Annotated in this window: 55 protein-coding genes and 1 pseudogene (2 of these 56 cut by a window edge); 29 read left to right on the top strand and 27 right to left on the bottom strand. The window is 64.2% G+C overall.

All coding sequences use genetic code 11. The features are described 5' to 3' along the window. Positions 1–2785, top strand: the 3' portion of a protein-coding gene (locus tag P5703_RS16585; protein WP_279641722.1) for a CHASE domain-containing protein. Its footprint begins 935 nt before the window's first position; the window shows 2785 of its 3720 coding nt (coding positions 936–3720); the start codon falls outside the window, past its left edge; it ends in the stop codon at positions 2783–2785. Positions 2786–2911: 126 nt separating this feature from the next. Next, a complete protein-coding gene (locus P5703_RS16580; RefSeq protein WP_011912307.1) occupies positions 2912–5035 on the top strand; it encodes a two-component system response regulator in 2124 nt (707 codons plus the stop codon). Positions 5036–5039: 4 nt separating this feature from the next. Here the strand turns inward: P5703_RS16580 and yihG are convergent, their stop codons facing one another. The 3 genes from yihG to P5703_RS16565 form a co-directional block, all read right to left on the bottom strand. Continuing rightward, positions 5040–5948, bottom strand: a complete 909-nt coding sequence (gene yihG, locus P5703_RS16575; protein ID WP_013981996.1) for a 1-acylglycerol-3-phosphate O-acyltransferase, YihG family — start codon at positions 5946–5948, stop codon at positions 5040–5042. A 132-nt stretch (positions 5949–6080) separates the two neighbouring features. Then, positions 6081–8177, bottom strand: coding sequence for a phosphate acetyltransferase (gene pta / locus P5703_RS16570; RefSeq protein WP_011912309.1), 2097 nt, complete (start codon positions 8175–8177; stop codon positions 6081–6083). Positions 8178–8341: 164 nt separating this feature from the next. Next, on the bottom strand, positions 8342–9529 hold the full coding sequence (locus tag P5703_RS16565) for an acetate kinase (protein WP_011912310.1): 1188 nt from the start codon (positions 9527–9529) through the stop codon (positions 8342–8344). Positions 9530–9767: 238 nt separating this feature from the next. Here P5703_RS16565 and P5703_RS16560 point away from each other — a divergent pair, with 238 nt between their 5' ends. The 4 genes from P5703_RS16560 to P5703_RS16545 all read left to right on the top strand — a co-directional run bounded on the left by P5703_RS16560 (position 9768) and on the right by P5703_RS16545 (position 12760). Then, positions 9768–10253, top strand: a complete 486-nt coding sequence (locus tag P5703_RS16560; protein ID WP_011912311.1) for an FKBP-type peptidyl-prolyl cis-trans isomerase — start codon at positions 9768–9770, stop codon at positions 10251–10253. Between the two features lie 114 nt (positions 10254–10367). Further along, positions 10368–10850, top strand: coding sequence for a glutathione peroxidase (locus tag P5703_RS16555; RefSeq protein WP_011912312.1), 483 nt, complete (start codon positions 10368–10370; stop codon positions 10848–10850). A gap of 139 nt (positions 10851–10989) precedes the next feature. Next, a complete protein-coding gene (locus P5703_RS16550) occupies positions 10990–11631 on the top strand; it encodes a TetR/AcrR family transcriptional regulator (RefSeq protein WP_014595996.1) in 642 nt (213 codons plus the stop codon). A gap of 19 nt (positions 11632–11650) precedes the next feature. Then, a complete protein-coding gene (locus P5703_RS16545; RefSeq protein WP_045631913.1) occupies positions 11651–12760 on the top strand; it encodes an NADH:flavin oxidoreductase in 1110 nt (369 codons plus the stop codon). Positions 12761–12858: 98 nt separating this feature from the next. On the opposite strand, the gene cysZ is transcribed toward P5703_RS16545, so the two are convergent. The 6 genes from cysZ to P5703_RS16515 all read right to left on the bottom strand — a co-directional run bounded on the left by cysZ (position 12859) and on the right by P5703_RS16515 (position 16321). Further along, complete coding sequence (gene cysZ / locus P5703_RS16540) at positions 12859–13614, bottom strand: sulfate transporter CysZ (RefSeq protein WP_013982000.1); 756 nt, start codon at positions 13612–13614, stop codon at positions 12859–12861. A gap of 212 nt (positions 13615–13826) precedes the next feature. Further along, positions 13827–14165, bottom strand: coding sequence for a HopJ type III effector protein (locus P5703_RS16535; protein WP_265661482.1), 339 nt, complete (start codon positions 14163–14165; stop codon positions 13827–13829). Then, on the bottom strand, positions 14165–14455 hold the full coding sequence (locus P5703_RS16530) for a DUF1244 domain-containing protein (RefSeq protein ID WP_020306433.1): 291 nt from the start codon (positions 14453–14455) through the stop codon (positions 14165–14167). Before P5703_RS16530 ends, P5703_RS16535 begins: the two co-directional genes overlap by 1 nt. Positions 14456–14531: 76 nt before the next feature. After that, positions 14532–14906, bottom strand: coding sequence for a dihydroneopterin triphosphate 2'-epimerase (folX, locus tag P5703_RS16525; protein ID WP_011912318.1), 375 nt, complete (start codon positions 14904–14906; stop codon positions 14532–14534). Between the two features lie 17 nt (positions 14907–14923). Next, positions 14924–15628, bottom strand: coding sequence for a dihydromonapterin reductase (gene folM / locus P5703_RS16520; protein WP_011912319.1), 705 nt, complete (start codon positions 15626–15628; stop codon positions 14924–14926). Positions 15629–15694: 66 nt separating this feature from the next. Further along, positions 15695–16321: a PilZ domain-containing protein gene (locus P5703_RS16515; protein WP_011912320.1), complete on the bottom strand. Its 627-nt coding sequence runs from the start codon at positions 16319–16321 to the stop codon at positions 15695–15697. 216 nt (positions 16322–16537) lie between these two features. Between P5703_RS16515 and P5703_RS16510 the strand changes: the two genes are divergently transcribed. Both P5703_RS16510 and P5703_RS16505 read left to right on the top strand, forming a co-directional pair. Continuing rightward, complete coding sequence (locus tag P5703_RS16510) at positions 16538–16990, top strand: flavodoxin (RefSeq protein WP_011912321.1); 453 nt, start codon at positions 16538–16540, stop codon at positions 16988–16990. Positions 16991–17096: 106 nt separating this feature from the next. After that, positions 17097–17873, top strand: coding sequence for a class II aldolase/adducin family protein (locus P5703_RS16505; protein WP_200630995.1), 777 nt, complete (start codon positions 17097–17099; stop codon positions 17871–17873). A 12-nt stretch (positions 17874–17885) separates the two neighbouring features. Here the strand turns inward: P5703_RS16505 and P5703_RS16500 are convergent, their stop codons facing one another. Genes P5703_RS16500 through olsB form a run of 3 tightly spaced genes read right to left on the bottom strand, consistent with a single transcriptional unit; the run spans position 17886 to position 20011 of the window. Continuing rightward, positions 17886–18455: an acyl carrier protein phosphodiesterase gene (locus tag P5703_RS16500; RefSeq protein WP_013982003.1), complete on the bottom strand. Its 570-nt coding sequence runs from the start codon at positions 18453–18455 to the stop codon at positions 17886–17888. A 38-nt stretch (positions 18456–18493) separates the two neighbouring features. Next, the gene (locus P5703_RS16495) at positions 18494–19267 is read right to left on the bottom strand and encodes a lysophospholipid acyltransferase family protein (RefSeq protein ID WP_200630997.1); all 774 of its coding nucleotides are present in this window, start codon (positions 19265–19267) and stop codon (positions 18494–18496) included. After that, complete coding sequence (gene olsB, locus P5703_RS16490) at positions 19268–20011, bottom strand: L-ornithine N(alpha)-acyltransferase (RefSeq protein WP_279642062.1); 744 nt, start codon at positions 20009–20011, stop codon at positions 19268–19270. It lies immediately after the preceding gene. A 166-nt stretch (positions 20012–20177) separates the two neighbouring features. Here olsB and P5703_RS16485 point away from each other — a divergent pair, with 166 nt between their 5' ends. The 4 genes from P5703_RS16485 (at position 20178) to P5703_RS16470 (ending at position 23430) form a co-directional block, all read left to right on the top strand. Beyond that, a complete protein-coding gene (locus P5703_RS16485; RefSeq protein WP_037004507.1) occupies positions 20178–21071 on the top strand; it encodes an acyl-CoA dehydrogenase middle domain-containing protein in 894 nt (297 codons plus the stop codon). A gap of 260 nt (positions 21072–21331) precedes the next feature. Then, positions 21332–22489 carry a phospholipase D-like domain-containing protein gene (locus tag P5703_RS16480; protein ID WP_041755405.1) on the top strand — a complete coding sequence of 386 codons (1158 nt, stop codon included), beginning with the start codon at positions 21332–21334 and terminating at the stop codon, positions 22487–22489. 53 nt (positions 22490–22542) lie between these two features. Continuing rightward, positions 22543–23124: a DJ-1/PfpI family protein gene (locus tag P5703_RS16475; protein WP_014596005.1), complete on the top strand. Its 582-nt coding sequence runs from the start codon at positions 22543–22545 to the stop codon at positions 23122–23124. An 84-nt stretch (positions 23125–23208) separates the two neighbouring features. After that, positions 23209–23430 carry a VF530 family protein gene (locus P5703_RS16470; RefSeq protein ID WP_020306428.1) on the top strand — a complete coding sequence of 74 codons (222 nt, stop codon included), beginning with the start codon at positions 23209–23211 and terminating at the stop codon, positions 23428–23430. Positions 23431–23501: 71 nt separating this feature from the next. Here the strand turns inward: P5703_RS16470 and P5703_RS16465 are convergent, their stop codons facing one another. Further along, the gene (locus P5703_RS16465) at positions 23502–25025 is read right to left on the bottom strand and encodes a fumarate hydratase (RefSeq protein ID WP_017244367.1); all 1524 of its coding nucleotides are present in this window, start codon (positions 25023–25025) and stop codon (positions 23502–23504) included. A 195-nt stretch (positions 25026–25220) separates the two neighbouring features. On the opposite strand from P5703_RS16465, the gene P5703_RS16460 reads away from it, so the two are divergent. Both P5703_RS16460 and P5703_RS16455 read left to right on the top strand, forming a co-directional pair. Beyond that, on the top strand, positions 25221–26351 hold the full coding sequence (locus P5703_RS16460; protein WP_125866613.1) for a GGDEF domain-containing protein: 1131 nt from the start codon (positions 25221–25223) through the stop codon (positions 26349–26351). Then, on the top strand, positions 26344–27291 hold the full coding sequence (locus P5703_RS16455; RefSeq protein ID WP_108241568.1) for an iron-sulfur-binding ferredoxin reductase: 948 nt from the start codon (positions 26344–26346) through the stop codon (positions 27289–27291). The genes P5703_RS16460 and P5703_RS16455 overlap by 8 nt, the downstream gene beginning before the upstream one ends. Before the next feature lie 51 nt (positions 27292–27342). Here the strand turns inward: P5703_RS16455 and pyk are convergent, their stop codons facing one another. After that, the gene (gene pyk, locus P5703_RS16450; RefSeq protein WP_239330026.1) at positions 27343–28791 is read right to left on the bottom strand and encodes a pyruvate kinase; all 1449 of its coding nucleotides are present in this window, start codon (positions 28789–28791) and stop codon (positions 27343–27345) included. 150 nt (positions 28792–28941) lie between these two features. Here pyk and P5703_RS16445 point away from each other — a divergent pair, with 150 nt between their 5' ends. From P5703_RS16445 to P5703_RS16435, 3 genes are read left to right on the top strand one after another with little or no spacing between them, the layout of a single operon-like run. Further along, positions 28942–29319, top strand: a complete 378-nt coding sequence (locus tag P5703_RS16445) for a tetratricopeptide repeat protein (RefSeq protein ID WP_011912334.1) — start codon at positions 28942–28944, stop codon at positions 29317–29319. Positions 29320–29345: 26 nt separating this feature from the next. Next, complete coding sequence (locus P5703_RS16440) at positions 29346–29768, top strand: DUF4124 domain-containing protein (RefSeq protein WP_011912335.1); 423 nt, start codon at positions 29346–29348, stop codon at positions 29766–29768. A gap of 46 nt (positions 29769–29814) precedes the next feature. Next, entirely contained in the window at positions 29815–30243 is a 429-nt protein-coding gene (locus P5703_RS16435; protein ID WP_017244364.1) for a PilZ domain-containing protein, read from the top strand. Between the two features lie 27 nt (positions 30244–30270). Here P5703_RS16435 and P5703_RS16430 read toward each other — a convergent pair whose 3' ends face one another. From P5703_RS16430 to P5703_RS16405, 6 genes are read right to left on the bottom strand one after another with little or no spacing between them, the layout of a single operon-like run. Next, positions 30271–31602: a DUF58 domain-containing protein gene (locus P5703_RS16430; protein WP_254162144.1), complete on the bottom strand. Its 1332-nt coding sequence runs from the start codon at positions 31600–31602 to the stop codon at positions 30271–30273. Further along, on the bottom strand, positions 31599–32612 hold the full coding sequence (locus P5703_RS16425; RefSeq protein WP_053528022.1) for an AAA family ATPase: 1014 nt from the start codon (positions 32610–32612) through the stop codon (positions 31599–31601). The genes P5703_RS16430 and P5703_RS16425 overlap by 4 nt, the downstream gene beginning before the upstream one ends. Next, positions 32609–33781: a DUF4350 domain-containing protein gene (locus P5703_RS16420; RefSeq protein ID WP_279641611.1), complete on the bottom strand. Its 1173-nt coding sequence runs from the start codon at positions 33779–33781 to the stop codon at positions 32609–32611. Before P5703_RS16420 ends, P5703_RS16425 begins: the two co-directional genes overlap by 4 nt. Then, on the bottom strand, positions 33778–35331 hold the full coding sequence (locus P5703_RS16415; RefSeq protein ID WP_279641612.1) for a DUF4129 domain-containing protein: 1554 nt from the start codon (positions 35329–35331) through the stop codon (positions 33778–33780). Before P5703_RS16415 ends, P5703_RS16420 begins: the two co-directional genes overlap by 4 nt. Then, positions 35318–36298: a stage II sporulation protein M gene (locus P5703_RS16410; protein WP_011912341.1), complete on the bottom strand. Its 981-nt coding sequence runs from the start codon at positions 36296–36298 to the stop codon at positions 35318–35320. The genes P5703_RS16415 and P5703_RS16410 overlap by 14 nt, the downstream gene beginning before the upstream one ends. Continuing rightward, positions 36295–37002: an RDD family protein gene (locus P5703_RS16405; protein WP_020306423.1), complete on the bottom strand. Its 708-nt coding sequence runs from the start codon at positions 37000–37002 to the stop codon at positions 36295–36297. The genes P5703_RS16410 and P5703_RS16405 overlap by 4 nt, the downstream gene beginning before the upstream one ends. A 226-nt stretch (positions 37003–37228) precedes the next feature. Here P5703_RS16405 and sbcB point away from each other — a divergent pair, with 226 nt between their 5' ends. Continuing rightward, complete coding sequence (gene sbcB / locus P5703_RS16400; protein WP_013982021.1) at positions 37229–38662, top strand: exodeoxyribonuclease I; 1434 nt, start codon at positions 37229–37231, stop codon at positions 38660–38662. Positions 38663–38794: 132 nt separating this feature from the next. On the opposite strand, the gene mvaT is transcribed toward sbcB, so the two are convergent. Then, entirely contained in the window at positions 38795–39175 is a 381-nt protein-coding gene (gene mvaT, locus P5703_RS16395) for a histone-like nucleoid-structuring protein MvaT (protein ID WP_014596018.1), read from the bottom strand. A gap of 347 nt (positions 39176–39522) precedes the next feature. Here mvaT and purU point away from each other — a divergent pair, with 347 nt between their 5' ends. The 3 genes from purU to P5703_RS16380 are packed head-to-tail and all read left to right on the top strand — an operon-like array spanning position 39523 to position 42093. Next, positions 39523–40374, top strand: a complete 852-nt coding sequence (purU, locus tag P5703_RS16390; protein WP_014596019.1) for a formyltetrahydrofolate deformylase — start codon at positions 39523–39525, stop codon at positions 40372–40374. Between the two features lie 15 nt (positions 40375–40389). Next, on the top strand, positions 40390–40596 hold the full coding sequence (locus P5703_RS16385) for a hypothetical protein (protein WP_011912348.1): 207 nt from the start codon (positions 40390–40392) through the stop codon (positions 40594–40596). A gap of 21 nt (positions 40597–40617) precedes the next feature. Continuing rightward, a complete protein-coding gene (locus tag P5703_RS16380) occupies positions 40618–42093 on the top strand; it encodes a helicase HerA-like domain-containing protein (RefSeq protein ID WP_279639707.1) in 1476 nt (491 codons plus the stop codon). Between the two features lie 60 nt (positions 42094–42153). Here P5703_RS16380 and P5703_RS16375 read toward each other — a convergent pair whose 3' ends face one another. The 3 genes from P5703_RS16375 to yaaA form a co-directional block, all read right to left on the bottom strand. Then, positions 42154–42375 (bottom strand): hypothetical protein, encoded by a 222-nt coding sequence (locus P5703_RS16375; protein ID WP_014596020.1) that lies wholly within the window; start codon positions 42373–42375, stop codon positions 42154–42156. Positions 42376–42661: 286 nt separating this feature from the next. After that, on the bottom strand, positions 42662–44107 hold the full coding sequence (locus tag P5703_RS16370) for a mannose-1-phosphate guanylyltransferase/mannose-6-phosphate isomerase (protein WP_279641613.1): 1446 nt from the start codon (positions 44105–44107) through the stop codon (positions 42662–42664). A gap of 740 nt (positions 44108–44847) precedes the next feature. After that, positions 44848–45627, bottom strand: a complete 780-nt coding sequence (gene yaaA / locus P5703_RS16365; protein ID WP_017244355.1) for a peroxide stress protein YaaA — start codon at positions 45625–45627, stop codon at positions 44848–44850. A gap of 135 nt (positions 45628–45762) precedes the next feature. Here yaaA and dmeF point away from each other — a divergent pair, with 135 nt between their 5' ends. The 5 genes from dmeF to moaE all read left to right on the top strand — a co-directional run bounded on the left by dmeF (position 45763) and on the right by moaE (position 49691). Beyond that, a complete protein-coding gene (gene dmeF / locus P5703_RS16360; RefSeq protein ID WP_285588187.1) occupies positions 45763–46764 on the top strand; it encodes a CDF family Co(II)/Ni(II) efflux transporter DmeF in 1002 nt (333 codons plus the stop codon). Between the two features lie 259 nt (positions 46765–47023). Further along, on the top strand, positions 47024–48412 hold the full coding sequence (locus P5703_RS16355; protein ID WP_011912354.1) for a PhoH family protein: 1389 nt from the start codon (positions 47024–47026) through the stop codon (positions 48410–48412). Between the two features lie 102 nt (positions 48413–48514). Further along, positions 48515–48985: a cyclic pyranopterin monophosphate synthase MoaC gene (gene moaC / locus P5703_RS16350; RefSeq protein ID WP_014596023.1), complete on the top strand. Its 471-nt coding sequence runs from the start codon at positions 48515–48517 to the stop codon at positions 48983–48985. Further along, positions 48982–49230: a MoaD/ThiS family protein gene (locus P5703_RS16345; RefSeq protein WP_017244353.1), complete on the top strand. Its 249-nt coding sequence runs from the start codon at positions 48982–48984 to the stop codon at positions 49228–49230. Before moaC ends, P5703_RS16345 begins: the two co-directional genes overlap by 4 nt. 2 nt (positions 49231–49232) lie before the next feature. Continuing rightward, positions 49233–49691 carry a molybdopterin synthase catalytic subunit MoaE gene (moaE, locus tag P5703_RS16340; RefSeq protein ID WP_017244352.1) on the top strand — a complete coding sequence of 153 codons (459 nt, stop codon included), beginning with the start codon at positions 49233–49235 and terminating at the stop codon, positions 49689–49691. A gap of 4 nt (positions 49692–49695) precedes the next feature. Here moaE and P5703_RS16335 read toward each other — a convergent pair whose 3' ends face one another. The 3 genes from P5703_RS16335 to P5703_RS16325 all read right to left on the bottom strand — a co-directional run bounded on the left by P5703_RS16335 (position 49696) and on the right by P5703_RS16325 (position 52274). Then, positions 49696–49851, bottom strand: coding sequence for a hypothetical protein (locus P5703_RS16335; protein WP_162130029.1), 156 nt, complete (start codon positions 49849–49851; stop codon positions 49696–49698). Positions 49852–50002: 151 nt separating this feature from the next. Further along, positions 50003–51433, bottom strand: coding sequence for an ATP-dependent RNA helicase RhlB (rhlB, locus tag P5703_RS16330; RefSeq protein WP_041771663.1), 1431 nt, complete (start codon positions 51431–51433; stop codon positions 50003–50005). A gap of 184 nt (positions 51434–51617) precedes the next feature. Continuing rightward, positions 51618–52274, bottom strand: a complete 657-nt coding sequence (locus tag P5703_RS16325; protein WP_017244350.1) for an alpha/beta hydrolase — start codon at positions 52272–52274, stop codon at positions 51618–51620. A 324-nt stretch (positions 52275–52598) separates the two neighbouring features. Here P5703_RS16325 and P5703_RS16320 point away from each other — a divergent pair. From P5703_RS16320 to P5703_RS16310, 3 genes and pseudogenes are all read left to right on the top strand, one after another. After that, a pseudogene (locus P5703_RS16320) lies at positions 52599–53626 on the top strand (amino acid ABC transporter substrate-binding protein). Between the two features lie 87 nt (positions 53627–53713). Beyond that, positions 53714–54898, top strand: coding sequence for an amino acid ABC transporter permease (locus tag P5703_RS16315; RefSeq protein ID WP_264884457.1), 1185 nt, complete (start codon positions 53714–53716; stop codon positions 54896–54898). Between the two features lie 4 nt (positions 54899–54902). Beyond that, positions 54903–55072, top strand: the 5' portion of a protein-coding gene (locus tag P5703_RS16310) for an amino acid ABC transporter permease (protein WP_013982039.1). Its footprint extends 928 nt past the window's final position; the window shows 170 of its 1098 coding nt (coding positions 1–170); its start codon is at positions 54903–54905; the stop codon falls past the right edge of the window.

Below are 55072 nucleotides of genomic sequence, written 5' to 3'. Positions count from 1 at the left end.
GGCATTCAACCTCGCCGCGGCGTTGACCGCCGCGGTACTGTTCTCCCTGCTGGTGGGCGGCTATCTGTATCTGCGCGAACGGGCGCTGCGCAGCAGTCAGGCGCTCAGCCTGCAACTGCAGGAGCGCGAAGCGCGGTTCCGCCAGCTGATCGAGCAGCTGCCGGTGGCGACACTGTTGTGCAACGCGGGCGGGCGCATCGAACTGGCCAACCAGAGCGCCGGGCAGCTGCTGGGCGGGACCACCGATCTGCTTGCCGGCGAACGGGTCAGCCGCTATGTGCCAGGTGTGCTCGGGGAGCAGACCCTCCGGCAACTGCGCGACACCACTCAGCTTGAGCTGCAGGCGCAGCGCGAAGATGGTACGCCGATTCCGGTGGCCGTCAGCCTGACCAGCTTCCGCCACGACGATGCGCTGTATTACGTCATCAACCTGCTCGATCTGCAGGCCCGCAAGCGGGACGACGAGCGCTTCCGCAACGTCGTGGAAGCCTCGCCCAATGCCTTCGTCCTGGTCGACACGCAGGGCAGCATCGTGATGGTCAATCGGCAGACCGAGCTGCTGTTCGGTTACACGCGCCAGGAATTGCTCGGCCAGCCGGTCGAGCTGCTGTTGCCGGAGGCGCTGCGCGATGCGCACCGAGGGCTGCGGCAGGGCTATACGGAACATCCCGAGCCGCGACGGATGGGCAGCAACCGCGAGCTGTTCGGTCTTCACCGTGACGGCAGCGCGCTGCCGGTGGAGATCGGTCTGTCGCCCTTGCGCAGCGGCGACGAACAGCTGGTACAGGCGGTGATCATCGATATCAGCCATCGCAAGGCTGCCGAGCGGCGGTTGCGCGAACAGGCCGATCAGCTCGCGGTGGCCAACCGCTACAAGTCGGAATTCCTCGCCAACATGTCCCACGAGCTGCGTACGCCGCTCAACAGCATCCTGATCCTCAGCGATCAGCTGCGACAGAACGGCGCCGGTAACCTCAACGACAAACAGGTCCGGCATGCCGACATCATCCATCGGGCCGGGCACGAGCTGCTGCAGCTGATCAACGACGTGCTGGATCTGGCCAAGATCGAATCCGGCCACATGCAGCTCAAGCTGGAACCGCTGAACCTGCGCGATCTGCTCAGAGACCTGGAAGCCTCGCTTGGCAGCATGGCCGCGCAGAAGGGGCTGAGCCTGACCATGGAGGTCGATCCTGCGGTACCGCTGACACTGAACTCCGATCGCGCTCGCCTGCAACAGATCCTGAACAACCTGCTGACCAATGCGCTGAAGTTCACCGAGAAGGGCCAGGTCCAGCTGACGGCCAGTCTTCTGCCCGCCGATCAGGACGGGCGGCAGATGCTGCAGCTGCAGGTCCGCGACAGCGGCATCGGGATCGCCAAGGATCAGCAGGAGCGCATTTTCCAGGCCTTCCAGCAGATCGATGGCTCGATCAGTCGGCATTACGGCGGCACCGGGCTGGGGCTGGCGATCACGCGGCAACTGGTCGAAGTGTTGGGCGGCCAGGTAATGGTCAACAGCGAGCTGGGACAAGGGGCGACCTTCACCGTGCTGTTGCCGGTCGTCTCGGACGCACCCGCGGCGACCCAGGCCCAGCTGCCTCGCCAGCCGCAACGGCGCGGGCGCGGACCGGGGTTGCTGATCGTCGAGGACGATGCCGATTTCGCCTCGGTGGTGGCCGAGGTCGGGCAGAACCATGGCTTTACCAGCCTGATCTGCAGCACCGGCGAGCAGGGTCTGGAGGCGCTGCGCCGTGAGCATTTCGCCGCCGTGATTCTCGACATCCTGCTGCCGGACATCAGCGGCTGGCAGGTGCATCGCGAGCTGCGTGCCGACGAGCGGCACCAGGGCATGCCGGTAATCATCATCTCCTGCGTGCCGCAGCCGCATGACTGGCACGATGACGGTTCGCGCTATCTGGTCAAACCCGTGGCACAGGCCGAGCTGGAGCGCATCTTCATCGAGCTGGCCCGCCATGAGCACAACCCGCTGCGTCTGCTGCTGGTGGAAACCGATCCGCGCCGCCGCATGCTGATCCGCGACTATTTCGAGCGGTTAGGGTACAGCGTGACCCTGGCTGCGACGGCCGAGGCGGCCAGGTTGGCCTATGCCGAACAGAGGTTCCCCGTGGTAGTGGTCGACCATGAGCTGAGTGATGACAGCGGCCTCGACCTGCTCGATGCCCTCGAACGCTTGCGCTCGCTGCGTGGCGTCACCGTGCTGCTGAACAGCCGGCAGCCGCTGTCGGACGAGGAAATGCAACGCTTGCGCCGCTATTCGGCGATGACGCTGTCCAAGGAGGAAGATGTGGAACGCATGGGAGCATTGATACGACCGGAGCCGGCGGCGGCGTCGCCGAGCCCGGCCGCCTCGCTACAGGTGGCGTCCGCCGGGCAGCGTGTGCTGCTGGTGGACGAGGATGTGCGGCTGATCTATTCGCTGACAGCCCAGCTCGACGAGCTGGGTTTGCCGGTGGTGCCGGCAACCAGCGCCGACGAGGCGGTCGAACGTTTCGAAGAGGATGCCTTCGATCTGGTACTGCTGGACATGAGCCAACCCGGAGCGGAAGGTCCGGAGTTGGCACGAAGACTCAAACAGGACCATGACTGCCAGGCGCCGATCGTAGCCCTGGTAACCGTGGCCGATGCCGAGACGCGCGAGCGCTGCATCGCCGCGGGGGCCGACGACCTGTTGCTCAAACCGGTCGAAACCCCGGCACTGGCGGCGTTGCTGCGTCAATGGTTGGGGCTGGCAGTGGGTGCGGCTGATGCTGGAGAGGAGTGAGCGAGGAGTGCGCGCTGAACATGGCTGTGGTGGAAACGAAGCCCGACCGATATCGCCCGACGCGGTCGATGGCTGGCGAACATGCTTGTTGCCAACCGTTCGGCAAGGTTGGCTCGGAGGTTGGCGATGAGTCAGACGCAGCTTAAGGCCAAGCCCCGCAGCCGCACGCTGTTGGTGGTGGACGACCGCGAAGCCAATCTGGTGGCGATGGAGGCTCTGCTCGGCGACGGTGACTGGCAGGTGCATACCGTCAACTCCGGCGAGGCGGCGCTCAAGGCGCTGCTCGAACTGGACGTGGAGCTGGTGCTGCTGGACGTGCAGATGCCCGGCATGGATGGCTTCGAGGTTGCGCGGCTGATGCGCGGCAGCCCGCACACGCGCTACACGCCGATCATCTTCGTCTCGGCCATCGCGCATACCCGCGACTCGGTGCTGCGCGGTTACGCCACCGGGGCGGTGGATTTCATCCTCAAGCCGTTCGACCCGCAGGTGCTCAAGCACAAGATCAACACGCTGCTGGCCCACGAGCACAATCGCCGCGACCTGCAACTGCTCACCCAGCAACTCGACAGCGCTCGCGCGTTCAATGCCTCGGTGCTGAGCAACGCGGCCGAAGGCATCCTGGTGGTCGCCGAGGATGGCTACATCAGCTTCGCCAATCCGGCGATCGCCGGCATGTTGCACACCCGCGTCGAGGACCTGCAGGGTACGCCGCTGCTGTCGCATCTGGCGGCGCCGGAGATGCCCGACAGCTGGCACGAATCGGACTTCTATCGCTACTGGCGCAGTGGTTCGACCTATCGCCTGCACGAGGCGCAGCTGCACACTGCCAACGGCACGCCCTTGCCGGTGGCGCTGTCCAGCTCGCCGCTGCCGCGCCAGCAGCGCTCGATGGTGGTGATCGCCCTGGATATGTCAGTGGTGCGCAACCTGCACACGCAGCTGGAAACCCAGGCGGTAACCGATTCGCTCACCGGGCTGCTCAATCGCCGCGGCTTCCATCAGGCGCTGGAGTCGTCGCTGGCGCGGGTCGACCGCAACGGCAAGCGGATGGCCATCCTCTATATCGACCTGGACGGCTTCAAGCGCATCAACGACTCCCTCGGCCACGACGCGGGCGATGAAATCCTCTGCAAGGTGGCGCGTCTGCTGGAAACCTGCATGCGCCCCTACGACATCATCGCACGCATGGGCGGGGACGAATTCACCGCGCTGCTCGATTCGCTCGATCATCCGGAAGACGCGGCACGGGTGGCGGAAAAGCTCATCGAACTGATCTCTGTGCGACACAAGATCGACGGCACCGAGGTGACCCTTGGTGCGAGCATCGGCATTGCCCATTTTCCCGATTGCGGCGTCAGCGTCGACCAACTGCTGCGGTCGGCGGACATGGCCATGTACGAGGCCAAGCGTGCCGGTCGCCGCCAGTATCGCTTCTTCTCCAGCGACATGAACGAGCGTGCCCACGCGCGGCTGATGATGGAGGAGAACCTGCGCAGCGCCACCGAACGCAATGACTTCGAACTGCTCTTCCAGCCGCAGGTGATGCTGGCCAGCGGCAAGCTCCGGGGCTTCGAAGGGCTGCTGCGCTGGCCGCAGGGCGATGCCGGCGAGAACCAGCCGGGCAATTTCATTCCGCTGCTGGAGGAAACCCGGCTGATCGAGCGGGTGGGGGAATGGGTGCTGCGCGAGGGCATGGACCAGTACTGCCGGTGGCTGCCCGCATTCGGCAGCGACCTGATCCTCAGCCTGAACGTCAGCCCGGTTCAGTTCAGCCGCGCGGGACTGTTCGACGTGCTGCGACGGCTGCTCGACGAGTACCAGCTGAACCCTGCGCAGCTGGAACTGGAAGTCACCGAAGGCACCCTGATGCAGGACCTGGAACAGAGCTGCGAGAAGCTCCGCCAGCTGCGCAAGCTCGGCGTGCGGGTGGCCATCGACGACTTCGGCACCGGTTATTCGTCGCTGGCGTATCTGCGCCACTTCGAGCTGGATACGCTGAAGATCGATCGGCTGTTCATTGCCAACATGCTGGACTCGCCGCGCGATGCGGCGGTCGTCAGCACGATCATCGACCTGGGTCGCAACCTCGGCCTGGAAGTGGTGGCCGAAGGGGTGGAAACCCTGGCGCAGCGTGACTGGCTGCTGCACAACGGCTGCGACGTCATGCAGGGCTTCCTGGTGTCACCGGCGGTGACCGCCGAGCAGGCCCGGGCGTTTCCGGCCAGCGTGTCCTGGGGCGCGCTCTGAACGGTCAGCGCCGCGTCGGGTAGTCCTGATGCAGCTGGGCCAGTTGTGCGTCTTTTTCGGTCCACAGCTGGTTGACCCACTGCTGGAAGGCCAGGCGGTAGGACTCGTCCTGATCGTAGTTCCGGCGCAGGAACTCGGCAGGGATCGGCTGTGCCTCGACCCGTACCACGACCCGAGGGATATTGCCGGCCAAGAGGTCCCAGAAGCTGGGGCGACCGTCCGGGTAGTGGATGGTGATGTTGATCAGCGCGGACAGCTGCTCGCCCATGGCGTCGATGACGAAAGCGATGCCGCCGGCCCTCGGCTTGAGCAGATGTCGATAGGGCGAGGCCTGCTCGGCGTGCTTGTCTTCGGTGAAGCGGGTACCTTCCAGGAAATTGAACACCGACACCGGGTTGGTCCGATAACGCTCGCAGGCCCGGCGCGTGCTGGCCAGATCCTCGCCGCGCTTTTCCGGGTGCTTGGCCAGGTATTCCTTGCTGAATCGCTTCATGAAGGGAAACTCCAGCGCCCACCAGCACAGGCCGATCACCGGCACCCAGATCAGCTCCTGCTTGAGGAAGAACTTGAGGAACGGCATGCGCCGGTTGAGCTGGTATTGCAGCACGAGAATGTCCGCCCAGCTCTGGTGGTTGCTGGTCACCAGGTAGGAGTGATGCATGTCGACCTGATCCAGGCCCTGCACGTCCCAGCGGATCGGGCGAACCAGATCCATCCAGAAGCTGTTCATCGCGATCCAGGACTCGGCGATCCAGTGCATGCCGAAGCGCAGGCTGCGTTGTACCGCTGGAACGGGAAGCGCCAACTTGAGCAGCGACAGGGCGAACAGTGGCCAGCACCAGAACAGGGTATTGAGCGCCAGCAGCAGGGCGGCGAGGCTGCCGCGCAGTGGGGCGGGGAGGAAGCTCAGCATGAAATTCTCATCGATACGGCTGATTCGAGGCGCCAAGAGTAGCGATTATGCGCTGAACTGCAACTATCGAGAGTGGTGGCAATGGCTGCCGCCGACGTGCAGGCGCGGCGGCAGCCATCGTCAAAAGGCCGATCAGCCCTTCTGGTTGGCGGCCTGCAGGGCGGTGAGGGCGATGGTGAAGACGATGTCGTCCACCAGGGCGCCGCGCGACAGGTCGTTCACCGGCTTAGCGAGGCCTTGCAGCATCGGACCGACGCTGAGGCAGTTGGCGTTGCGCTGAACGGCCTTGTAGGTGGTGTTACCGGTGTTCAGGTCAGGGAAGATGAACACCGTGGCCTGGCCGGCCACCTTGCTGTTGGGCGCCTTCTGCCGGCCGACGCTGAGCACGGAAGCGGCGTCGTACTGCAGGGGGCCGTCGATCGGCAGGTCCGGTGCACGCTCCTGGGCGATGCGGGTGGCTTCGGCGACCTTCTCGACTTCCGCACCGCTGCCGGAGCTGCCGGTGGAGTAGCTGATCATCGCCACGCGCGGATTGACGCCCAGGGCCACGGCGGACTCGGCGCTCTGCAGAGCGATCTCGGCCAGTTCGGTGGCGCTCGGGTTCGGGTTCACCGCGCAGTCGCCATAGACCAGCACCTGATCCGGCAGCAGCATGAAGAACACCGAAGACACCAGGCTGTAGCCCGGCGCGGTCTTGATCAGCTGCAGGGCCGGGCGAATGGTGTTGGCGGTGGTATGCACGGCACCGGAAACCAGGCCGTCCACTTCGTCCAGCGCCAGCATCATGGTGCCGAGGACCACGGTGTCCTTCAGCTGCTCGCGGGCATCGTCGGGCGTCAGGCCCTTGGCCTTGCGCATCTCGCACATCGGCTCGACGTAGCGGTTGGCGATGCTGTCCGGATCGAGGATTTCCAGGCTGGCCGGCAGGGTGATGCCCTGCTCGCGGGCGACCTGCTGGACTTCCTCCGGCTTGGCCAGCAGCACGCAGCGGGCAATGCCGCGCTCCTGGCAGATGGCGGCGGCGCGGATGGTGCGCGGCTCGTTGCCTTCCGGCAGGACGATGCGCTTGTTGGCGTCCTGCGCGCGCTTGACCAGCTGATAGCGGAACGCCGCCGGCGACATGCGCAGCTCGCCACGCGGCACGCTGCAGCGGGTGTGGAGAAATTCGGGGTGCAGGTGCTTGGCGATGAAGTCGGTCACGCGGGTGGCGCGTTCGATGTCGTCCGCCGGGGTTTCCTTGTTCAGGCCGAACAGGTTGTTGGCCGTGTCGTAGGAGTTGGTCTCGACGGTCATCACCGGCAGGCCGCCGTCCAGCGCGGCCTTGCACAGCTCGAGGATGCGCGGGTCCGGCGCGAAGTCGCTGCACAGCAGCAGTCCGGCGAGCTTCTCGCCATTGAGCGAGGCCAGGCTGGCGGCGAGGATGATGTCGTCGCGGTCGCCCGGGGTCACCACCAGCACGCCGGAGCGCAGCAGTTGCACGGTGTTGGGCACGGCGCGGGCGCAGAGCACGATCTTGTTCACGCGGCGCTGGTCGGCCTCGCCGGCGTTGAGCACCTGGGCGCCGAGCAGTTCGGCGATGTCACGGGTGCGCAGGGCGTTGAGTTCCTCGGAGAACGGGATGGCGCCGAGCAGCTGGAAGTCGGCGCTGCCCAGCAGCGGCAGGTGCTGCTTGAGGCTGTCGACGAAAGCGGGCAGGCCTTCCTCGGTCTTGACCTTGTTGAGGATCACGCCGAGCACCTTGGGATCCTTGGCGCCGCCGTACAGCTGGGCCTGAATCTCGATGCGCTCGGCCAGACGCTTGAGGCTGTCGCTGCCCTGGGCCGCGATGAGGATGACCTCGGCGTCCAGGCTCTTGGCGAGCTGGGTGTTGATGCGCTGGGTGTAGTTGGACTCGCGGGTCGGCACCATGCCTTCGACGATGACCACGTCCTTGCCCACAGCGACTTGCTGGAAGCGGCTGACCACGTCCTCGAGCAACAGGTCGATCTCGCCATCGGCGAGCTGGCGCTCCACCTGTTCCAGCGGCAGCGGTTCGGGAGAGGTCAGGTTCAGCGTGCGCTCGACGAGGATGCAGGAGCGCTCGCGGCCCTGGTCGACCGGGAAGGGTTGGGCGATCGGCTTGAAGAAACCGACCTTCAGCCCGGCGCTTTCCAGCGCGCGGATCAGGCCGAGGCTGATGGAATTGAGGCCGCCGCCGAAACCGGTAGGGGCAAGGAAGAGTGTGTGCATGGCATCTCCTAGTGGACAGGGTGCTCGGGTAACGGGTGCCGGGCGGCGGCTAGGCTAGGCGACTCGCCCGAGGGCGGAAACTGCCGGATTGCCGCGGCGCTCAAGAGCGGAAACCCGACGGCATGGCCTGTCGGGTTTCGCTATCGCTGCTTGCCTGTTTGCGCTCAGGCGTCCAGCAGGGCCAGCGTGTCGAGGGCGATCTGGCGCTCCTCGTTGGTCGGCACGACCATGACGCGCGGGCTGCCCTGAGCCTGGATTTCGCCGGCGACACCACGAGTGCAGCGGGCGTTGGCTTCGGCATCGAGCTTGAAGCCGAACAGCTTGAGGTGCTCCAGGGTGCGCTCGCGTACGGCCGAGGAGTTCTCGCCGATGCCGCCGGTGAAGACCAGACCGTCCAGCTGCGGCAGGGCGCAGGACATGGCGGCCAGCGACTTGGCCAGGCGATAGCAGAACACCTCGAAGGCCAGCACGGCGCCCGGATGCCCGGCCTGACGCGCTTCGGCCAGGGTGCGCATGTCGTTGGACAGACCGGACAGCCCCTTCAGGCCGCTCTCCTTGTTGAGCATGTTGTCGATCTTGGCGAGGTCCCAGCCCAGGGTCTTGTGCAGGAAGTTGTGCAGGCTCGGGTCGACATCGCCGCTGCGGGTGCCCATCACCAGGCCTTCGAGCGGGGTCAGGCCCATGCTGGTGTCGCGGCTTTCACCATTGACCACGGCACAGGTGGAGCAACCGTTGCCCAGGTGAGCGACCAGCCAGCTGCTGTTGTCCACCGGTACACCGGCCAGCTCGGCGGCGCGCTTGCTGACATAGCGATGGCTGGTGCCGTGGAAACCGTAGCGGCGCACGCCATGGTCCTTGTAGAGCACGTCCGGCACGGCGTAGCGGTAGGCGTGCTCGGGCATGGTCTGGTGGAAGGCGGTGTCGAAGACGCCGACCTGCGGCAGTTCCGGGAAGAGGTTGATGGCGGCGTGGATGCCGCTCAGGTTGGCCGGGTTGTGCAGCGGCGCCAGCTGGATGTTGGCTTCGATGCCGGCCAGGGTTTCGTCGTTGAGCAGCGTCGAGGCGAAGAACTTCTCGCCACCGTGCACCACGCGGTGGCCGATGCCGTCCAGATGGCCACCGGCGGCGTCTTCGACGCGCGGCAGGATCTGGGCCAGAGCAGCCTGATGATCGGCGTTGGGCACCTTGACGCTTTCCTTGCCAGCGGCGCTCTCGAAGTGGATGACGGCCTCCGGGCTGCCGATGCACTCGGCCAGGCCTTGTAGCGGGAAGGTCGCTTGCGCTTCGTTGACCAGGGCGAACTTGATCGACGAGCTGCCACAGTTAATCACCAGGATGTTACGAGCCGACATCGGTGCTCCTTGGATCTCTAATGTTATTGAAATGGGTGCCAAAGATACTTTTCGCGGATTCTTGCACATCGTCCATGAAAGCGATGCCATCCAAAGGTTGTAGTCCCACGTTCAATGGGACTACATCCTGGCCGCTGGCGACGGGCGGCGCGGGCCCGTTCATCCATGCCCGGTTCGCAATCGGCGCGGTGGATGGTTAAACTTCGATATCCATTCTCTCAAGCAAAGGTTCTGCCCCATGCTGATTGCCGCTAACAAGGCTGTCTCCATCGACTACACACTCACCAACGACGCCGGTGAGGTGATCGACAGCTCGGCCGGCGGCGCGCCGCTGGTCTATCTGCACGGCGCCGGCAACATCATCCCCGGCCTGGAAAAGGCCCTCGAGGGCAAGCAGGGCGGCGACCAGATCCAGGTTTCCATCGAGCCGCAGGACGCTTACGGCGAGTACAGCCCGGAACTGGTCGCTACGCTGAATCGCGCCATGTTCGAAGGCGTCGACGAACTCGAAGTCGGCATGCAGTTCCACGCCTCCGGTCCGGACGGCGGCATGCAGATCGTCACCATCCGTGACGTCGAAGGCGACGACGTGATCGTCGACGGCAACCACCCGCTGGCCGGCCAGCGCCTGAACTTCGACGTCAAGGTCGTCAGCGTGCGTGACGCCAGCGACGAAGAAGTGGCCCACGGCCATATCCATGGCGAGGGTGGTCACCACCACTGATCCGGCCGCCATAGCGGCGACCGCACACACGGCGGCAGGAACGGCTGCCGTGCCGATCGAAAAAGAGAGCGCTCCGGTCGTGTGCCGGGGCGTTTTTTTGTCAGGAGAGATGTCATGAGCGCATTCCATCAATTGGTGTTGCCAGGCCTGGGCGGCGAGGAATTGCCGCTGGCGCAGTTCGGCGATCGGATCACGCTGGTGGTCAATGTCGCCTCCCAGTGCGGACTGACGCCGCAGTACGCCGGCCTCGAGCGGTTGCAGCAGCAGTACGCCGCTCGAGGCTTCAGTGTGCTGGGTGTGCCATGCAATCAGTTCGCGGCGCAGGAGCCCGGCAGCGACGATGAGATCCGCTCGTTCTGCACGCTGAATTACGGCGTCAGCTTCCCCCTGAGTGGCAAGCTCGAAGTCAACGGACCGCAGCGTCATCCGCTGTATCGGCTGCTGGCGGGTGAGGGCGCCGATTTCCCCGGGGACATCAGCTGGAACTTCGAGAAGTTCCTCGTCGGCAAGGACGGTCGCGTCCTGGCGCGCTTCTCGCCGCGCACCGCGCCGGACGATCCTGCCTTGATCCAGGCGATCGAAAGCGCTCTGGCCTGATCCCGCCTCTCGCGACCGCAGCCGCGGTCGCGCTTCTTTTTCCCGCCTTGCGTGTTGTGCCATCGCTGCCATGGTTGCGGCTGGATAAGCGCCATGGATGATGCTGTGCCGGCGAGACGACCGGTCATATTCTCGGTGCATGAGCAATCCAGCACGCAACGACAAGCGCGACCTGATCCTGTCCAAAGGCGCCCAGGTGATGACCCGCCGCGGCTATCACGGGACCGGGGTGCAGGAAATCGTCCAGGCCGCAGGGATCCCCAAGGGCTCGTTCTATCACTACTTCGCCAGCAAGGAAGATTTCGCCCTGCAGGCGCTGGAGTACATCTATGCGCCGCGGCTGGAGCGCTATCGGCTGGCGTTGAGCAATGCCTCCTTGCCACCCGTGCAACGCATCCTGGATTACTACGCCGATCTCGTAGCGCACTTCGCCCGTCAGGAACGGCCGGAGTATCACTGCTTCATCGGTAGCCTGAGCTTCGAGATGGCGGAACTCTGTCCGCCGATCGCAACCCGGCTCAGCGAGATTCTGACGCGCTCCGTCGAGCTGCTCGCGCACTGCCTGGAGCAGGGGCGCAGCGCTGGTGCGCTTGCACCGGACAGCGACTGTCGGGCCGTTGCCGAGTTCATCAGCAACGCTTGGGAAGGCGCGCTGCTGCGCATGAAAGTGAGCGGCAGCGTCGCCCCGCTACAGGTTTTCCTCCAGCAGCTCGAGCGCCTGTTGGCGCCGGCTGCGCCTCGTTTGCCGAGCCACGAGCGCTCGGTTGCCTTGCCCAGATGAATAAAAAGGAGTCGCATCGATGACCGCTAGCGTACAAGCCCTGTTTGAGCCCTTCGAATTGGGCGCCCTTCGTTTGCCGACCCGTGTGGTCATGGCGCCGATGACCCGGTCGTTCTCGCCCAACGGCGTACCCACCGCCGATGTGGTGGAGTACTACCGTCGGCGTGCTGCTTCCGGGGTCGGGTTGATCATCACCGAGGGCACCACGGTCAATCACGCGGCATCCAACGGCTACCCGCATGTTCCGCGCTTCTATGGCGAGGATGCGTTGGCCGGCTGGAAGGCTGTCGTCGAGGCGGTGCATGGCGCTGGCGGCAAGATCGTCCCGCAGCTCTGGCACGTGGGCAACGTGCGTCGCAAGGGCACTGAGCCGGAGCCGGACGTGCCAGGTTACGGGCCGATGGAAAAGCAAAAGGACGGGCAGGTCGTCGTTCATGGCATGACCAAGCAGGACATTCAGGACGTGATCGAAGCCTTCGCCCAGGCTGCCCGCGACGCGCAGGCGATCGGCATGGACGGCGTGGAGATTCACGGTGCCCATGGCTATCTGATCGACCAGTTCTTCTGGGAAGGCAGCAACCAGCGCACCGACGAGTACGGCGGCAGCCTGGCCAACCGCTCGCGCTTCGCCATCGAGCTGGTGCAGGCCGTACGTGCGGCGGTCGGGCCTGACTTTCCGATCATCTTCCGCTTCTCGCAGTGGAAGCAGCAGGACTACACCGCACGGCTGGTGCAGTCGCCCGAAGCGCTCGGCGAGTTCCTTGCACCGCTGGCCGACGCCGGGGTGGACATCTTCCACTGTTCGACGCGTCGTTTCTGGGAACCGGAGTTCGAGGGCTCGGAACTCAACCTGGCCGGCTGGACCCGCCAGCTGACCGGCAAGCCGACCATCACCGTGGGCAGCGTCGGCCTGGACGGCGAATTCCTGCAGTTCATGGTCAAGACCGACAAGGTGGCGCAGCCGGCCAACATCGAAGGCCTGCTGGAGCGGCTGAACAAGGCCGAGTTCGATCTGGTGGCGGTGGGGCGTGCGCTGATCTGCGATCCGGAATGGGCGGTAAAGGTGCGCGAGGGGCGGATGGAGGAGATTCTGCCGTTCAGCCGCGAGGCGTTGAAGACGCTGGCGTGAATAAGCAGGCAGTCAGAGCCATCTGACTGCCGCTGCCCCCGCCGCGGCGGCGCTCCGGGCCGCCGCGCTATTTAGCCGCCGAACGAGACGCCAAGCGCCTATGCTGGCCGATCGAGCTGCCGATTCGGCCCGCCTTCCCGGACCCAGAACAACGTGGCTCCTGCGACCGCTGCCGGCATGATCAGCAGGTTCAGCACCGGTACCAGCAACGCCGCATAGGTCACCGCACCAAAGCTCAGGCTCTGCCAGCGACGCTGGCGCAGCCAGACCATCATGTCGGCCCAGCTCAGCTTGTTGTTGTCCGCGGGGTAATCGATGTACTGCACCGCCATCATCCACACGCCGAACAGCAGCCATAACGGTGCGGCTGCGAGGTTCAGCACCGGGATGAACGAGAGCACCAGCAGGGCGAGTGCACGCGGTGCGAAGTAGGCCAGCTTGCGCAATTCACGGCCGATGGTGCGGGGCAGCATGGCAAGCAGCTCGGCCCAACTGAAGGGCGGTGCGGCGTCTTCTCCGCGTACCACCACCTCGACCTTCTCTGAGAGAAAGCCGTTGAAGGGCGCGGCGATGATGTTGGCCAGCATGGTGAAGGTAAAGAACACCATCAGCACCACCAGCGCAACGAATAACGGCCAGAGCAGGTATTCGAGAAAGGCCAGCCAGCTCGGCAGGCTCGGCATGAAGGTGTCGACCCAACCGCTGAACTGGCCCACGGCCAGCCAGATCAGGCCGAAGAACAGCAGTACGTTCACGGTCAGGGGCAGGATCACGAACAGGCGCAGCCCCGGGCTAAGCACCAGGCGCAGACCTTCGCGCAGGTACTGCGGGCCGGAAAGAGCGGATACGGGCATGGCATCTCCTGTGAGGCATTGTCGTGACGGGAAGAGGGATAGCCCACGACTATGGGCGGGATGCGAAAGCTGAATTATCCGCCGCGCTGCGGCATGGGTAAGGTGGTGCCCATCGCTTTTCGGGTCATCCGCTCCTTAAGCCTTCCCCAAGTGCTTGGATGACCCTTTTTCTTCGGTCGAGCCGGGCGGGCCGGCTCTTGTCGCAACGCGGCTTACTTGCGGTGGAGTGGCTGACTGTCGAAGCGCACGCCCGGCAGTCCCGTCTCCATCAGCGCGCGGATGTTGCGATGGTCGCTGCCGTTCGGGTTGGCCAGCACCGCCTGGTAGTGTTCGCCGAACGCGAGCAGAGCCTCTTCCGTGCTGAAACCCTCCAGCAGGGCCAGGCCGAGCGTCTTGCAGGAGCCCTCGTTCTCGCCGGCGGCATTCTCCAGCGTGCCATTGACGAAACGGCTCGGCTGGTAGTCGTAGTTGCTGGCGATGAAGGCGAGGGTGTCACTGAACGCGTGGTTGCGGTTGCGCAGGCTCGCGCGGAAGTCCTTCAGGTCTATCATTATTTCTGTGCCTTGTCGAAAGCGGCCTGTTGCTCGGCGGTCGCTTCCTTCTGATAGCGTTTTTTCCATTCACTGTACGGCATGCCGTACACCTCTTCGCGCGCCTGGTCGATGGTCAGTTCGACCTCCAGGTCATCGGCGGCGGCCTTGTACCATTTCGACAGGCAGTTGCGGCAGAAACCGGCCAGATTCATCAGGTCGATATTCTGCGCATCAGGGCGGGTGCGCAGGTGCTGGACCAGGCGACGGAAGGCGGCGGCTTCCAGTTCAGTGCGTTCTTGGTCGTTCATCTCTCGGGTCTCGGCGTTGGCTGAGGTCGGCCGGATCATAACCTCGCCTCGTTGAGCGAACCAGCCTTGTTCCGCGTCAATCCCGATGGGCTGCCAGGGTGATCGATACCGACTCGGCGAAGCGCAGCGCATGAGGCTTGTCGACCTCCACTTCGGCATAGCGCACCTGCGGATACTGCATCACCAGATCGAGGATTTCCTGGGTCAGCCGTTCGAGCAGGGCGAAACGGTTGTCCTCGACATGCTGGATGATCGCCTTGGTGATGGTGCGGTAGTTCAGCGCCTGTTCGATGTCGTTCTCGCGCACCGCTTCGGCGGCCGGGTAGAGCATGGTCAGGTTGATCAGTACGTCCTGGCGATTGAGGATTTCCTCTTCCTTGATGCCGATGTAGGTGCGCAGCCGCAGGTCCTTGACGCGGATGCGCGCCATCGCGGGTTCCAGTCTGGGCATGTCGTCTCCTTGTCGTGTCAGATCAGATGGCGACCGCCGTTGACGGTCAGTGTGGTGCCGGTGACGTAGGGATTGTCGAGCAGATAGCGCAGGCTCTGGTAGATCACTTCGGCGCCGGGCTCGATACCCAGCGCCGACTTGGCCAATGCCTTGCGGCGATAGTCCTCGTCGTCGTCCGGGTTGAACTGGATCAGCGCCGGCGCAATGCCGTTGACCTTGATCTGCGGGGCCAGGCTGGCGGCGAAGGAAAGCGTCAGGCTGTCCAGGCCGGCCTTGCTCGCGGCGTAGGCGATGTGCTTCTTGCTGCCCTTGCGGGTGACATCGTCGCCGATGTGCACGATATCCGCCGGGCCGCCGTAGCGCAGCAAATCGGCACAGCGCAGGTTGATCAGGTAGGGCGCGAGCATGTGGATCTGAAACAGCTGGCGGAAGGCGTCGGCTTCCTGCCCGGGCGTATCGGCGCGCCATTGCGAGGCGTTGTGCACGATCGCCCGCAGGCTGCCGGTCAGTTGCCGGATGGCAGTGATGAAGGCATGAATGCCGGCTTCATCGCTGAAATCCGCCTGCACCACCTGCGCTCCGCGGGCACGCAGCCGCGCTACGCTGTCGCGCTCGCGACGGTAGCTGATGATGACCGGGTAACCGTCATCCAGCAGGCGTTCGGCGCAATGCAACCCGATCCGCTGGCTGGCTCCGGTGATGAGAATCGGGGCCTGATGCATGAGTATCCACTGCCGGAAGTGGGCGGACGTCCCGCAGGCGCGGGCCGTCGCTAATGGCGTGGCAGCTTACACCAGATCAGCCGGCAGCTCAGGTTGCAAATCGGGGTGCAGCCGCTGGTGCTGGCGATAGAGGAAGGAGCGGATGCGCTCGGCGTCCTTTTCCCGGGCGAACTCGACTTCATAGGCGGCTCGGCCGCCGTTCAGTTCGCGTACCCGGTGGGCGTCGATTTCCAGCGGCGTATCGTCAGGCAGGGCCAGGCGCAGATGGAAATGCTTGGGGGGCTTGCGATGCTTGCCGGCTTCTACCAGCAGGCCGTGGGGAGAGAGTTCATGCACGCTCAGCGGACTCTCGCCGCCGTCGCTCTCGAGTAACGGCAGCGGTTCGTCCAGATGCAACCGCCAGGCACGAGTCGTCGGGCCGCGCTCGTAGATGACCGGTGGCGCCAGTTGCAGATCGAGGCTGTGCAGCTCGTCTTCGCGCAGCTGCAGCGGGAAGGACATGCGGAAGTCCTCGAACTCGGCCTGCAGCGACAGGTTGGCGCGGGCGGCCAGTTGCATCAGCAGCTCGTTGGAACGTGCGCCGCCATCGATCCGGAAACCCGTGGAGCGCTCGTTGCCGCTGCCGCCGTTGCGCTGCATCAGCTGGCGGATGAAGGTCAGCTCGTCTTTGCTGAGTATGGTCTCTTCCGCCATTGCGGATACCCTCGGAAGGCGCCGGCCTTCCCTCGATCTGGCGTCGCGGTCGTGGCCGCTTTCGCCTGCGACCGGTATGGCCGCATTCATTGTGGCAATCGGGCCTTCGATCGCCTGTACGAAGTTTAGTTCCGTATCGCTGGTGCTTCCTGGTTGTGCGTCGCAGTGTGGAGATTGCGGCATAATGCGCGGCTTTGAATTGCCTCGGAGCGCAGCATGAAAGTCGCCATTCTTTCCGGAAGCGTCTACGGTACGGCCGAAGACGTAGCCCGCCATGCCGAACGCCAGTTGAAGGCCGCCGGCTTCGACGCCTGGCACGATCCCCGCGCCCAGCTGCAGCAGATTCTCGACTTTGCGCCCGATGCGCTGCTGGTCGTGACCTCCACCACCGGTATGGGCGAGCTGCCGGACAGCTTCATTCCCCTGTACACCGCCATTCGTGATCGGTTTCCGGCCTGGAGCGGCCTGCCTGGTGCCGTCATCGCGTTGGGCGACGCCAGTTACGGCGACACCTTCTGTGGCGGTGGTGAATTGATCCGCGAGCTGTACGCCGAACTGGGCGTGCGGGAAGTGGTGGAGATGCTGCGTCTCGATGCCAGTGAGACGGTCACCCCGGAAAGCGATGCCGAGCCCTGGCTGGAGGCATTCGCTGCAGCCCTGCGCGGCTGATCCTGGCTCGCCGGGCCAACGGCCTGGCTGCAAGGGCAACTGCCGCGCTGTCGGCGGCTGGCTAGAATCGATGGCACCTTCACGACAATAACAAGAGGTGCCCTCGATGACTGCGCTGCATACCCTGCCTTCGCTTCAGCCTCAGGTCAGCCCCGCCGAATGGCAGGCGCGGGTGGACCTCGCCGCCTGCTACCGACTGGTGGCGCTGCACGGCTGGGATGACCTCATCTTCACCCATATCTCGGCGAAGATTCCCGAAACCGAGCATTTCCTGATCAATCCGTACGGGTTGATGTTCCATGAAATCACCGCCTCGAGCCTGGTCAAGGTCGACCTGGCCGGCAACAAGGTGATGGACACCCCCTACGAGATCAATCCCGCCGGCTACACCATCCACAGCGCGGTGCATGAGGTTCGCCACGACGTCGCCTGCGTCATGCATACCCATACCGCCGCTGGGGTCGCCGTGTCGGCGCAGCGTCAGGGGTTGCTGCCCATCAGCCAGCAGTCGCTGTTCGTCCTGGCCAGCCTGTCGACGCACGGTTATGAGGGGGTCGCACTGAACCGCGAGGAAAAGGCGCGACTGCAAGCCGACCTGGGCGAGGCCGGCTTCATGCTGTTGCACAACCACGGCCTGATGACCTGCGGCGGCAGCATCGCCGACACCTTTCTGATGATGTTCATCTTCCAGCGCGCCTGCGAAATCCAGGTCATGGCACAGGCCGGTGGCAGCGAACTGATCGCCATTCCGGAACAGATCCTGGCCGGCGCCAAGGCCATGGCCGCCGGGGTGACCCGAACCCGCTCGGGCATGGGTGGCGCGCTGGCCTGGCCGGCCCTGCTGCGCAAGCTGGATGTGCAAAGCCCCGGTTACGATGCCTGAGGCACAAGCGCCTCAGGCCGTTCTGGCGAATTGCTGAAGCGCTGGATAGAAGTCGCGGAAATCCTGGAGCAGCGGTTCGTACAGCTGCTCCAGCTCCGCCAGCCCGCCGGCCAGGCCATCCGGTCGGCTCAGGCGCCGGCTCATGTTGGCCAGCACCCGTTCCAGTACCTCGAATTCGCGATAACTGCCCAGCCAGTCGTGCGCGGCCATGTGCGGCGCGATCACCGCAAGCTTGCCTGGCAGCTCGGGTTCGGCAGCCAGTACGCCGTAGACGCGCTGGGTAAAGCGCTCGAGGGGCTCGCTCGAATAGTCCGCCCAGTTGGCCGCCAGGCAGTGATCGAAGAACAGGTCTATCAGAATGCCGGCATAGCGGCGTCGTTCGCTGGGGAAGCGGCTTTTGGCCTGCAGAACCAGCGGATGACTGTCTGTGAAGGCGTCGATCTGGCGATGCAGGCGGATGCCGGCTTCGATCTCGGCCGGCCAGCGACCCTGTAGCGGCCCCTTGACGAAGTCGCCGTAGAGGCTGCCGAGCAGGTCGCCCGGCTGCGGGCCGCCGAGGTGAAGGTGTGCGAGATAGTTCATGGGCGAAGCTTAGCGCAGCTACCGTGTCCTGGGACGCCTCAGGCTGCCTCGCGCAGCTGCCCGCGCGACTCGGGCCTCAGCGCGTCGGCGATCGCTTGCTGCGCGGCGGTGGCGATGGCCTTGCGGTCGAGCGTGCGCGTATCGATCGGCGGCAGCAGGCGGATTTCCACGTCACAGCTATCGCTCGTCAGCAGGCGATGTAGATGGTCGGGCAACTCATCGTCGCCGATGAAGGGTGCGACGGTGTCCCGTTCGCCGTTGCGTCGATAACGGATGGCGACCGGCTGCACCGCGCGCCCTGCATCGATGGCGCAGGCGAAGAGCCGAGAATGGAAGGTGCGCACCTCCTTGCCATCGGTCGAGGTGCCTTCGGGGAAGATCAGCAGATGGCGCCCCTGGAGCAGGTGCGTGGTCAGTTGCCGATTGACCAACGCCGCGTCGCCGCTTCCACGGCGAATGAACAGCGTGCCGGCCGCCTGGGCGAGCCAACCCAGCGCGGGCCAGGCGCGGACCTCGGCTTTGGCCAGGAAGGACAGCGGCGCGAGCATCCCCAGCAGCGGGATATCGCACCAGGAGACATGATTGGCCACCCACAGCATCGGCTGCGCCGGCAGCTCGCCCGTGACGCGTACGCGAAAGGGCAGAGTGGCCGCCAGTCGGGCGAGAAACCACCGGGTCAGCTGCTGCTTGCGCAGGGCCGAGACGGGCACCGCGCCGCGTTCGGCAAGCCCCAGAGCGGCCGCCACGATCAGGCCGCTCAGCACCACCCCGGCAACCCGCAGCAGACGCCAGTACAGGCGCATGCGCGGCATCTACACCGCTGCCTTGAAATGGCGTGCGTAGCGCGGACAGAGCTCTTCGCGCTTGAGCAGGATGAACACGTCGGCCACCTGGAATTCAGGATCCCAGCAGGGCTCGCCGCAGATCTTCGCGCCAAGGCGCATGTAGGCCTTGAGCAGCGGCGGCAGCTGGGCGGTGACGTTCTCCGGCAGCTCCTGTGCGGGTAGCGGCGTACGCGGCTCGGCGTGCAGCAGCTCGGTGCTGAGGTGGCTGTCGCGCAGCCGCTGCATGATGGCGTGGGCCTGGATACCGCCGTCGCGCATGGGGATGCTGGCGCAGCCCATCAGGTAGCGGTAACCGCCCCGATTGAGTTCCTCGGCCAGTTCGCTCCAGAGCACGGCGATGGTTGCGCCGTTGCGATAGGCCGGCGCCACGCAGGTGCGGCCGATTTCCAGTACTGGCTCGTCCAGCTGCGCCAGGCCATGCAGGGCGAACTCGCCTTCGCTGTAGAAGCGTCCCAGCCGGCGCGCGGTAAGGTGATCCAGCAGGCGAGTGGTGGCGACCAGTTCGCCGCTGGCCAGGTCACGCACGCCGATATGCCGGCAGTGGCTATCGAAATCGTCCATGTCCAGGCCCAGTTCGGCGCCCTGCAGCCGAGCTTCGAACTCGCTGCTGAATACGCGGTAGCGCAGGGCCTGGGCTTCGCGCAGGGCCTCTGCGCCTTGCAGGCGTTCGGCTTGAAGCTGGCGTGTGCTGCGGTCGACGATGGCATTCATTGCTCTGTCTCCTTGTCCGCCGTGGCAGTGGCGGGTTGGCGATGCATCGCGAGCGTCTGGTTGTTATCGTTGGGCTCGCCTGGTCTGGCTGGATCAGGCTAGGGACCAGGCATGTCGCCGCTGTGACGAACGGATGATGGTTGGATGACGGCGTGAAACCTTGGAGATGAGCATGTCTTGGGCGGGATTGATCGGGCCGCTGCAGCCCATCGCGGCAAGCGCCGGGCTACGTGGCTGGTATGAAGCGCTGTGCGGCGCGGCTGGCGACGCAGATTCGCTGGGGCTGGCGGTACTCGGCGGGCGTTTGGCGGCGACGCCGGGGCTGGCCTTTTTCGCCGGTTATCAGGCGGCGCTACGGGCGCTGTGGCCCAACGCGCCGGCAGGGCTGGGAGCGCTGTGCGCCACCGAGCGACGCACATTGCGGCCGGCGGACATGTCCACGCGCTGGGACGGCGTTCACCTGAGCGGCAGCAAGGACTTCGTCACGGCCGGCGATGCGGTGCAGTGGTTGCTGGTGTCGGCCCGTGAGGAGAGCGTCGACGAGGCACCATGCCTCGGTCTGTTCTTCGTCGAACCAGCCGCTGCGGGCGTGGTGCTGAAGCAGGGGCCGAGCCTGCCGATCGTGCCTGACATCCCGCACGCCCGCCTGCAGCTCGATGGTGCGCCGGCAACGCGGCTGGCTGGTGATGGCTGGAGCGACTACGTCAAACCCTTCCGTACCCATGAGGATCTGCACGTGCTGGCAGCGCTGAGCGCCTGGCTTTATGGCATGGGGCTGCGCGAGCGGTGGTCGCTCGGCCTGCAGCTTCGTCTGTTAGCGATTCTCGGCGGCGCAGCGGAAGTGGTCCGCTTGCCGGCTAAAGAGCCCGCCACGCATCTGTTGCTGGCTGCACAGCTCGAGCAGTTCGCTGCGCTGCAACCCGATTTGGATTCGGTCATGGCGCATGCGGGAGGGCATTGCGCCGCGCTGTGGCAACGCGATCGAGCTGTCCTGACGCTTGCACGCGGTGCCCAGGCACGACGCCTGGAACAGGCCTGTAGCGCGCTCGGGCTGGGGTAAGTCCAGTTCGGGAACTCTGCCCGCTCGGTGCGAGCCTATAGGAGTCACCGCATTGCGCCGGCGTCGGTCATGCCGGCCATTGCCTTGCCGAGACGGGCGGGTAAGCTACCGCGCTGCGTCCGTCTTGCGCGGATCGTTGTAGCACTTCCGTTTTGCTTCGGGATGCCCGCCGGAAAAAGGGATTTCATGTCGTATCGTTGTTGGTCTGCCAAGTCGTTTCGCTGGACTGCTGGCGCGTTCAGCCCGGGTGTTCCCAGGTGATGCTGGCTGGTGCGGTATTCCCCTGGCGCAGCGACAACCGCTTCCGTCTGCTGGTCGACGGGCCGCAGTTCTTTCCCGCCATGATCGAAGCGATCGAGCGCGCCGAGCGGCGCATAGATCTCGAGCTCTATCTGGTGGAGGACGGCTATTGTCTGGAGCGCATGCTCGAGCCGCTGCTGCGCGCGGCGGAGCGGGGCGTACGTGTGCGCTGCCTGTTCGACGGCTTCGGTTGCCTGAAGATGAGCCAGGCCAATCGCGATAGGATGACCGCGGCCGGAGTCGAGCTGCGGCTGTACAACCCGCTGTCGCTGCGCCTGAAGCTGCGCAATCTGCACCGCGATCATCGCAAGCTGTTGCTGGTGGACGGCTGCGTCGGCTTCGTCGGCGGCACCGGCATCACCGATGATTTCTGGAACCCGCGCAAGCCTGCGGTGCACTGGCACGAGGTGATGGTCGAGATGTTCGGCCCGCTGTTGCAGGACTGGCAGGCGCTGTTCGACAGCCAATGGGTGCACTGCCTGAAGCGACGGATCTGGCAATTGCCGCTGCCGAGCCGGGCACCGCGCATCCCGCATGTGCCTGAAGGGCTGGGCCTGGGCCGCGTCGCCTATGCCGCGGCGCGTCAACACCGCGATATCCTGCTCAGCCTGCTGCGCAACCTGCGCCGCGCGCAGAATCGTATCTGGCTGGCGACGCCCTATTTCCTGCCCACCGGTAAGGTACGCCGTGCGCTGATCCGCGCGGCACGCCGTGGCGTCGACGTGCGTCTGCTGCTCACCAGTCGCAACACCGACCACCCGCCGGTTCGCTATGCCGGCCAGCGCTTCTACCCGCGTCTGCTGCGTGCCGGCGTGCGGATCTACGAATATCAGCCACACTTCTCGCACCTGAAAATGGTGCTGGTCGATGACTGGGTCAGCGTCGGCTCGTGCAACTTCGACTACTGGAATCTGCGCTGGAATCTGGAGGCCAATCTCGAAGCCATCGATGCCGCCTTCAGTGCGCAGGTCCAGCAGAGTTTCGAGCGTGACTTCCAGCACAGCAGGGAGATCGACCTGGCCGGCTGGTACGCCAGGCCGCTGCACGTGCGGCTCTATCAGCGCATGTGGGGCGCAATGGACCGCCTGCTGGTGAACATTTTCAACCGCAATGGCTGAGGCCGTTGCGTACCGGAGCGATGCTCCAAACCCGCGCGAAAGAGGACGATGCAATGGCAGCAAAGAACATTTTGATGCTGGTGGGTGATTACGCCGAGGATTACGAAACCATGGTGCCGTTCCAGGCACTGCAGATGGTCGGCCATCGCGTGCATGCGGTGTGCCCGGACAAGAAGGCCGGGGATACCGTACGCACCGCGATCCATGATTTCGAGGGCGACCAGACCTACAGTGAGAAGCCGGGCCACAACTTTGCGCTGAACTTCGATTTCACCGCGGTGCGTGCCGAGGACTACGACGCCCTGGTGATCCCCGGCGGCCGTGCGCCGGAGTATCTGCGCCTGAACGAGCAGGTGCTGGCGCTGGTGCGGGCCTTCGACGAAGCCGGCAAGCCGATCGCCGCCGTCTGTCATGGCGCACAGCTGCTGGCCGCTGCCGGTGTGTTGAAGGGCCGCGCGTGCAGCGCCTACCCAGCCTGCGCACCGGAGGTGAAGCTGGCCGGCGGCGACTACGTCGATATCCCGGTGGACCAGGCGCACACCGAAGGCAATCTGGTCAGCGCCCCGGCCTGGCCGGCGCATCCGGCCTGGCTGGCCGGCTTTCTCAAGCTGCTCGGCACCGAGATAAAGCTGTAGGATGCGTGGCGTGCCGTCCCGCATTTGCCGGCGGCACGCATGTCGACCCCCGCGGCTCGTGCCGCTTCAGCAAGAGCGCCATCCGTGTCTGCAACTCCCAACGATCCCCTTCATGGCGTCACCCTGGAAGCCATACTCACCGAGCTGCACGCCCACTACGGCTGGGACGGCTTGGCCCAGCGCGTCGACATCCGCTGCTTCAAGAGCGAGCCGAGCATCAAGTCGAGCCTGAAATTCCTGCGCAAGACGCCCTGGGCGCGGCAGAAGGTGGAAGCGCTGTTCGTCCAGTTGCACCGCCGCGGCTGATCGATCCGGTCTGACGCTGACAACGAAAAGCCCGGCACTGAGGCCGGGCTTTTCGTTTTCCACTGAGGCGATTACTGCACTTCGACCGCCAGGCTGTCGGCGATCTTCTTCTGCCAGATCGCCGGTCCCGTGATGTGCACCGACTCGCCGTTGGTGTCCACCGCAACGGTGACCGGCATGTCCTTCACTTCGAACTCGTAGATCGCTTCCATGCCCAGTTCGGCGAACGCCAGCACCTTGGACTTCTTGATCGCCTGCGCCACCAGATAGGCGGCGCCGCCCACGGCCATCAGGTAGACGGCTTTGTTGTCCTTGATCGCCTCGATTGCGATCGGGCCGCGCTCGGACTTGCCGATCATGCCCAAGAGGCCAGTGCTCTCGAGAATCTGACGGGTGAACTTGTCCATGCGCGTCGCGGTGGTCGGGCCAGCCGGGCCAACCACTTCGTCACCGACCGGATCGACCGGGCCGACGTAGTAGATGAAGCGGCCCTTGAGGTCTACCGGCAGCTCTTCGCCCTTGTTCAGCATGTCGACCATGCGCTTGTGCGCGGCGTCGCGGCCGGTGAGCATCTTGCCGTTGAGCAGGATGGTCTCGCCCGGCTTCCAGCTCTGCACTTCTTCCGGCGTGATGCTGTCCAGATCGACGCGGCGAGCGCTCGGGCCGGCTTCCCAGACGATTTCCGGGTAGGCGTCCAGTGGTGGCGCTTCCAGGCTGGCCGGGCCGGAGCCATCGAGCACGAAGTGGGCGTGGCGGGTGGCGGCGCAGTTCGGGATCATGCACACCGGCAGCGAGGCGGCGTGGGTCGGGTAATCCATGATCTTCACGTCGAGTACGGTGGTCAGGCCACCCAGGCCCTGGGCTCCGATACCCAGCTGGTTGACCTTCTCGAACAGCTCCAGGCGCAGCTCCTCGATGCGGTTCTGCGGGCCGCGGGCCTTGAGCTCGTGGATGTCGATCGGCTCCATCAGCACTTCCTTGGCCATCACCGCGGCCTTTTCCGCGGTGCCGCCGATGCCGATGCCGAGCATGCCCGGCGGGCACCAGCCGGCGCCCATGGTCGGAACGGTCTTGAGCACCCAGTCGACGATGGAGTCGGACGGGTTGAGCATGGCCATCTTCGACTTGTTTTCCGAACCACCGCCTTTGGCGGCGACATCCACCTCGACTTTGTCACCGGGGACGATGGAGTAATGGATGACAGCCGGGGTATTGTCCTTGGTGTTCTTGCGGGAACCTGCCGGGTCGGCCAGGATCGAAGCACGCAGCACGTTTTCGGGCAGGTTGTAGGCGCGGCGCACGCCCTCGTTGATCATGTCGTCCAGGCTCATGGTGGCGCCATCCCAGCGCACGTCCATGCCGACGCGGACGAAGACGGTGACGATGCCGGTGTCCTGGCAGATCGGGCGGTGACCAGTGGCGCACATGCGCGAGTTGATCAGAATCTGCGCCATGGAGTCGCGGGCGGCCGGGGATTCTTCACGCAGGTAGGCTTCGTGCATCGCCTGGATGAAATCCACGGGATGGTAGTAAGAAATGAACTGCAAAGCGTCGGCGACGCTTTGAATCAGGTCGTCTTGCTTGATCACGGTCATGCAGCGCGTCCTCATGGCGGGGCGGTAAGAGGCGCGTCGGGAGTGGCAGTCGACGCGCCGCGAAAAAATGCGCGGCAGTATAACGCGTCAGACTGCGCGGTACACGGACGGACCAGGAGCGATGGGAATGCCGGCTAGGTTTTTGTTTTCGGTAAGCGTAGAGTGCGGCAAATTGCCACAGTGGGATGGATCCCTATGAGTGCGATGCGTTACGAGACCGATGAGCGATCGCTGCAGCAGTTGGTCACTCGGCGATTCGCAATGGCGTCCGTCACCTATGGCTTGGCCCTGCTGCTGACCTGGGTGGCCGTGGCGAGTGGTTTCTACGAGGCGCCGATCGCCAGCGCGGTGGTGCATTCGGCGCTGATCGTGGTGAGTCAGCTGATGTTCTTCTGGCTGTTCCACCGAGGCATCAATCTGCGCTTCAAGGATCCCAGCCTGACCGAGCCACAGGTGCTGGTCGCGCTGGTGTGGCTGACTTACTTCCTGTTCAACCTGGGCAGCGCCCGCGGTTCGCTTCTGGTGCTGTATCTGCTGGTCCTGATGTTCGCCGTGTTCCTGCCGCCGAAGGTCTTCGTTCGCTACGCGACATTGGCTTTTCTCAGCTTCATCGGGCTTGCCGCAATGGACTACTACCTGCAGCGGACGGTGGATGCCACGGTGTTTCTGTTGCTGGCCTGCGTGCTGCTGGTCACGCTGATCTGGATGTGCCTGCTCACGGGGCATGTGTACCGCCTACGGCAGCGCATGCGGCAAAGGCGATTCGCCCTGCAGGCACATCAGGACACCCTGCGCGGCATGATGCGGCAACTGGAGGATCTGGCCTCCACCGACGAGCTGACCGGCCTCTACAACCGTCGCCGCTTCCTGCGGATTGCCGAGGGCGACCTGAGCCGCTTGCGCAGGGGGCACCAGTCCGGGCTGGCCTTGATCGACCTCGACCACTTCAAACGAATCAACGATATCCACGGCCACGCCACAGGTGATCGCGTGCTGCAGACGTTCGCCAAGGTGGCGCGGACCTGTCTGCGTGATGACGACGTGCTGGCCCGTTACGGCGGCGAGGAGTTCGTGCTGTTGCTGCCGGAAACCGACGCCGAGCAGTTCCGCGCCTGTTGCGAGCGCTTGCGCGAAGCGTTCGCCAATGCCGAGCCGGAGGATGCCGATATCGCGTCGGGGCATCTCAGCCTGTCCATCGGGCTGACCCTGCTGAATGCCGGGGATAACCTGGATGCCGCGCTGCAACGTGCCGACGAGGCGCTCTACCGCGCCAAGCGCGCCGGGCGTAACCGCTGCGAGGCGGCGTGGGATGTCTGCAATGCCTGAACTCTGCTGTGCCGGGAGGCGTTGGCAGGTGGCAGCTGCAAGCAATCTGCTCGATGCCCTGATCCAGGGCGGCGTGCCGGTACCCTCCGGTTGCCGGGCCGGAAGCTGTCACGCCTGCCTGGTGCGCTGTCTTGAGGGCGAGCCGCATGACCTGCAGCCGGACCTGTTGCGTCCCGAGCAACGTCATGCCGGCTGGCGGCTCGCATGCCAGTGCCGGGTCGAAGGCGATCTGAGCCTGGAGGTCTTCGATCCCCTCCGCGATGGGTTGTCGGCGCGCGTGGAAAGCCTGGAATGGCTGGGCAGCAGCGTGCTGCGCCTGCGTGTGCTGCCGGAGCGGCCGCTGCGCTATCGAGCCGGTCAGCACCTGCTGCTCTGGACGGCTGCGGGCGTGGCTCGGCCGTATTCGCTCGCCAGTCTTCCCGACGATGACCCGTGGCTGGAGTTTCATATCGACTGCAGCCGGCCCGGCGCTTTCTCTGACTTTGCGCGTCAGCTGCGTCCCGGCGACCTGCTGCGGCTTGGTGAATTGCACGGGGGCGCTCTGCACTACGAGCGGGAGTGGGCCGAGCGGCCGTTGCTGTTGCTGGCGGCCGGAACCGGCCTCGGACCTCTCTGGGGCCTGCTGCGCGAGAGCCTGCGCCAGGGCCACCGGGGCCCGATCAGGTTGCTGCATACCTGTCGCGACGGGCATTACCTGAAGGAGCCGCTGCAGGCGCTCGCGCAGACGCATGACAACCTGCAGCTGGAATGGATTGGGGCGGATGAGCGGGAGCGCATGTTGAATACGCTGCGGCCCACTTCGCGCCGGGATGTCGCGCTGGTCTGTGGCAGTCCGTCGTTCGTCGAGGCCTGTGCCAGGCGCCTGTACCTCGCCGGTCTGCCGCGCGGACAGATATTCGGCGATGCATTCATCAGGGCCAATCGGGGCGACGTTCCCTGAAAAACAGAAAGGCCGGCAAATGCCGGCCTTTCTGCTGCTGCGCTGGAGCGATTACTGATCGCCGACGCGCAGGATCTTCATGGTGTTGGTGCCGCCGGTGCTGTCGTGGTAGCTGTCGCCCTTGGTCAGGATCACCCAGTCGCCCGGCTGCACGATGTTGCGCTTGAGCAGTTCCTCCACGGCCATCTGGCTGACCTTGTCTGCCGGCAGCGCGGCCGGGTCGAACGGCACGGTCTGCACGCCGCGGAACAGGGCGACGCGCGCTTGGGTCTCGCGGTGCGGCGAGAAGGCGAATATCGGCACCGAGGAGCGGATGCGCGACATGATCAACGGCGTGTAGCCACTCTCGGTCAGCGCAATGATCGCCTTGACGCCGGGGAAGTGGTTGGCGGTGTACATCGCCGCCAGCGCCGCGCTTTCGTCGCAGCGCTCGAACTGCTGGCCGAGGCGGTGACCGGACTTGGTGCTGGTCGGGTGCTTTTCCGCACCGCAGCAGACGCGCGCCATGGCCTTGATCGCTTCGATCGGGTATTCGCCAGCGGCGCTTTCTGCCGAGAGCATCACCGCGTCGGTGTAGTCGAGTACCGCGTTGGCTACATCGGATACCTCGGCGCGGGTCGGCATCGGGCTGTGAATCATCGACTCCATCATCTGGGTCGCGGTGATCACCACCTTGTTGTGACGGCGTGCGTGCAGAATGATCTTTTTCTGGATACCCACCAGCTCGGCATCGCCGATTTCCACGCCGAGGTCGCCGCGCGCCACCATTACACCGTCGCTGGCGCGAATCAGGCCATCGAGCGCCTCGTCATCGGCAACCGCTTCGGCCCGCTCGATCTTGGCGATCAGCCAGGCGCTGGAGCCGGCTTCGTCGCGCAGGCGGCGGGCCAGGTCCATGTCAGCCGCATCGCGCGGGAAGGAAACGGCCAGGTAATCCAGCTGCAGGTCGGCGGCCAGTTTGATGTCGGCCTTGTCCTTGGCAGTCAGCGCCGGTGCGGTCAGACCACCGCCGCGACGGTTGATGCCCTTGTTGTCGGACAGCGGGCCGCCGATCAGCACGGTGCAGTGCAGTTCATCGGCCGTGGCGTTGTCCACCCGCATTACCACGCGCCCATCGTCCAGCAGCAGCTCGTCGCCAACACCGCAATCCTTGACCAGATCCGGGTAATCGATACCGACCACTTCCTGGGTGCCGGCGTCGCGCGGGTGGGTGACGGAGAAGCGGAACTGGTCGCCTTCCTTCAGCTCGATGCGCTTGTCGGTGAACTTGGCGATGCGGATCTTCGGGCCCTGCAGGTCGCCCAGCAGTGCGACGAAGCGGCCATGGCGAGCGGCGATCTCACGGACTAGCTCGGCCCGGGCACGGTGCTCGTCGGGGCTGCCGTGGGAGAAGTTCAGGCGGGCGACATCCAGCCCGGCGATGATCATCTTCTCCAGCACATCCGGCGAACTGCTGGCCGGGCCCAGGGTGGCGACGATCTTGGTGCGACGCTGAATCATTCAAATGGCTCCTTCTTCTGGCTGGCAGCGAGGCTACTATGCTCGACCGTTGTAGTCATCGCCCGGCGGCCACTACTCTTTCGGCGCATCTGACGGGCTGTCTGCAGGTTTTTCCGTCGCGGTCGATACAGGAGCATTACGGAGGAACCCATGCGTACCCTGATCATCGTTTTTCTGACCCTGTTCACCGTGGGCTGTAGTGCCCGCCATGCGTCCGATCGCCATCTGGACGAGGCATACCGGCATTACGAGGCTGATAATTGCGAGCGGGTGATGCAGTCGCTGTCGCAGGCGGAGCGTCGCAGCAAACCGCGTAGCCAGGCGCAGCCGGAGATTTCGTTGCTGCGCGGCCAGTGCCTGGAGCGGCAGGGGCTGTTCGTCGACGCGGCGGAAACCTACCGCTTCATCATCGAGCGATTCCCTGCCAGCGAATACGCCTACCGCGCCCGTGCCCGACTGGAGACTCTGCGTCAGCTGGGGCACTATCACAGCGAGGCGCAGCCGGTGGCACAGCCGGCCAGGCGTTGAACACCACACCGTTCATGTGAGGGAACATGCGAGCGCTGCTTCTGACCCTGATACTGATGCCGGCGCTGGCATCCGCGCAGATCTACCGGTGGACCGATGCCGACGGGCGCGTTCATTTCGGTCAGCGTCCGCCCGCTGGCGCCGAGCAGATCGAGGTGCGTCCGCAGGTCGTCGAGCGCGACGACCAGACCCGCGAGCGCGAGGCGCGCAGCGAGCGTTTCTTCGATGCGCGCCGGCAGGAGCAGCAGGCGGCGCGCGAGCAGGCCAGCCAGACACGGGCTGCTCGAGAGCAGGAATGCCAGAGCCTGCGCAGCCAGTTGTCGCAATTGCAGCTCGGCGGACGCTTCTTCCGTAACGATGCAGCCGGAGAGCGCGTCTACTACAGTGACAGTGAACTAGAGGCGGCTCGACAGCGCCTGGCGGCGCGCATCAGCCAGGTCTGCAACTGAGCCGAAGGGACTCGATCGCAGGGCTAAGGTAGAAGGCTTGGACGACATGAACATGGCGAACCAGCGTCGTATTCAGCGGCATCAGCTGCCGTACTACCTCAACGTATTCAACCGTTTCACGGAAAAGCCGCTGGGCTTCATCGGCAATCTGTCCGAAGGCGGACTGATGCTGATCAGCCCCTATCCGATGATGCTCGGGGTACGCTTCGAGATGCGCCTGAAAATCCCCGGCCAGACCGGCCAGCTGCGCCATGTGGATTTCAGCGCCTTCAGCCTTTGGTCAAGCGAAGACGTGACGCCGGGCAGCTACGACACCGGCTTCTCGCTGATCGATCCGCCAGGCGAGATCCGCGAGATGATCGCCGCGTTGCATCACTACTTCAGCTTCCAGCCGATGCTGCATGTGCCGCTGGCGCATCAGACCTGCCCGCCATCGGACCGCTTTACCGACAAGGACTGCTGTCACGGCGTCTAGACCTGTGATGGAGTGCCTTGGCCAGCCTTACAGCGACCCGGTTTTCTTCCAGGCCAGATAACGGCCGACCAGCGCCGGCCCGAGGTCGCTGGGCTGGACGTCGAGCACCGGCAGGCCGCTGGCGCTCAGACGACGGTGCAGTTGCTGGCGGGCGTTGAGGTATTCCTGTGCGCCGCAGTAGTCGAGCGCGTCATCCAGACTCTGCACCGGCCGCTGGCGCAGCTGATCCAGCACTTCCTCACGCAGACTCACCAGCAGGACGCGATGCCGACGGGCCAGGCGCTGCAGGGCCGAGTGCAGCTCGACGTCATCCTCGTCACGCAGATTGCTCAGCACGATGACCAGCGCTCGGCGTGACTGGCGTGCCAGCAATTGCTCGACGGCCGCGCTGTAGTCGGCCGGCTGCTGGGTCGGTTGCAGGTCATAGAGGCTGTTGAGCAGCAGGCGCAGTTGTTGCTGGCCCTTCGCTGGCGGCACATGGCGCTGCGCGTGGCTGGCGAAGGTGCAGGCACCGACCGCATCGCCTTGCCGCAACGCGGCATAGGCGAGCAGCAGGCTGGCGTTGAGCGCATGGTCGAAATGCGACAGGTCGTCATCCTGGCTGCGCATCCGGCGGCCGCAGTCGAGCATCAGCATGATCTGCTGGTCGCGCTCGTCCTGGTACTCGCGGGCGATCGGTGTACGGGCGCGTGCGGTGGCCTTCCAGTCGATCTGGCGCAGGGTGTCGCCTTCGCGAAACTCGCGTAGCTGGTGAAACTCCAGGCCGAGCCCGCGGCGCGGCTGCTGGCGCACGCCAAGGCGGTTCAGCCACAGGTCGATGGCCTTGAGTCCGGCGCCATGCAGTTGAGCGAAATCCGGGTAGACGCGCGTCTCGCTGTGCAACGTCAGCGGTCGCCGACTGCGCCACAGGCCCAGCGGACTGAGCAGGCGGACATCGCAACGCTGGAACATTACCTGTCCGCGCTGGTTCGGCTGCACGCGGTAGTCGAGACGGCAATGTTCGCCGGATTGCAGACGCACCCGCTGTGGCAGCTGCTCGACGGTCATGCCGGGCGGGACGTGATCGAACAGCTCCAGCTCGAGCGGAGCGGGCTGTCGATTGCTCACCGTAAGCTGCACCGGGCTCCAGTGGCCCAGCGGCAGGCTGCCCGACAGGCTACGTTGCACCTCGGGTGTCGGCAGGCGCCGCAACCTGTAGACATCGAACAGTGCCGTGGCCAGCAATGCCAGCAGCAGCCCCCACCAGACCGGCTGCAGGCTGGTTGCGAGTTCCAGCTGCAGCGCGGCCATTACGCCGATGACCAGGGCCAGCAGCGCCAGGGCGGCCAGCGCAACGAGCAGGCGACGGGATGGACTCATGCGCGCGGCGCCGGGACCTGATCGAGTAGCTGGTGCAGGACCTGATCCACCGAAAGCCCCTCGATATCCAGTTCCGCCGAAAGCCGTACGCGATGGCGAAGCACGGCCCGCGCGCAATCCTTGATGTCATCCGGGGTGACGAACTCGCCGCCGCGCAGCAGCGCCCTGGCACGTCCGCCGCGTACCAGGGCGATCGAGGCACGGGGGCCAGCACCCAGCGCCAGGCCTGGCCAGCTGCGCGTGCTGCGCACCAGGCGCACGGCATAGTCAAGCACCTGCTCATCCAGCGGCAGCTCGCTGGCGATCTTCTGCAGCGCCTGCACGTCGCGTGCCTGCACCAGCTGGCGCAGTGCGCTGACGTCGAGCATGTCGGCGCGTGCCGAACGGCTGACCTGACGGACCAGCTCCAGCTCTTCATCCGCTTGCGGGTAATCCATGCGCAACATGAGCATGAAGCGGTCCAGTTCGGCTTCTGGCAGCGGGTAGGTACCTTCTTGCTCGATGGGGTTCTGCGTCGCCATGACCATGAACGGTTGCGGCACTGCCAATGCCCGGCCTTCGAGGGTCACCTGCCGCTCCTGCATCACTTCGAGCAGTGCCGCCTGAGTCTTGGCCGGTGCGCGGTTGATCTCGTCGGCCAGCAGCAGATTGGTGAATACCGGCCCCTTGCGCAGCTTGAACTGCTCGCTCTGCATGTCATAGACCGCATGGCCGGTGACGTCGCTGGGCATCAGGTCCGGCGTGAACTGGATGCGCGAGAACTCGCCACCGAAGCAGCGCGCCAAGGCACGCACCAGAAGCGTCTTGCCCAGTCCGGGGACACCTTCGATCAGCACGTGGCCACCGGCGATCAGCGCGGTCAGAACGCCGTCGATGACCTCGTCCTGGCCGATCACCGCCTTGTGCAGTTCATCGCGCAGCGCCTGGGCCAGCTGGGCGGCACGTGCGCGCTGGCTGATGGGGCTGGCGGTCGGGGCGGGGCTGCTCGAATCGGGGATATGTTCGCTCATAACGCATTCCTGAGGCTTTGCAGGTCGGCGACCTGGCGGGTGAATTCGATGGCCGACAGGCGCTGCGCCGGCACTGGGCGCATGGCCTGCTCGACACGGCCTGGTGGCAGATTGGTGAGGCGGGCGAGCAGGGGCAGTTGCGCACCGGCCGAGAGCTGTTCGAAGCCGGGGTGATGGCGGCTGGCGCGGCAGCGGATGTCCAGCTGCAGCTGCTGCAGCAGCCGGGCCTGATTGCCGTGACGCATGAGGAACTTCGCCGAGCCGTGCAGGTGCTCTTGCAGCTGCCGGCGCGCCGGGCTGGCGGCAGGCAATATCGGCCCGAAACGCTGACCGGCGTGCCAGAGCCCGAGCACCAGAAGCAGTCCCAGGGCGACCAGTAGTTGCGGAAAATACCGGCGCAGCTGCGTGAACAGCCCGTCGTGCTCGCTGCGGTGCACAAGCGTCACTGCGCTGTCTTGGGTCAGATACCACAGCAGCCAGGCGTGGTCGTAATCGTCGATCTTGCGGTTCTGCCAGATCCAGCTATCGGTCAGGGCGGTGATCAGTCCGTCGCCGTGCTGCAGCTGCAGCATATGCGTGGCACCGGCGCTGTTGGCCCAGGCGTGGGCCCGATTGTCGGCGTCGTATAGATGAAAGTCGGTGTCGAAGGCGATGAACGCTGGTGCGCGCTCGTTCTCCAGATAGAGCTTGGTCAGCTGCGGATGCTCTTCGGCGGTTGAGGACTGCGGCGTCTGGCTGCTTTCGTCCAGTTCCTCCGTTGCGTATTGCTGCAGATTGAGCCGGTCGAGCAGCAGGTCGCCACTTTTGCCGGCTTTCTCGTCCCACAGCCGCTCCGCCACCACCACCAGATGGCCGCCGGCGGCCGCCCAATCGAGCAGGCGTTCGGTCTGCCGTGGCGTCAGGTTGCGCCGGTCACCCAGCAGGAGCAGGGTCTGGCCCTCGCTTGACAGCGTCTCGACGCCGCCGATGCCTTCGTGATGTTCCACCGTGAGGCCGAGGCCGCGCAGGAACAGCTCCGCGGCGAGATAAGGGTTACTGCGTGCTTCCGGGGCCGGCCCATGTTCGACCACATCCTCGTAGGGTTGCAGCTGGCTGGCCAGCCAGATGATCAACAGGCCGAGCAGCAGCACCGCCACGGCGGCCAGCGCACGCGTATGCAGGCGACTCATGACTGCACCTGCTGGCCGAACAGTCCGCGCCAATCGGCACACAGCGCATCGCGGGCCTCCGTTTCGGCGGGTCGGTGCCCGTACGCCTGCGCCTGCCAATGTCGGGTGAGGCGCTCGGCGAAGCCGGCCAGGGACTCGTGCTGCAGCTGACGCACCTGCTGCAGTACTTCACCTTCGGTGTGTGCTGCGTTCAAGGGCAGCTGGAAGTCGTGCAGCAGGCGGCTGAGCAGGCCGCGATAGAGCAGTGCCAGTGCCGCACGTGGGTCAGTCTGCCAGAGCCGTTCGGCTTCGCCGGCAATGTCGGCTGGCAGCTTCTCGGGCGCGACATCGAGGCCGAACAGCTGGGTGGGCGCTACGGCGGTACGTCGCTTGGGCATGCGCAGGCGCCCGGCGAAAACCTGCAGCCACTCGCGGTAGCGCCACAACACAATCGCCACCACCGAGGCCAGCAGCGTCCACAGCAGCACTTCCAGGATCTGTGCCAGGCGCTCCAGCCCTTGCCACAGCGAACCGCCCTGCAGCAGGCGTTCGAGCAGGCGTGCCAGGGTGCTCGGTCGCTCGGACGCTTGGCCATCGCCCAAGCGCCAGCGCGTCACGGTTTCGCGATGCTGGAACGGCGGCTGGTCTAGCAGCGCATCGATTCGTTTCCGTGCTGCGTCACTGGTCAGTGGCTGGTTGAGCAGTCGTTCGCTCTCCGGTCCCGGCTGGGTGGTGTCGGCTTGCGCAGCGGGTGCCGCCCAGGCGCTATTGTCCGCCGGCCAGAACAACAGGCTGACGGCGAGCAGAACCGCTGGCATGGTACTGAGCAGGCGCTGACGCAGGCGGCGGAAGGCGAGTTCGATGTCCCAGGCTTCAAGGTGGGTGCGTCGGTTGAGATAGAGGCTGAAGCCGCAGGCGACGTAGATCGGTTCCCAGACGACCAGCACCAGCGCGTAGAGCAGGTTCGACAGATGCTCGAGCCAGAGCCACTCACCGCTCAGCCCGAGCAGGTCCTCCCAGTTCCAACGCTGAACCAGCTGTGCCGGCAGGAAGAAATACAGCAGGCCCAGCAGGCCGAGCCAGAGCGCGCCTTCCAGATGTACGCCAACCACGGTCAGCCAGCTGGCCGCGCGACCGTTGCGCAGGCTCAGTGTCACCAGGCGCTGCTTGCGCGCCCGGCCGTCGAGGCCTTCGAGCTGCTGCACAGGCAGGTCGAAGCTGCGCGTCGTGCTCAGCCGGCGCCAGGTCAGGCTGGCCAGCCATTGCTGGCGCAACAGGCCAGGAAAGGCCTTGAGGCTTTCGCGCAGGGAGGGCGTCTCGCCAAACAGGGCTTTGGACAGGATGTGCAGCGGTAGCCGCTCGAACAACGGCTTGAGCCACCAGAACAGCAGCAGCGCGACGCTCGGGTGCTGCCACAGCAGCAGACTGAACAAGCCGAAAACCGGCAGCGTGACGGCTGCCCAGCTGAGAATCAGCAGTCTGGCGTGGCGCCGGGCCAGATGGATGCCGAGATCCAGCGCCTCCCATGAACTGCGCGGGCGTATCGAGACGCTGGCTTCAGTCAGCTGCATAACGACCCCGCCCGGCGAACATGAAGTAGGTGCCCACCAGCAGCCAGAGCGCTGCGCCGACGATGTATTTGATCGTCGGCGTCGTCAGCGTCATGGAGGACCAGTAGGCTTCGACGAATGCGGCGATCAGCAGGAAGGCGGTTGCGCCGCAGACCAGCTGGATGCCGTGTTTGGCTGCCAGGCGCAGTGCTTGCGCGCGAGTTCGGCAGCCCGGCGCCAACAGTGCTGCACCGAGCTGCAGCCCGGCCGCGCCGGCGAAGGTGATGGCCGTCAGCTCGAACGCACCATGGCCGATGACGAACGACCAGAATGGCTGGTGGTAGCCGATGCCCGTCAGGTGGCCGGCCACTGCGCCGATGGTCAGGCCGTTGAAGAGCAAAAAGAACAAGGTACCCAGGCCGAACAGCAGCCCGCTGGCGAACGTCTGGAAGGCGATGCCGATGTTGTTCATCACGTAGTACCCGAACATCAGCCAGTCGTCACCGGCTCCGCGCTCGGCAAAACGGCCCAGGCGACTGGCATCGGGGTCGTACATCTGCTCCATCTGCGCGACCTGGTCGGCCGGCAGCACGCTGTAGACGAGGTCCGGAAAGGCGTATACCAGCGCAGCCATGCCGAGCAGGCTGCCGTAGAACAGCAGGCTGGCCGCCAGCACGTAGCGCCATTGGAGGCGCACGGCGCGGGCGAACCCGCCAGTGATGAAGCCGAGCATGCGGCCGAGCAACGGGCTGCGGTGGCGATAGAACTGCTGATGGCCACGCAGGACCAGCGGTTGCAGCTGCTCGACCAACTGGCTGCTGTAGCCGCGGGATTCGGCAATGGCGAGGTGCTGGCAGAGCTGGCGGTAGGCGGCAGGGAAGGCGTCGGCCTGTTGCGCGCTGGCCTTGCCACGCTCGAGCGCGTCCAGCTGCGCTGCGAATTCGAGCCAGCGCGCCTGATGCAGGCGTTCGAATGCGGCCTGCTTCATGCTGCACCCATCAGCGAACGGGCGATGCCGTGAATTTTCGCCTCGGCCTCCTGGTCCGAGGTCGCCAGCGGTTCGGCCAGGATCGAAGCCAGCTCGAGGCGGCGCTCGGCGGAAAGGCTGGCCTGGCGTTCGGCAAAGGCGATCAGCGCGCGCTGCTCGTCGAGGGTCAGCTTGAACGGGGCCGTGACGGCTTCCGCATCCGGCAGTGGTGGGCGCACAGCGGGTTTTTCCTGATAGACCACCAACGTGCCTGCTGCCAGGTCGCCGAGTCGCTTGAAGGCCGGGTTTGCGAGGCAACTCAATGCGCCCAGGAAATAGCCGAACGGCAGCAGGTCGACGAAACGCAGCAGATTGCGCGTCAGCGAGGACGTCCAGCCCACCGGCGTGCCGTCGTCATGCACGACGCGCAGCCCCAGCCAGTATTTTCCCGGCGTGCGGCCCTGATTCAGAACTTCGAAGAGCACCATGTACCACCACTGGACGAGAAACAGCAGCAGTGCGCCCAGGCCCATGCCGAACTTGCCCAGCAGTCCGAGCGTAAAGAAGAGGATCAACAGCAGGGCGCCGCGAATACCCAGGTCGATGGCGAAGGCGAGCGCGCGCGGAACGAGACCGGCCGGGCGCAACGCCAGGTCGATGCCCTCTGGGGTTTCCACGCGATGGCTGGTGTCGAGCAGGGCTTGGCGGTCGATGTTCGATGGCAAGGGCAAGGTCGTCTAGGGTCAGGCAGAAGCTGATGCTATGCGGCAAGCACGGCTGCGGCAATGCGCGATGGTCAGATGACCGGCCGGGCACCGAAAGTGGGACGGATTATGGCGAAATGCCTGCTCCCTTGCAGGATGCCGTTCGCAGAGCGGGGCACTTCCTGACTCACCGCGATGGGCATGTCGCAGCTGTTAGACTGCTGTGCTGATCGAGAAGGACTCTCCCGTGACTCCAAGCATCTTCTGGTACGACTTCGAAACCACAGGCATATCGCCCAGCCGCGACCGCCCCTTGCAGGTTGCCGGTATCCGCACCAACGAGGCGCTCGAGGAAATCGGCGAGCCGCTGAACATCTACTGTCGACCCGGCGACGACATCCTTCCCCATCCCGCCGCGTGCCTGGTCACGGGAATCACGCCTGCAGTTCTGCAGCAGAAGGGGATGTGCGAGGCCCAGTTCGTTCATCATTTGCATCGGGAATTGTCGACTCCCGGAACCTGCGGCGCCGGCTACAACAGCCTGCGTTTCGACGACGAAGTGACCCGCTACAGCCTGTACCGCAATTTCTACGATCCGTATGCACGCGAATGGCAGGGCGGCAACAGCCGTTGGGACCTGATCGATCTGGTGCGTACCGCCTATGCGCTGCGCCCGGAAGGAATTGGCTGGCCGGAAGACGACGGGCGGGTGACGCTCAAGCTCGAGCGTTTGAGTGCCGCCAATGGGCTGGAACATCTGAACGCCCACGACGCGCTGTCCGATGTGCGCGCCACCATCGGCCTCGCCAGGCTCATTCGTGAGCGGCAGCCGCGTCTGTACGAATATCTCTTCAATCTGCGTCGCAAACATGCGGTGCTCGAGCAGGTCACCCTGCTGGAGCCGCTGGTGCACGTGTCCGGACGCTTCTCGGCTGCCCGGCATTTCCTCTCCGTGGTGCTGCCGCTGGCCTGGCATCCGCGCAACCGCAATGCGCTGATCGTTTGCGATCTGCAAGCCGAGGTGCGGCCGTTATGGCTGGAAAGCGCGGAAACGCTGCGACAGCGGCTCTACACGCGTCGCGACGAGCTGGCCGAGGGCGAGTTACCGGTCCCGCTGAAGCTCGTGCACATCAACAAGTGCCCGGTCCTGGCGCCGCTCAAGGTCTTGCGCGAGGCGGATATCCAGCGTCTGGAGCTGGACTTGCCTGCGTGCCACGAACGTGCTGACGCGCTACGCGAACAGCGCCACGTGTGGAGCCCAAAGCTGGACGAGGTGTACCGCGAAGAGGGGTTCATCGGTGTGGACGATCCGGAACAGCAACTCTATGACGGCTTTCTGGGCGAGCGCGATCGGCGGCTGTGCGATCGGATTCGCGAGATGGCGCCGGCAGAGCTCGCTCGGCAACAGTGCCACTTCGATGATGTACGGTTAGAGGAATTGCTGTTCCGTTATCGCGCGCGCAACTTTCCGGAAGCGTTATCGGCTGAAGAGCGGGTGAGGTGGCAACGGTTCTGCCAACAGCGCCTTAGCGGCGAGATAGCCGGCGCGCCCAATACCCTTGCGCAGTTCGAGGCGGATATACAACAGTTCATGCTCACTGCCACCCCGGCGCAGCAGCAGCTATTGCAGCAGTGGCGTGAATACGGGCGCGCCTTGGGTGAGCGTTACGGGTGCAACTAGCGCGTCCGGCCCGGTTGGCTATCGAAAAAGAGCAGCGGCTGTTACGGGTGGGAAGCGCGCAATAAAAAACGCCGCTTGTCGACGTCGATCAATAACGTCGGGAAGCGGCGTTCTTTATAACCCTGGTATTGCTTAGCCCAGAAGAGTGGCCCAGCTTTCCACGGTGTCGGAGCCCCATTGGGCTTTCCATTCTTTCAGCGTCTTGTGGTTGCCACCTTTGGTTTCAATCACTTCACCGCTGTGCGGGTTCTTGTACTGCTTGACGCGACGTGCGCGCTTGCTGGCGGCCGGCGCTTTCGCCGCACGTGGAGTTTTGCTGTTGCGGGAGGCATCCGGATCGAGCAGGGCGATGATGTCGCGCAGCGACTTCTGGTATTCGCCCATGAGTTCGCGCAGCTTGCCTTCGAACTCCAGTTCCTTTTTCAGTTTGTCATCTTCGGAAAGGGACTTCAGTCGCTCCTGAAGTTCCTTGATGGCCTCTTCAGTGGCGCGATACTCGTTGATCAGTGACATGTGACTTCCTTGGATTAGGTTTGAACGCAAGTGTCAGCAATCATAGTCCTGCGTAATGGGCAAGTAAATATAGATGGATAAAAAAGCGGGGCACTTTTTGTAGGGATATTTCATGCGTACCGAAGGGCCAGCGCGGACAGCTTTCGACAAGCTTAAACAAACGTAATTTCTGTTTTATCGGGCAAGTTTTTTCGATTGTTTCCAAGGCGTGTCCAAATAACCGGACAGCTGAATCGTGCCGGCGGGGTTGCGTGGCTTCTCAATCCAACGCCGGCGTTAACGCGATGGCTGTGCTTTTGTCTGCTGGGATAGAATGCCGCGTTTCCTTCGTGTCGGAGTAACCGTTAATGCGCACTTTCAGGCTGGTGATTGCCTGCCCCGATGGCGTTGGCATTGTTGCCAAGGTCAGTAACTTTCTCGCCACCTACAATGGCTGGATCACGGAAGCCAACCACCATTCCGACCACCAGAGCGGCTGGTTCTTCATGCGCCATGAAATCCGCGCTGATTCGCTTCCGTTCGACCTCGACGGGTTCCGTCAGGCCTTTGCCCCGATTGCCCGCGAGTTTTCCATGGAGTGGCGTATCACCGACTCCGAGCGGCGCAAGCGCGTGGTTCTGATGGCGAGCCGTGAATCGCATTGCCTGGCCGACCTGCTGCATCGCTGGCACAGCGGCGAGCTGGATTGCGACATTCCTTGCGTGATTTCCAACCATGACGATCTGCGCAGCATGGTCGAGTGGCACGGGATTCCATACTTCCATGTCCCCGTCGATCCTGCCAACAAGCAGGAGGCCTTCGCTGAAGTGACGCGCCTGGTGCGCGAACAGCGTGCCGACGTGATAGTGCTGGCGCGCTACATGCAGATTCTGCCTGCCGAACTGTGCGACGAATTCGCCCAGCGGGTGATCAACATCCACCACAGCTTCCTGCCGTCTTTCGTCGGCGCCAAGCCGTATCACCAGGCCTCGCTGCGGGGTGTGAAGCTGATCGGGGCGACCTGTCACTATGTCACCGAGGAGCTCGATGCCGGGCCGATCATCGAGCAGGACGTGGTCCGCGTCAGTCATCGCGACAGCATCGAGGACATGGTTCGCCTCGGCAAGGACGTGGAGAAGATGGTGCTTTCCCGCGGCCTGCGCTATCACTTGGAAGATCGCGTGCTGGTACACAGCAACAAGACCCTCGTGTTCAACTGACAGTCCGGAGGCGCCGTGGCAGATCCTTTCGAGCGTGTCGTGGCCAAGGCGCCGCCGGTCATCGGCAGTGGTTGCACCCAGCGCTACGACCCGGAGGCGTTATCGCCCGAGCAGGGCACGGAATTCGCTGGGGCGGTGGAGTTATGGGCACAGCTGCGCCGTGAGCAGGTGCCGTGCGATTCAGGCAACACCGAAGATGGCGAAAGCGAACCTGAACAGTAGCTGGCGATTGGGAGCTGACGGATGCACGCATTGATTGATCATCTGCTGCTGGGGGCGGACGCCAACGGCGAACCCAGCGTGCAGTCCCTGCGTCTTGCCAATCGGCATGGCCTGATCGCCGGCGCCACCGGCACCGGAAAGACGGTGACCTTGCAACGGCTGGCCGAGCAGTTCAGTGATGCCGGGGTCGCGGTCTTCGCCGCGGACATCAAGGGTGACCTGTGCGGGCTGGGCGCCGCGGGCTCGCCTCAAGGCAAGATCGCCGAGCGGATCGCCAGCATGCCCTGGCTCGATCATCGTCCGCAGGCGTACCCGGTCACCCTGTGGGACGTACATGGTCGTAGCGGCCATCCCTTGCGTACTACGCTGAGCGAAATGGGGCCGCTGCTGCTCGGCAATCTGCTGCAACTGACCGATAGTCAGCAATCGGCGCTCTTTGCGGCCTTCAAGGTGGCGGATCGCGAAGGGCTGTTGCTGCTCGACCTGAAAGACCTCAAGGCGCTGCTCGCCCACCTCAAGGCTGAACCACAGATGCTGGGCGAGGACAGCGCGCTGTTCACCGCGGCCTCGTCGCAGGCCTTGTTGCGGCGCCTGGCGACGCTGGAGCAGCAGGGTGCTGAAGCCTTGTTCGGCGAACCTGCATTGCAGCTCGAAGATATCCTGCAGCCGGCGCCCGACGGACGCGGTGTCATCCATCTGCTCGATGCAAGCACGCTGGTTCACGAGGCGCCCAAGGTTTACGCGACCTTTCTGCTCTGGTTGCTGGCCGAGCTGTTCGAGCAGCTTCCGGAGCGGGGCGACGCCGATAGACCAGTGCTGGCGCTGTTCTTCGACGAGGCGCACCTGTTGTTCGGTGATACGCCAAAAGCACTGCAGGAACGCCTGGTGCAGGTGGTACGGCTGATTCGCTCGAAGGGCGTGGGCGTCTACTTCGTTACGCAGTCTCCGGGCGATCTTCCGGATACGGTGCTGGCTCAGCTGGGCCTGCGCATCCAGCACGGGCTGCGGGCGTTCACGGTCAAGGAGCAGAAGGCGCTGCGCTCGGTGGCGGACGGCTTTCGCGCCAACCCGGAATTCTCGACGCTCGATGTGCTGACCCAGCTTGGAATCGGTGAGGCGCTGGTCGGTGGTCTCGAGGAAAAGGGAACCCCAGCGATGGTGCAGCGCGTCGCGATCGCCCCGCCGCATTCGCGCATTGGTCCGCTGAGCGAACCCGAACGCGCGGCACTTATCGCGCGCTCCGGTCTTGGGCGTCGCTACGACAAGCCCTTCGATCGGGAGTCGGCCTACGAGATGCTGAGTGCCCGGGCAACGCAGAACGTCGAGCAGGAGCGTGAAACTGCAAACAAGCCTCGTCGCGAGACGAACAAGACTGGCAGTGAATTGAGTGATTTAGCTGGCCGTGTAGTGAAGAGTGCGCTAAGCCAGGCCGCGAACCAGTTGGGGCGGCAGTTGGCCAGAGGTTTGCTGGGCTCTTTATTGGGCGGCAAGCGCTGACGGTTTCGTTCCGGCCGCAATTCACGCACTGCGTATGTTCGTACGCTTGAGATGCTGCGGTTAGGCCGGCGGTGTAATCGCGCCGTCACAATCGGCACGCTTCGCCTGTTCCAGCTTTTGAACTTCCTGTTGAAAAACCTGATCGAGCACGGTGGGCTTCTTTCGCCACGGTTTGCGTTCGGGCTCGCGTTCAGCGGCGTAAGTGGTTATTTCACCACCGTAGATATTGGTAAAACGCTGAGCCTGGCGCTCGAGTTCTGCGCGCAGTTCGTCTTTGGTCACGTAATAAAACCTGTGTTGGATGATTTGAATTGAGACGTGGCAGTCAGCAAATGATTGCATGGCCAGTTTGTAACCACTGTTTGCCGACTGCATGGCCAGCATATGCCTGCAAGAAATGAGGTCAATTTAAAAGATTTAAACAATTGCGGAGCAAGCGGCAAAAGCGAGGACTGGTTCGAAAAAAAACGTCATGCCGATCAGTTGCGAAGTATGCCTCGCTATCCTTTACCGGGCCAGGAAAAAGAAAACCCGCCGAAGCGGGTTTTCCTCAATGCACCGAGAACAACTATCGCGCCACTTTGGCCTCGTTGCTCTGTTCGGCGCGTCCGTAAACATCGTCGAAGCGCTCGATATCGTCCTCACCCAGATAGCTGCCGGACTGGACTTCGATGATTTCCAGCGGAATCTTGCCCGGGTTGGCGAGGCGATGCACCGAAGTGATCGGAATATAGGTCGACTGATTCTCGGTGAGCAGGAACGTCTTGTCGTTGCAGGTTACCTGAGCGGTGCCGGATACCACGATCCAGTGCTCGGCACGGTGGTGGTGCATCTGCAGCGAGAGGCTGGCGCCCGGATTCACGCAGATGCGCTTGACCTGGAAGCGACCGCCCATGTCCACCGAGTCGTACCAGCCCCAGGGGCGGTACACGGCGCAGTGGTTCTTGGTCTCGCTGCGCTCCTGGGCATCGAGCTTGCTGACCAGTTTCTTGACGTCCTGCACCTTGTCCTTGTGCGCAACCATCATGGCGTCTTTGGTTTCCACGACCACGATGTCTTCCAGACCCAGCACCGTGACCAGTTTGCCATTGCCGTGGACCAGGCAATTGCGCGAGTCCTCGGCGATCACGTCGCCTTTGAGCACGTTGCCATTCTGGTCCTTCTCGTGCACGTCCCAGATCGACGACCAGGAGCCGACATCGCTCCAGCCGGCGGACATCGGAACCACACAGGCCAACTGAGTCTTTTCCATCACGGCGTAGTCGATGGAGTTGTCCGGGCAGCAGGCGAAGGTGGCCGGATCGATCAGCACTTCGTCGCCGTTTTTCACGCTGCGCTCGAGCGCGACCCAGCAGGTGTCGTAGATGTCCGGGTCGTGCTTCTTCAGTTCATCCAGGAAGACACTGGCGCGGAACAGGAACATGCCGCTGTTCCAGTAATAGTCGCCCGACTCCAGATAGCTCTGGGCGCGCGCTTCGTCCGGCTTCTCGACGAACTGGGCGACGCGCTTGATGCCATCCGGCAGATTGGTATTGGCGTCCTGGCTGCCACGGATGTAGCCGTAGCCGGTTTCGGGACGGGTCGGCGGCACGCCGAAAAGCACCATCTCACCGTTCTCGGCGGCATTGGTGGCCAGCGCCAGGGAGCGCTGGAAGGCTTTCTGGTCTTCGATCACATGGTCAGCCGGCAGGACCAGCAGCAGCTCGTCGCGGCCTTCCTCGATCAGCTTCATCGCGGCGATGCCGATGGCGGGTGCCGTGTTGCGACCGAAAGGCTCGAGCAGCAGGCCCTGGACGCCCAGCTTGCGAGCCGCCAGCTGCTCCTTGACGATGAAGCGATGGTCCTTGTTGCACACCAGCAAAGGCTGCTGCATGCCGTCGAAGGCCAGGCGCTCGACAGTCTGCTGGAACAATGTCTGTTCGCCAGTCAGTGCAAGGAACTGCTTGGGGAACGACTTGCGGGAGAGGGGCCACAGTCGGGAGCCGCTACCACCTGAAAGAATAACCGGGATCATATTGCTTCTCCTGAATCGTTTCGAAGGTCGTTCTACTTGTTCGATGGGGCAGCCCACCTGGCTGCACCGCTCGTTTCGTGTTCATTCGCAAGGGAATCGCCGGAACGAAATCCGCTCTGTCCCGAAGCGCTGCTCCGGGATTGGAAATCTGTATTCATTGGTTTGCTGAGTTACCGGGCCATCGCGCTCAGGCCGTGCGCTATCTGTTGCGCGCTGCCAGTTGATGCGTGCCTGTGGCTGACCAATGACGAGTTGACTGACGCCATCGTCGGGAGTGGTGCGTGGCGTATGTTGCGCGTCCAATAGGGGCGGTGCGTTTGCATGGCCGTAACCCTCTGTTCGTGCCTTGCTCGGCGTTTGTCATGCGAGGTGCCGCGCTGGCACTGCTCGACGCCTCGGCCATTGGCCTGATGCCCGGCAGCATCGCTGCTCGAGGTTGCGCTACCGCCGGGGTCGCGGCGCGACCGGGAACGGAGCGGTTTGCAAGTTTGATTACCCTATGCACGTTCATGTGCGACGTCCCTTTCCACCTGGAATTGTCGGTACGCGCTTATGATTGCCAGCTGTGCTCGATAGTTCCCGCGCCGACTACCGTTGATCGCTGAGTTTTTTCGACGGGTTCTCGGTGTGTGATCGATGGCGGGGTTGGACTCGACGAGCCGCGAGAGGGGCTGGCTGGAATGCAGGAGGGCGGCGTGGGAGATGGATGGCGTGACGTCGCGCCATCCACCGAAGCCGGATTACTGGTCGCTGGCGTCGCGCAGGAAAACCAGGTGATCGGCAGAGGAGTCGTTCGCGCTGTAGCGGTAGCCTTCGTAGTCGAATGCCGACAGCTGATCGGGGGTGCTGATGCGCTCCTTGATGATCCAGCGAGCCATCAGGCCTCGTGCCTTCTTCGCATAGAAGGAGATGATCTTGTACTGGCCGTTCTTCATGTCCTTGAAATCGACATTGATGATGCGCGCATTCAACGCATTGCGTTTGACCGCGCTGAAGTATTCGTTGGACGCCAGGTTGAGCAGCACGTCATCGCCCTGATCGGCGAGCGCTTCGGTCAGCCAGTCGCTGATACGTTCGCCCCAGAAAGCGTATAGATCCTTGCCGCGGGGGTTGGTCAGCTTGGTGCCCATCTCCAGGCGATAGGGCTGCATGAGGTCCAGCGGCCGCAGCAGGCCATAGAGTCCAGAGAGCATGCGCAGGTGCTTCTGCGCGAACAGCAGGTCGTCTTCGGTGAAGTCATCGGCGTTGAGTCCGGTATAGACGTCACCCTTGAACGCGAGCAGCGCCTGCTTGGCGTTGCTCGGGGTGAACGCCGGTGTCCAACTGCCGTAGCGAGCAACGTTCAACGCTGCCAGCTTGTCGGAGAGGTGCATCAGTTCGCTGATCTGCGCCGGCGAGTAGCGACGAAGCAATTCGATCAACTGCTGTGAGTGGTCGAGGTACTGGGGCTGGGTGAAGCGTTCGGTTATCGGGGGTGTGTCGTAATCGAGTGTCTTGGCCGGGGAAATCACCATCAGCATGCAAGGTCTCCTTTCTGATGGCGCGATTGTAGGGGCACGGCCGGCGAGTCTCCAGCTATGGGCGCCATAGCCTCCGGTGTTGACCTTGCCCGTGGGGCAAGGCGCAAGCTAGTGCCAGTCAAGTTAGGAGTTCGTATGTCTGACTGCAATCACGCGCAATGGCAACCGCCACATGATTACCGCCCGCTCGAGCGCCGCTCGGAACGGCGGACATGGGCGGTGGTGATTCTCACCGGTCTGACGATGCTGCTGGAGATCGTCGCCGGTTACTGGTTCAACTCCATGGCATTGCTCGCCGATGGCTGGCACATGGCCTCGCACATGGTCGCCATAGGCCTCGCCGCGCTCGCGTATCTGTTGGCGCGGCGCTATGCGGCGGATCATCGTTTCACGTTCGGCACCTGGAAGATCGAGGTGCTGGCCGGTTTCGCCAGCGCGCTGCTGCTGGTGGTGGTGGCGCTGTTCATGATCGGTGAGTCGTTGCTGCGCTTCTGGGCGCCGGCGGCGATCGGCTTCGATGAGGCGCTGGTGGTTGCGGTCGTCGGCCTGCTGGTGAATCTGTTATCGGCCTGGTTGCTGCGGGACCAGCATGATCACGGCCACGGCCACGGCCACGGCCACGGCCACGGCGATGATGCCCATAGCCATGCTGAGCGGGGTCATGCGCACGCACACGGTGCGCCAGGCAAGGACCTCAACCGCCATGCAGCCTTCATCCATGTGTTGACCGATGCCCTGACCTCGGTGGCGGCCATCATCGCCTTGCTGGGCGGCAAGCTCTTCGGCTGGGGCTGGCTTGACCCGGCGATGGGCATCATCGGCGCCCTGGTGATTCTCGTCTGGGCCCGCGGTCTGTTGCGCGATACGGCCAAGGCGCTGCTGGACCGTGAGATGGATGACCCGCTGGTGGGCAAGGTGCGCGAGGCGCTTGAACGGGTGCCCGACACGGAGGTCACCGACCTGCATCTGTGGCGTGTGGGGCGATCGCAGTACAGCTGCATCCTGAGCGTGGTGACGCATCAGCCCCACACGGCCGACCGCTACAAGGCGGCGCTGCAACCCTTTGCGCAGCTGGTGCACATCACCGCCGAAGTGAATCGCTGCGGCGAAAGCGCGCACCTTGATTCTCGACAATAACGCGCAGGAAAGCCGCGAGCCAAGGCCCTGTGGTCGATTCGTGAAAAAAAGCCGTGTTCAACGGAAAAGTCTTTTGCCTGTCATAAGTTTTACGGTATTACCAAGTTCAGACCGCCGAACCCTGCGACACAGGTGGCGGCTCCTGGGCAGCCCCGAATCCACCGGCTTCCCTCGTCCGCTCACCCCCAATCGCACGGCGGTCACTCTGCGGCGGAGCGCTTATCCGCTTCGCTTCTGACCCTAGAAGAAGGTGATCGGTATGGATGACTACGGCAGATCTCGCGCCACCCAGCCCACGCTCTACGTCCTCGACACGAACGTCCTGATACACGATCCCAACGCCTTGCTGAATTTCCAGGAACACCAGGTCGCCATTCCCATGACCGTGCTGGAGGAGCTCGATCAGCTCAAGACCGGCAAGCACAGCGTGGCGGCCGAGTGCCGCCAGGCGATCCGCCTGATCGACAAGCTGCTGGGCGATGCCACGCCGGAAGAAGTCGAGTTGGGTGTGCCGATCCAACGTGGCAAGAGCGGCCCATCCGGCAGCCTTTCGATCCTGATGAGCAAGGGCGGCGACTCCATCGCACTCCCGGAAGACCTGAACGACAACAAGATCATCAATCAGGTGGTCAGGCTCAGCAAACAGCGGCCCGAGGTCCCCGTGGTGCTGGTGACCAAGGACATCAACATGCGCTTGAAGGCGCGAGCCTGCGGGGTGGCGGCCGAGGATTACCACACCGATCAACTGGTCGACGACATCGGCCAGCTGTCGCGGGGGTATCACAGTGTCAGTGGCTCCTTCTGGGACCGGGTGAGCAAGGTGGAGACCCACCAGGGCCATGGGCGCACCTGGCATCGCGTCCAGCTGATCGACAACCTGCCGGCGGTGCACATCAACGAATTCATCATCGACGAGCAGGGCTTCGTGGGTTGGATCAAGGGCATCAAGGCCGATGAACTGCTGCTGCTCGACCTGCATCAGGAGCCATTGCTGCATCAGGAAGCCTGGGGGTTGCGCCCGCGTGATATCCATCAGGCGCTGGCATTGTTCGCCTTGCTCGATCCGGATATCCATCTGGTCAACCTGTCCGGCGCCGCCGGCTCGGGCAAGACCATTCTGGCGCTGGCGGCGGCCATCGAGCAGACCGTGGTCAGCAAGCGCTACCGGCGCATCATTGCCACCCGCAGCGTGCAGGGGTTGGACGAAGACATCGGCTTCTTGCCCGGCACCGAGGCCGAGAAGATGGAGCCCTGGCTGGGGGCGATCACCGACAATCTCGAAGCGCTGCACATGGACGACGAGAACACCCACGGCAGCATCGATTACATCCTGCAGAAGGTGCCGTTGCAGTTCAAATCGCTGAACTACATCCGCGGCCGTAGCTTCCAGCAGAGCCTGATTCTGATCGACGAGTGCCAGAACCTGACGCCGCACCAGATGAAGACCATCATCACCCGCGCGGGCAACGGCTCGAAGGTGGTCTGTCTCGGCAACCTGGCGCAGATCGATACGCCCTATCTGTCCGCGACCAGCTCAGGGTTGACCTACCTCACCGAACGCTTCAAGGACTTCTCCCACGGCGTGCATATCACCCTGCAGGGTGTGCCGCGCTCGGTACTGGCGGAGTACGCCGAAGCGCACATGTAAGCAGCGGCCTGCAATCAGCGATGCCCGGTCGTACCTCTTATGGGGGCGGGCTCATCGCTGACGGCTGGGGTAGACTCCTGATTTTCAGATCAGGAGCGCCGAATGCTCACCCATCTCGATTCCCAAGGCCGGGCCAGCATGGTCGACGTCACCGACAAGGCCGTGACGGCGCGCGAAGCCGTGGCCGAGGCGCGCGTCCGCATGCTGCCGCAGACGCTTCAGCTGATCCAGCAGGGCGGCCATCCCAAGGGCGACGTGTTCGCCGTCGCACGCATCGCCGGCATCCAGGCGGCAAAGAAAACCCATGAACTGATTCCGCTCTGTCACCCGCTGCTGCTGACCAGCATCAAGGTCGAGCTCCAGGCCGATGGCGAAGACAGCGTCCTGATCCGAGCGGTATGCAAGCTGGCTGGGCAGACGGGCGTGGAAATGGAAGCGCTGACCGCTGCCAGCGTCGCGGCGTTGACCATCTATGACATGTGCAAGGCCGTTGACCGCGGCATGGTGATCGAAGGGGTGCGCCTGCTGGAGAAGCTGGGCGGCAAGAGTGGGCATTGGCAGGTGCAGGCATGATTTCGATTCAGTTCTTTGCCCGTTATCGGGAAACCCTAGGCAGCGATGGCGAGCGCATCCAATGGGATGAATCGTTCGGCAGTGTGGATGATGTACGCCAGTACCTCCTGGCGCGTGGTGGCGTCTGGGAGGTACTCGGCGAGCAGAATCTGATGTGCGCGCGCAATCAGGAGCTGTGTGGCCTCGGTGAAGCCGTTGTCGATGGCGACGAGGTGGCCTTCTTTCCTACCGTGACCGGAGGTTGAGCATGGCGGTTCGTGTTCAACAGGGCTCGTTCGATCCCGGCGCGGAGCTGAACGCGCTGCATGCCGCCAATCTGGGAATCGGCGCGGTCGCCGGCTTCGTCGGCTACGTGCGGGACTTCAATGACGGGCAGGATGTGGCCGGCATGTTTCTCGAGCATGCGCCCGGCATGACGGAAAAAGCGCTGGAGAAGATCGTGCAGGAGGCCGAACAGCGCTGGCCGTTGCTGCGCCTGGATGTACTGCACCGGGTCGGCCCGCTGGAGCCAGGCGAGCCGATCGTGTTCGTCGGGGCCGCGAGTGCACATCGCGACGCCGCCTTCGACGCCTGCCGCTTCGTCATGGACTACCTGAAAACCCGGGCGCCATTCTGGAAGAAGGAAAACACCTCGGCCGGCCCGCGCTGGGTGGAAGGCCGTGCCAGTGATCAGTTGGCGGCCGAGCGTTGGAACGAGAAAAGCTGAGCCTTCAATAGAAGGTGATGTACATCTTGAAGGCCAGCGTGGAAAACATCGTGAGAATGCCGAGGCTCAGCAGTCCGACGCCCCATTGCTTGTCCCGGTAGTTGAAGCCCACGCAGAGCAGAACGAACCCGATGACGATGAGCGTCAGAAGCCAGTGCATGCTGTCCATCGGTGAACCTCCGAATACTGATACCTGGCTACAACTCTAGCCGCTTCGGCTGGGCCCCGGCCTGATTCAGGTCATCTGCGGGCGCGCGTGGTGCCGCAGCGCTGACGGACGCGGCAGCGGCGCCGCGTCCATGAAGCACTCGTCAGCGGGAACGCGGCACCGGGGCGAGCAGTTCTGCCGGTGGCATTTCGCACTGAATCTTGCGGCCGATCAGCGCCTCGATGGGTGGCAGGGCGAAGGCATCGTCCTCACCGGCGAAGCTGATGGAGGTGCCGCTGGTGCCGGCGCGGCCGGTGCGACCGATGCGATGGACGTAATCGTCCGGGTCTTCAGGCAGGGTGAAGTTGATCACATGGCTGATGCCGTCGACGTGAATGCCGCGACCGGCGACGTCGGTGGCGACCAGCACGCGAATCTTGCCCTCGCGAAAGCCCTCCAGCGTGCGGATGCGCTTGTGCTGCGGGACGTCGCCGGACATCTGCGCTGCACTGATGCCATCCTTGGTCAGGCGCTCTTCGATGCGTCGTACTTCGTCCTTGCGATTGGCGAAGACCATTACCCGCGTCCAGTCGTTCTGGGTGATCAGGTTGTACAGCAGCTTGTACTTGTCGCTGCCGGCAACGGCATAGACGTGCTGCTCGACGGTATCGCTGGCCACGTTCTCCGGTTCGATCTCGACCACGGCGGGGTTGGTCGTCCACTGCTGCGCCAGGTTCATCACGTCGTCGGTGAAGGTGGCGGAAAAGAGCAGGGTCTGGCGTTCGCTCTTGGGTGGCGTCTGCCTGATGATCTGGCGGACCTGCGGGATGAAGCCCATGTCGAGCATGCGGTCGGCTTCGTCGAGAACCATCACCTCGACCATGTCCAGGTGGACTTCGCCGCGCTGGTTGAAGTCCAGCAACCGGCCGGGGGTGGCAACCAGGATGTCGCAGTAGCGCGACTCCAGCTGCTTGAGCTGCTTGTCGAAATCCATGCCGCCGACAAAGCTCATCACGTTGAGTCCGGTGTACTTGGTCAGGTCCAGCGCATCGTTTGCGATCTGCACCACCAGTTCGCGAGTCGGAGCGATGATCAGGGCACGCGGCTCGCCCATGTAGCGTTCCTTGGGCGGTGGCGTTTCCAGCAGCTGGGTGATGGTCGAGATCAGGAAGGCCGCCGTCTTGCCTGTGCCGGTCTGTGCACGGCCGATGGCATCGCGGCCCTTGAGCGTGTAGCCCAGCACCTGTGCCTGGATCGGTGTGCAATAGGGGAAGCCCAGGTCATGGATCGCGTGCATCAGCTCCGGTGCGAGCTTGAAGTCATGAAAGCGGGTCTTGCCTTCGGCCGGCTCGACCACGAAGTCTTCCAGCTTCCAGGCCGGCGCGGCGGGTTTCGGCGGTTTGCTGCTGCGCTGGCGGCGTGGTTTGTCGGCGCTGCGCTGGGAGGGTTGCGGCTTGGACTGGGTTTCGTCCGTCGCGCCCGGCTGCGTCACGGGGTCGGGTTGCCGTTCGGTAGTGGCAGATGGGGCGCCGGTGGGTATGCCGGCCCGCTCGTCCGGGGCCTTGCCAAAGATTTTCTTGAGTGCTTTGAGCACGGTCTTCTCGTCGTCGAATTGGGAAAGAATCGCGCGTCAGTGTAATGCAAGACGCAAACCTGGCGAAGCCTCCCGCCCCGGCGGGGTCGGCCGGCGCGGTGGCACCGGTCGACGAAGGCAGGCGTGACGCGGCGCGCCGCCTGCCACGATTGCCGCACGCCTGGCTTGCGCTCGATGCGCCGGGTCAGCCAAGGCGTTCGGCGAGCCAGGCGCCGATGTCACGGATTTCCTCCGGCAGTACCTCATGGCCCATCGGGTAATCGCGCCAGGTCGCGGCGACGCCGGCGCCCTGCAGAGCCTGATAGGCCGCATGGCCCATCACCATGGGCACGACATCGTCGCGGCTGCCGTGCAGGCATAGCACCGGATACCGCAGCGCGGTCGGGGAGAACGCCGGCGGCTCGGTAAAGGTAGGCGCATAGGTCGAAAGCGCGATGACGCCACCCAGCGGCCCCTGCCAGCGCAGAAACGCGGTGTGCAGCACAACCGCGCCCCCTTGGGAGAAGCCGGCTAGGAAGATGCGTGCCGGATCGATTCCTGCGTCACGTTGCGCCTCGATCAGCGAGATGACCTGCTGTGCCGAAGCCTCCAGCTGCTCGCGATCGATCGCGCGGGCTGGGCTCATGGCGAGGATGTCGTACCAGCTCGGCATGCTCCATCCGCCGTTGATGGTCACCGGCCGTGTCGGCGCCTGAGGTAGCACGAAGCGTGTGCTGTGCAGGCGCTGTTGCAGGGCCTCGGCCACTGGCAGGAAGTCATAACGGTCGGCGCCCAGGCCATGCAGCCAGATGACGCAGGCGTCTGCGCTGGCGGTGGGTTCGAGGATCAGCGGTTCGCTCATGGATCGGCTCCAGTTCAGGGCAAGTCGCCTCGTCTTGGGGCAGGCGGGCGAGGAAATAGCGCGAGGGTACTCGCTCCTGCGACCGGATTGAACCCGCCGTAGAGCGTGGCAGGCGGCGTCGCATCGAGCTGGTATGCCGCTTGCTTTGGCTGCCTGGCTCTGAACGGAACGGCCCTCGCGAGCGGGGCCGAGGCAGTGAAATAAAGAACATTGCCGATCATCAACGGACGACTAGACTCAGGTCAGGCTGCGGCCGCTTCGCTGGTCAAGGCATCGAAGCGCCAGGCCCGAACCCGAGAATAAGAAAGCAAACTGGAGGTTTCGATGATTAGGGTGAAATCCACACTGGCTGCGCTGGGTGCTGCGTCACTGCTGGGCATCAGCGGGCTGGCGCAGGCAGGGCGACCCTGGATGCGGTGCAGAAGAAAGGATTCGTGCAGTGCGGTATCAGCGATGGCCTTCCGGGCTTCTCGTTCGCCGATGCCAAGGGGCAATTCCAGGGGATCGACGTGGACGTGTGCCGTGCGGTCGCCGCGGCCGTGTTCGGCGATGCTACCAAGGTCAAGTACAGCCCGCTGACCGCCAAGGAGCGTTTCACCGCGCTGCAGTCGGGGGAAGTGGATGTGCTGTCGCGCAATACCACCTGGACCAGCTCGCGGGACGCCGCGATGGGGCTGAACTTCACCGGCGTGACCTACTACGACGGACAGGGCTTCCTGGTGAACAAGGAGCTTGGGGTGTCCTCGGCCAAGGAGCTGGACGGTGCCACGGTGTGCATCCAGGCCGGCACCACCACGGAGCTGAACCTGTCCGACTATTTCCGCGCCAATGGCCACAAGTACACCCCCATCACCTACGACACCTCGGACGAAAGCGCCAAGTCGCTGGAGTCCGGCCGCTGCGACGTGCTGACCTCGGACCAGTCCCAGCTCTACGCACAGCGCATCAAGCTGGCCAAGCCTGACGACTACGTCGTATTGCCTGAAGTGATTTCCAAGGAGCCGCTCGGCCCGGCCGTTCGCCAGGGTGACGAGGAGTGGTTCGATATCGTGCGCTGGACGCTGTTCGCCATGCTCAATGCCGAAGAGCTCGGCGTGACCTCGGCCAACGTCGAGGAGATGGCTAAGAGCACCAAGAATCCTGACGTGGCGCGTCTGCTGGGTGCCGAAGGCGAATACGGCAAGGATCTCAGACTGCCGAAGGATTGGGCCGTCCAGATCGTCAAGCAGGTAGGAAACTATGGCGAGATCTTCGATCGCAACGTGGGTGCCGGCAGTGAGCTGAAGATCGAGCGTGGCCTCAATGCCCTGTGGAACAAAGGTGGATTGCAGTACGCGCCGCCGGTGCGTTGAGCCTCCGTGGCCGGCCTCGTGCCGGCTCGTTTCATGGATGAGTACGGCCGATCCGCGAGGGTCGGCCGTGCGGTATGAGGATTTTCGATGCGTTCGATCGCCAGAGGCACCGCGCCCCGACGTTCGCTGCTGACCGATCCACGAGTACGCGCCTGGGTCTTCCAGGTGATTGCAGTGTTGGCAGTGGTGGCGTTCGGCTGGTACCTGTTTCATAACACCCAGAACAATCTTGCCCATCGCGGCATCACGTCCGGATTCGGCTTTCTCAACAACGCCGCCGGCTTCGGTATTTCCCAGCATCTGATCGACTACAGCGAAAGCGACAGCTACGGACGCGTTTTCTGGGTCGGTCTGCTCAACACCCTGCTGGTCAGCGTAATCGGGATCGTCCTGGCCACCATCATGGGCTTCATCCTCGGCGTGGGGCGCCTCTCCAGCAACTGGCTGATCCGCCAGCTGGCGACGCTTTACATCGAGATCTTCCGCAATATCCCGCCGCTGCTGCTGATCTTCTTCGTCTATTTCGCCGTAATCAGCCCGCTGCCGGGGCCACGCAACAGCCTGAGCCTGTGGGATGCGGTGTTCGTCAACAATCGTGGCGTGCAGATGCCGGCGCCCAGTGCTGCCGATGGCTTCTGGGCGTTCTGGCTGGCGCTGTTGGTCGCGCTGGTCGCCGTGGTAATGCTGCACCGCTGGGCGCGGGCGCGACGGCATGCAACAGGGCGCATGTTCCCGGTGTTCTGGACGAGCCTCGGGCTGTTCATCACCGTACCCTGGTTGGTGACGCTCGTTGCCGGGGCACCGTTCAGCTGGGAAGTGCCGGAGCTGCAGCGCTTCAACATCCGCGGCGGCTGGGTGGTGATACCGGAGCTGGTGTCGATCGTGGTGGCGCTTTCGGTCTATACCGCCGCCTTCATCGGAGAAACCGTGCGTTCGGGCATCCAGTCGGTCAGCCATGGCCAGACCGAGGCGGCCGCATCGCTCGGCCTGCGTCCGGGGCAGGTCCTGCGGCTGGTCATCGTGCCGCAGGCGTTGCGAGTGATCGTGCCGCCGCTGACCAGCCAGTACCTGAACCTGGCGAAGAACTCGTCGCTTGCAGCGGCGATCGGCTATCCGGACATGGTCTCGCTGTTCGCCGGCACGGTGCTCAACCAGACCGGGCAGGCCATCGAAACCATGGCCATCACCATGAGTGTCTATCTGGCCATCAGCATCAGCATCTCGCTGCTGATGAACTGGTACAACAAGCGCATTGCGCTGATCGAGCGGTGAGCGCATGACCATTCATTCCTTCAAGCCCGACCTGCCGCCGCCGACGATCAGCATCGGTGCGCTCGGCTGGCTGCGGGCCAATCTCTTCTCCAGTTGGATCAACACGCTGCTGACCCTGGTCGGGCTCTATCTGCTCTGGCTGATCGTGCCTCCGGTACTGGAATGGGCGATCTT

Source organism: Stutzerimonas sp. FeSN7, from assembly GCF_030263795.1.
In the GTDB taxonomy this organism is placed as follows: domain Bacteria; phylum Pseudomonadota; class Gammaproteobacteria; order Pseudomonadales; family Pseudomonadaceae; genus Stutzerimonas; species Stutzerimonas stutzeri.
Note: the sequence above shows the minus strand (reverse complement) of the source record. Positions and strands in the feature narration are given on the sequence as shown.

Bases quoted from the DNA above. Each gene is read 5' to 3' on its own strand.
- P5703_RS16580 (WP_011912307.1), top strand. From the start codon at position 2,912: ATGAGTCAGACGCAGCTTAAGGCCAAGCCCCGCAGCCGCACGCTGTTG.
- yihG (WP_013981996.1), bottom strand. From the start codon at position 5,948: ATGCTGAGCTTCCTCCCCGCCCCACTGCGCGGCAGCCTCGCCGCCCTG.
- pta (WP_011912309.1), bottom strand. From the start codon at position 8,177: ATGCACACACTCTTCCTTGCCCCTACCGGTTTCGGCGGCGGCCTCAAT.
- P5703_RS16565 (WP_011912310.1), bottom strand. From the start codon at position 9,529: ATGTCGGCTCGTAACATCCTGGTGATTAACTGTGGCAGCTCGTCGATC.
- P5703_RS16560 (WP_011912311.1), top strand. From the start codon at position 9,768: ATGCTGATTGCCGCTAACAAGGCTGTCTCCATCGACTACACACTCACC.
- P5703_RS16555 (WP_011912312.1), top strand. From the start codon at position 10,368: ATGAGCGCATTCCATCAATTGGTGTTGCCAGGCCTGGGCGGCGAGGAA.
- P5703_RS16550 (WP_014595996.1), top strand. From the start codon at position 10,990: ATGAGCAATCCAGCACGCAACGACAAGCGCGACCTGATCCTGTCCAAA.
- P5703_RS16545 (WP_045631913.1), top strand. From the start codon at position 11,651: ATGACCGCTAGCGTACAAGCCCTGTTTGAGCCCTTCGAATTGGGCGCC.
- cysZ (WP_013982000.1), bottom strand. From the start codon at position 13,614: ATGCCCGTATCCGCTCTTTCCGGCCCGCAGTACCTGCGCGAAGGTCTG.
- P5703_RS16535 (WP_265661482.1), bottom strand. From the start codon at position 14,165: ATGATAGACCTGAAGGACTTCCGCGCGAGCCTGCGCAACCGCAACCAC.
- P5703_RS16530 (WP_020306433.1), bottom strand. From the start codon at position 14,455: ATGAACGACCAAGAACGCACTGAACTGGAAGCCGCCGCCTTCCGTCGC.
- folX (WP_011912318.1), bottom strand. From the start codon at position 14,906: ATGCCCAGACTGGAACCCGCGATGGCGCGCATCCGCGTCAAGGACCTG.
- folM (WP_011912319.1), bottom strand. From the start codon at position 15,628: ATGCATCAGGCCCCGATTCTCATCACCGGAGCCAGCCAGCGGATCGGG.
- P5703_RS16515 (WP_011912320.1), bottom strand. From the start codon at position 16,321: ATGGCGGAAGAGACCATACTCAGCAAAGACGAGCTGACCTTCATCCGC.
- P5703_RS16510 (WP_011912321.1), top strand. From the start codon at position 16,538: ATGAAAGTCGCCATTCTTTCCGGAAGCGTCTACGGTACGGCCGAAGAC.
- P5703_RS16505 (WP_200630995.1), top strand. From the start codon at position 17,097: ATGACTGCGCTGCATACCCTGCCTTCGCTTCAGCCTCAGGTCAGCCCC.
- P5703_RS16500 (WP_013982003.1), bottom strand. From the start codon at position 18,455: ATGAACTATCTCGCACACCTTCACCTCGGCGGCCCGCAGCCGGGCGAC.
- P5703_RS16495 (WP_200630997.1), bottom strand. From the start codon at position 19,267: ATGCCGCGCATGCGCCTGTACTGGCGTCTGCTGCGGGTTGCCGGGGTG.
- olsB (WP_279642062.1), bottom strand. From the start codon at position 20,011: ATGAATGCCATCGTCGACCGCAGCACACGCCAGCTTCAAGCCGAACGC.
- P5703_RS16485 (WP_037004507.1), top strand. From the start codon at position 20,178: ATGAGCATGTCTTGGGCGGGATTGATCGGGCCGCTGCAGCCCATCGCG.
- P5703_RS16480 (WP_041755405.1), top strand. From the start codon at position 21,332: ATGCTGGCTGGTGCGGTATTCCCCTGGCGCAGCGACAACCGCTTCCGT.
- P5703_RS16475 (WP_014596005.1), top strand. From the start codon at position 22,543: ATGGCAGCAAAGAACATTTTGATGCTGGTGGGTGATTACGCCGAGGAT.
- P5703_RS16465 (WP_017244367.1), bottom strand. From the start codon at position 25,025: ATGACCGTGATCAAGCAAGACGACCTGATTCAAAGCGTCGCCGACGCT.
- P5703_RS16460 (WP_125866613.1), top strand. From the start codon at position 25,221: ATGAGTGCGATGCGTTACGAGACCGATGAGCGATCGCTGCAGCAGTTG.
- P5703_RS16455 (WP_108241568.1), top strand. From the start codon at position 26,344: ATGCCTGAACTCTGCTGTGCCGGGAGGCGTTGGCAGGTGGCAGCTGCA.
- pyk (WP_239330026.1), bottom strand. From the start codon at position 28,791: ATGATTCAGCGTCGCACCAAGATCGTCGCCACCCTGGGCCCGGCCAGC.
- P5703_RS16445 (WP_011912334.1), top strand. From the start codon at position 28,942: ATGCGTACCCTGATCATCGTTTTTCTGACCCTGTTCACCGTGGGCTGT.
- P5703_RS16440 (WP_011912335.1), top strand. From the start codon at position 29,346: ATGCGAGCGCTGCTTCTGACCCTGATACTGATGCCGGCGCTGGCATCC.
- P5703_RS16435 (WP_017244364.1), top strand. From the start codon at position 29,815: ATGAACATGGCGAACCAGCGTCGTATTCAGCGGCATCAGCTGCCGTAC.
- P5703_RS16430 (WP_254162144.1), bottom strand. From the start codon at position 31,602: ATGAGTCCATCCCGTCGCCTGCTCGTTGCGCTGGCCGCCCTGGCGCTG.
- P5703_RS16425 (WP_053528022.1), bottom strand. From the start codon at position 32,612: ATGAGCGAACATATCCCCGATTCGAGCAGCCCCGCCCCGACCGCCAGC.
- P5703_RS16420 (WP_279641611.1), bottom strand. From the start codon at position 33,781: ATGAGTCGCCTGCATACGCGTGCGCTGGCCGCCGTGGCGGTGCTGCTG.
- P5703_RS16415 (WP_279641612.1), bottom strand. From the start codon at position 35,331: ATGCAGCTGACTGAAGCCAGCGTCTCGATACGCCCGCGCAGTTCATGG.
- P5703_RS16410 (WP_011912341.1), bottom strand. From the start codon at position 36,298: ATGAAGCAGGCCGCATTCGAACGCCTGCATCAGGCGCGCTGGCTCGAA.
- mvaT (WP_014596018.1), bottom strand. From the start codon at position 39,175: ATGTCACTGATCAACGAGTATCGCGCCACTGAAGAGGCCATCAAGGAA.
- purU (WP_014596019.1), top strand. From the start codon at position 39,523: ATGCGCACTTTCAGGCTGGTGATTGCCTGCCCCGATGGCGTTGGCATT.
- P5703_RS16380 (WP_279639707.1), top strand. From the start codon at position 40,618: ATGCACGCATTGATTGATCATCTGCTGCTGGGGGCGGACGCCAACGGC.
- P5703_RS16370 (WP_279641613.1), bottom strand. From the start codon at position 44,107: ATGATCCCGGTTATTCTTTCAGGTGGTAGCGGCTCCCGACTGTGGCCC.
- yaaA (WP_017244355.1), bottom strand. From the start codon at position 45,627: ATGCTGATGGTGATTTCCCCGGCCAAGACACTCGATTACGACACACCC.
- dmeF (WP_285588187.1), top strand. From the start codon at position 45,763: ATGTCTGACTGCAATCACGCGCAATGGCAACCGCCACATGATTACCGC.
- P5703_RS16355 (WP_011912354.1), top strand. From the start codon at position 47,024: ATGGATGACTACGGCAGATCTCGCGCCACCCAGCCCACGCTCTACGTC.
- moaC (WP_014596023.1), top strand. From the start codon at position 48,515: ATGCTCACCCATCTCGATTCCCAAGGCCGGGCCAGCATGGTCGACGTC.
- P5703_RS16345 (WP_017244353.1), top strand. From the start codon at position 48,982: ATGATTTCGATTCAGTTCTTTGCCCGTTATCGGGAAACCCTAGGCAGC.
- moaE (WP_017244352.1), top strand. From the start codon at position 49,233: ATGGCGGTTCGTGTTCAACAGGGCTCGTTCGATCCCGGCGCGGAGCTG.
- P5703_RS16335 (WP_162130029.1), bottom strand. From the start codon at position 49,851: ATGCACTGGCTTCTGACGCTCATCGTCATCGGGTTCGTTCTGCTCTGC.
- P5703_RS16325 (WP_017244350.1), bottom strand. From the start codon at position 52,274: ATGAGCGAACCGCTGATCCTCGAACCCACCGCCAGCGCAGACGCCTGC.
- P5703_RS16315 (WP_264884457.1), top strand. From the start codon at position 53,714: ATGCGTTCGATCGCCAGAGGCACCGCGCCCCGACGTTCGCTGCTGACC.